The sequence below is a fragment of the Acinetobacter sp. 1207_04 genome, from assembly GCF_052850415.1.
This window is the reverse complement of record NZ_VXCQ01000001.1, coordinates 173,015-230,685: the sequence shown is the minus strand read 5'-3', so window position 1 is coordinate 230,685 and position 57,671 is coordinate 173,015. Positions and strand designations below refer to the sequence as shown.

General features: G+C 38.1%; 50 protein-coding genes (2 of these 50 running past the window's edge). 24 read left to right on the top strand and 26 right to left on the bottom strand.

The features are described from left to right. On the bottom strand, window positions 1–416 hold the beginning of the coding sequence (gene dxs, locus FW754_RS00995) for a 1-deoxy-D-xylulose-5-phosphate synthase (RefSeq protein WP_446323611.1). Its footprint begins 1,489 nt before the window's first position; only the first 416 of its 1,905 coding nucleotides appear in the window; it begins with the start codon at window positions 414–416; its stop codon lies beyond the left edge, outside the window. A 319-nt stretch (window positions 417–735) separates the two neighbouring features. Here dxs and ribA point away from each other — a divergent pair, with 319 nt between their 5' ends. The 5 genes from ribA (at window position 736) to aroE (ending at window position 5,880) form a co-directional block, all read left to right on the top strand. Then, complete coding sequence (gene ribA / locus FW754_RS00990; protein WP_419345851.1) at window positions 736–1,338, top strand: GTP cyclohydrolase II; 603 nt, start codon at window positions 736–738, stop codon at window positions 1,336–1,338. Window positions 1,339–1,465: 127 nt separating this feature from the next. Next, entirely contained in the window at window positions 1,466–3,355 is a 1,890-nt protein-coding gene (locus FW754_RS00985; RefSeq protein WP_446323610.1) for an NPP1 family protein, read from the top strand. A gap of 152 nt (window positions 3,356–3,507) precedes the next feature. Continuing rightward, window positions 3,508–4,449 (top strand): oxygen-dependent coproporphyrinogen oxidase, encoded by a 942-nt coding sequence (gene hemF, locus FW754_RS00980; RefSeq protein ID WP_409509954.1) that lies wholly within the window; start codon window positions 3,508–3,510, stop codon window positions 4,447–4,449. Between the two features lie 327 nt (window positions 4,450–4,776). Next, window positions 4,777–4,983 (top strand): hypothetical protein, encoded by a 207-nt coding sequence (locus FW754_RS00975; protein WP_409509953.1) that lies wholly within the window; start codon window positions 4,777–4,779, stop codon window positions 4,981–4,983. Window positions 4,984–5,088: 105 nt separating this feature from the next. Further along, a complete protein-coding gene (aroE, locus tag FW754_RS00970; protein WP_446323609.1) occupies window positions 5,089–5,880 on the top strand; it encodes a shikimate dehydrogenase in 792 nt (263 codons plus the stop codon). Between the two features lie 70 nt (window positions 5,881–5,950). Here the strand turns inward: aroE and FW754_RS00965 are convergent, their stop codons facing one another. Then, window positions 5,951–8,395, bottom strand: a complete 2,445-nt coding sequence (locus FW754_RS00965) for a hypothetical protein (protein ID WP_446323608.1) — start codon at window positions 8,393–8,395, stop codon at window positions 5,951–5,953. 240 nt (window positions 8,396–8,635) lie between these two features. On the opposite strand from FW754_RS00965, the gene FW754_RS00960 reads away from it, so the two are divergent. Further along, complete coding sequence (locus FW754_RS00960; RefSeq protein ID WP_409509950.1) at window positions 8,636–10,459, top strand: acyl-CoA dehydrogenase C-terminal domain-containing protein; 1,824 nt, start codon at window positions 8,636–8,638, stop codon at window positions 10,457–10,459. Between the two features lie 80 nt (window positions 10,460–10,539). On the opposite strand, the gene FW754_RS00955 is transcribed toward FW754_RS00960, so the two are convergent. From FW754_RS00955 to hemW, 3 genes are read right to left on the bottom strand one after another with little or no spacing between them, the layout of a single operon-like run. After that, window positions 10,540–10,938 (bottom strand): TSUP family transporter, encoded by a 399-nt coding sequence (locus tag FW754_RS00955; RefSeq protein ID WP_446323607.1) that lies wholly within the window; start codon window positions 10,936–10,938, stop codon window positions 10,540–10,542. Next, complete coding sequence (locus FW754_RS00950) at window positions 10,916–11,263, bottom strand: TSUP family transporter (RefSeq protein ID WP_446323606.1); 348 nt, start codon at window positions 11,261–11,263, stop codon at window positions 10,916–10,918. The genes FW754_RS00955 and FW754_RS00950 overlap by 23 nt, the downstream gene beginning before the upstream one ends. 24 nt (window positions 11,264–11,287) lie before the next feature. After that, a complete protein-coding gene (gene hemW, locus FW754_RS00945) occupies window positions 11,288–12,442 on the bottom strand; it encodes a radical SAM family heme chaperone HemW (RefSeq protein ID WP_419345845.1) in 1,155 nt (384 codons plus the stop codon). Between the two features lie 119 nt (window positions 12,443–12,561). Between hemW and FW754_RS00940 the strand changes: the two genes are divergently transcribed. Then, a complete protein-coding gene (locus FW754_RS00940; RefSeq protein WP_409509947.1) occupies window positions 12,562–13,035 on the top strand; it encodes a DMT family transporter in 474 nt (157 codons plus the stop codon). Between the two features lie 100 nt (window positions 13,036–13,135). Then, on the top strand, window positions 13,136–14,437 hold the full coding sequence (locus FW754_RS00935) for an MATE family efflux transporter (RefSeq protein WP_446323695.1): 1,302 nt from the start codon (window positions 13,136–13,138) through the stop codon (window positions 14,435–14,437). Window positions 14,438–14,526: 89 nt separating this feature from the next. Here FW754_RS00935 and FW754_RS00930 read toward each other — a convergent pair whose 3' ends face one another. After that, complete coding sequence (locus FW754_RS00930; protein WP_409509946.1) at window positions 14,527–14,739, bottom strand: DUF1737 domain-containing protein; 213 nt, start codon at window positions 14,737–14,739, stop codon at window positions 14,527–14,529. A gap of 194 nt (window positions 14,740–14,933) precedes the next feature. Here FW754_RS00930 and FW754_RS00925 point away from each other — a divergent pair, with 194 nt between their 5' ends. Together FW754_RS00925 and FW754_RS00920 are read left to right on the top strand one after the other, a co-directional pair. Next, window positions 14,934–16,238, top strand: coding sequence for an ABC1 kinase family protein (locus tag FW754_RS00925; protein ID WP_409509945.1), 1,305 nt, complete (start codon window positions 14,934–14,936; stop codon window positions 16,236–16,238). Window positions 16,239–16,566: 328 nt separating this feature from the next. Then, window positions 16,567–16,815: a type B 50S ribosomal protein L31 gene (locus FW754_RS00920; RefSeq protein WP_409509944.1), complete on the top strand. Its 249-nt coding sequence runs from the start codon at window positions 16,567–16,569 to the stop codon at window positions 16,813–16,815. 135 nt (window positions 16,816–16,950) lie between these two features. Here FW754_RS00920 and crcB read toward each other — a convergent pair whose 3' ends face one another. Next, the gene (crcB, locus tag FW754_RS00915) at window positions 16,951–17,331 is read right to left on the bottom strand and encodes a fluoride efflux transporter CrcB (RefSeq protein WP_419345839.1); all 381 of its coding nucleotides are present in this window, start codon (window positions 17,329–17,331) and stop codon (window positions 16,951–16,953) included. A 216-nt stretch (window positions 17,332–17,547) separates the two neighbouring features. On the opposite strand from crcB, the gene FW754_RS00910 reads away from it, so the two are divergent. Beyond that, entirely contained in the window at window positions 17,548–17,880 is a 333-nt protein-coding gene (locus FW754_RS00910) for a HopJ type III effector protein (protein ID WP_409509942.1), read from the top strand. Window positions 17,881–17,968: 88 nt separating this feature from the next. Here the strand turns inward: FW754_RS00910 and FW754_RS00905 are convergent, their stop codons facing one another. From FW754_RS00905 to FW754_RS00895, 3 genes are read right to left on the bottom strand one after another with little or no spacing between them, the layout of a single operon-like run. Next, window positions 17,969–18,379: a GFA family protein gene (locus FW754_RS00905; protein WP_446323605.1), complete on the bottom strand. Its 411-nt coding sequence runs from the start codon at window positions 18,377–18,379 to the stop codon at window positions 17,969–17,971. A gap of 60 nt (window positions 18,380–18,439) precedes the next feature. Then, a complete protein-coding gene (locus FW754_RS00900) occupies window positions 18,440–19,669 on the bottom strand; it encodes a TIGR03862 family flavoprotein (RefSeq protein WP_409509940.1) in 1,230 nt (409 codons plus the stop codon). Further along, window positions 19,659–20,318, bottom strand: a complete 660-nt coding sequence (locus FW754_RS00895; protein ID WP_419345889.1) for an SAM-dependent methyltransferase — start codon at window positions 20,316–20,318, stop codon at window positions 19,659–19,661. Before FW754_RS00895 ends, FW754_RS00900 begins: the two co-directional genes overlap by 11 nt. Window positions 20,319–20,399: 81 nt before the next feature. Here FW754_RS00895 and FW754_RS00890 point away from each other — a divergent pair, with 81 nt between their 5' ends. Beyond that, the gene (locus tag FW754_RS00890) at window positions 20,400–20,573 is read left to right on the top strand and encodes a DNA gyrase inhibitor YacG (RefSeq protein ID WP_409509939.1); all 174 of its coding nucleotides are present in this window, start codon (window positions 20,400–20,402) and stop codon (window positions 20,571–20,573) included. A 597-nt stretch (window positions 20,574–21,170) separates the two neighbouring features. On the opposite strand, the gene FW754_RS00885 is transcribed toward FW754_RS00890, so the two are convergent. The 5 genes from FW754_RS00885 to FW754_RS00865 all read right to left on the bottom strand — a co-directional run bounded on the left by FW754_RS00885 (window position 21,171) and on the right by FW754_RS00865 (window position 25,660). Then, the gene (locus FW754_RS00885; protein ID WP_409509938.1) at window positions 21,171–21,815 is read right to left on the bottom strand and encodes an MBL fold metallo-hydrolase; all 645 of its coding nucleotides are present in this window, start codon (window positions 21,813–21,815) and stop codon (window positions 21,171–21,173) included. A gap of 46 nt (window positions 21,816–21,861) precedes the next feature. After that, window positions 21,862–22,869: a ferrochelatase gene (gene hemH, locus FW754_RS00880; protein WP_446323604.1), complete on the bottom strand. Its 1,008-nt coding sequence runs from the start codon at window positions 22,867–22,869 to the stop codon at window positions 21,862–21,864. Between the two features lie 108 nt (window positions 22,870–22,977). Continuing rightward, window positions 22,978–24,006, bottom strand: coding sequence for a DUF4062 domain-containing protein (locus tag FW754_RS00875; RefSeq protein ID WP_409509936.1), 1,029 nt, complete (start codon window positions 24,004–24,006; stop codon window positions 22,978–22,980). A 115-nt stretch (window positions 24,007–24,121) separates the two neighbouring features. Continuing rightward, window positions 24,122–25,000, bottom strand: coding sequence for a glutamate racemase (murI, locus tag FW754_RS00870; protein WP_409509935.1), 879 nt, complete (start codon window positions 24,998–25,000; stop codon window positions 24,122–24,124). 48 nt (window positions 25,001–25,048) lie between these two features. Continuing rightward, entirely contained in the window at window positions 25,049–25,660 is a 612-nt protein-coding gene (locus FW754_RS00865) for a DUF1285 domain-containing protein (protein ID WP_446323603.1), read from the bottom strand. Between the two features lie 214 nt (window positions 25,661–25,874). Here FW754_RS00865 and FW754_RS00860 point away from each other — a divergent pair, with 214 nt between their 5' ends. Continuing rightward, window positions 25,875–27,587 (top strand): 4Fe-4S dicluster domain-containing protein, encoded by a 1,713-nt coding sequence (locus FW754_RS00860; protein WP_446323602.1) that lies wholly within the window; start codon window positions 25,875–25,877, stop codon window positions 27,585–27,587. 92 nt (window positions 27,588–27,679) lie between these two features. On the opposite strand, the gene tusA is transcribed toward FW754_RS00860, so the two are convergent. Continuing rightward, window positions 27,680–27,937, bottom strand: coding sequence for a sulfurtransferase TusA (gene tusA, locus FW754_RS00855; protein ID WP_409509932.1), 258 nt, complete (start codon window positions 27,935–27,937; stop codon window positions 27,680–27,682). Window positions 27,938–28,126: 189 nt separating this feature from the next. Between tusA and FW754_RS00850 the strand changes: the two genes are divergently transcribed. Both FW754_RS00850 and lnt read left to right on the top strand, forming a co-directional pair. Beyond that, on the top strand, window positions 28,127–28,966 hold the full coding sequence (locus FW754_RS00850; protein ID WP_409509931.1) for an HlyC/CorC family transporter: 840 nt from the start codon (window positions 28,127–28,129) through the stop codon (window positions 28,964–28,966). Then, a complete protein-coding gene (gene lnt / locus FW754_RS00845) occupies window positions 28,963–30,528 on the top strand; it encodes an apolipoprotein N-acyltransferase (RefSeq protein WP_409509930.1) in 1,566 nt (521 codons plus the stop codon). The genes FW754_RS00850 and lnt overlap by 4 nt, the downstream gene beginning before the upstream one ends. An 83-nt stretch (window positions 30,529–30,611) precedes the next feature. Here lnt and FW754_RS00840 read toward each other — a convergent pair whose 3' ends face one another. The 4 genes from FW754_RS00840 to gspF form a co-directional block, all read right to left on the bottom strand. Next, window positions 30,612–30,950 (bottom strand): tRNA-binding protein, encoded by a 339-nt coding sequence (locus tag FW754_RS00840; RefSeq protein WP_446323601.1) that lies wholly within the window; start codon window positions 30,948–30,950, stop codon window positions 30,612–30,614. A 182-nt stretch (window positions 30,951–31,132) separates the two neighbouring features. Next, window positions 31,133–31,468 (bottom strand): hypothetical protein, encoded by a 336-nt coding sequence (locus tag FW754_RS00835; RefSeq protein WP_409509928.1) that lies wholly within the window; start codon window positions 31,466–31,468, stop codon window positions 31,133–31,135. 437 nt (window positions 31,469–31,905) lie between these two features. Continuing rightward, a complete protein-coding gene (gene gspG, locus FW754_RS00830; RefSeq protein WP_409509927.1) occupies window positions 31,906–32,343 on the bottom strand; it encodes a type II secretion system major pseudopilin GspG in 438 nt (145 codons plus the stop codon). 40 nt (window positions 32,344–32,383) lie between these two features. After that, window positions 32,384–33,589, bottom strand: a complete 1,206-nt coding sequence (gspF, locus tag FW754_RS00825; protein ID WP_419345831.1) for a type II secretion system inner membrane protein GspF — start codon at window positions 33,587–33,589, stop codon at window positions 32,384–32,386. A gap of 145 nt (window positions 33,590–33,734) precedes the next feature. On the opposite strand from gspF, the gene FW754_RS00820 reads away from it, so the two are divergent. From FW754_RS00820 to FW754_RS00785, 8 genes are all read left to right on the top strand, one after another. Then, window positions 33,735–35,966, top strand: coding sequence for a primosomal protein N' (locus FW754_RS00820; RefSeq protein ID WP_446323600.1), 2,232 nt, complete (start codon window positions 33,735–33,737; stop codon window positions 35,964–35,966). Window positions 35,967–36,082: 116 nt separating this feature from the next. Beyond that, a complete protein-coding gene (locus FW754_RS00815; RefSeq protein WP_446323599.1) occupies window positions 36,083–37,990 on the top strand; it encodes a monovalent cation:proton antiporter-2 (CPA2) family protein in 1,908 nt (635 codons plus the stop codon). Between the two features lie 147 nt (window positions 37,991–38,137). Then, window positions 38,138–39,013, top strand: a complete 876-nt coding sequence (hslO, locus tag FW754_RS00810) for an Hsp33 family molecular chaperone HslO (RefSeq protein ID WP_409509923.1) — start codon at window positions 38,138–38,140, stop codon at window positions 39,011–39,013. Between the two features lie 122 nt (window positions 39,014–39,135). Next, window positions 39,136–39,582: a DUF2147 domain-containing protein gene (locus FW754_RS00805; protein WP_446323598.1), complete on the top strand. Its 447-nt coding sequence runs from the start codon at window positions 39,136–39,138 to the stop codon at window positions 39,580–39,582. A gap of 243 nt (window positions 39,583–39,825) precedes the next feature. Next, complete coding sequence (locus FW754_RS00800) at window positions 39,826–40,284, top strand: DUF2147 domain-containing protein (RefSeq protein WP_446323597.1); 459 nt, start codon at window positions 39,826–39,828, stop codon at window positions 40,282–40,284. Between the two features lie 184 nt (window positions 40,285–40,468). Next, complete coding sequence (locus tag FW754_RS00795; RefSeq protein ID WP_446323596.1) at window positions 40,469–41,419, top strand: DnaJ C-terminal domain-containing protein; 951 nt, start codon at window positions 40,469–40,471, stop codon at window positions 41,417–41,419. Window positions 41,420–41,495: 76 nt separating this feature from the next. After that, on the top strand, window positions 41,496–41,834 hold the full coding sequence (locus FW754_RS00790) for a chaperone modulator CbpM (protein ID WP_409509920.1): 339 nt from the start codon (window positions 41,496–41,498) through the stop codon (window positions 41,832–41,834). Window positions 41,835–41,933: 99 nt separating this feature from the next. Continuing rightward, window positions 41,934–42,188 carry a YdcH family protein gene (locus FW754_RS00785; protein ID WP_409509919.1) on the top strand — a complete coding sequence of 85 codons (255 nt, stop codon included), beginning with the start codon at window positions 41,934–41,936 and terminating at the stop codon, window positions 42,186–42,188. 28 nt (window positions 42,189–42,216) lie between these two features. Here the strand turns inward: FW754_RS00785 and FW754_RS00780 are convergent, their stop codons facing one another. The 3 genes from FW754_RS00780 to rpsO form a co-directional block, all read right to left on the bottom strand. After that, on the bottom strand, window positions 42,217–43,440 hold the full coding sequence (locus tag FW754_RS00780; protein ID WP_446323595.1) for a magnesium transporter CorA family protein: 1,224 nt from the start codon (window positions 43,438–43,440) through the stop codon (window positions 42,217–42,219). Window positions 43,441–43,640: 200 nt separating this feature from the next. Then, window positions 43,641–45,728, bottom strand: a complete 2,088-nt coding sequence (gene pnp, locus FW754_RS00775; protein ID WP_409510012.1) for a polyribonucleotide nucleotidyltransferase — start codon at window positions 45,726–45,728, stop codon at window positions 43,641–43,643. 258 nt (window positions 45,729–45,986) lie between these two features. Continuing rightward, window positions 45,987–46,256: a 30S ribosomal protein S15 gene (rpsO, locus tag FW754_RS00770; RefSeq protein WP_409509917.1), complete on the bottom strand. Its 270-nt coding sequence runs from the start codon at window positions 46,254–46,256 to the stop codon at window positions 45,987–45,989. Between the two features lie 278 nt (window positions 46,257–46,534). Between rpsO and FW754_RS00765 the strand changes: the two genes are divergently transcribed. Continuing rightward, window positions 46,535–47,833, top strand: a complete 1,299-nt coding sequence (locus FW754_RS00765) for a serine hydrolase domain-containing protein (RefSeq protein ID WP_446323594.1) — start codon at window positions 46,535–46,537, stop codon at window positions 47,831–47,833. Between the two features lie 582 nt (window positions 47,834–48,415). On the opposite strand, the gene recD is transcribed toward FW754_RS00765, so the two are convergent. From recD to FW754_RS00750, 3 genes are all read right to left on the bottom strand, one after another. Beyond that, window positions 48,416–50,191, bottom strand: coding sequence for an exodeoxyribonuclease V subunit alpha (gene recD, locus FW754_RS00760; RefSeq protein WP_446323593.1), 1,776 nt, complete (start codon window positions 50,189–50,191; stop codon window positions 48,416–48,418). A gap of 98 nt (window positions 50,192–50,289) precedes the next feature. After that, window positions 50,290–54,042 carry a UvrD-helicase domain-containing protein gene (locus FW754_RS00755; protein WP_446323694.1) on the bottom strand — a complete coding sequence of 1,251 codons (3,753 nt, stop codon included), beginning with the start codon at window positions 54,040–54,042 and terminating at the stop codon, window positions 50,290–50,292. A 35-nt stretch (window positions 54,043–54,077) separates the two neighbouring features. After that, window positions 54,078–57,671, bottom strand: the 3' portion of a protein-coding gene (locus FW754_RS00750) for an exodeoxyribonuclease V subunit gamma (RefSeq protein WP_446323592.1). Its footprint extends 192 nt past the window's final position; 3,594 of the gene's 3,786 nt are visible here — the last part of the coding sequence; its start codon lies beyond the right edge, outside the window; its stop codon occupies window positions 54,078–54,080.

Sequence of the window (57,671 nt, the reverse complement as noted above, 5' to 3'; positions counted from 1 at the left end):
GCCATGCCTAAACCTGCAGAAATTGCAGTCGATGAATGTCCTACACCAAAGGTATCAAATACAGATTCTTCACGTGCAGGAAATGCAGCTAAACCATCTTTCGCACGAATGCTAACAAGTTGCTCACGGCGACCTGTTAGAGCTTTATGCGGATAGGCTTGATGTCCAACATCCCAAACCAAGCGGTCTTCGGGAGTGTTAAAGCTATAATGGAGTGCTACGGTCAGCTCAACGACCCCAAGATTGGCACCAAAATGCCCACCACTTTGTCCAGCAGCGTATAAAATATATTGACGTAGCTCATCTGCCACCTGTGTCAGACGGGCTGGCTCAAGCTGACGTAATTGTTGTGGATGGTCTATTCCATTCAACAATGGCGTATCAGGGCGTTGACTCGGGATTTCGGTATACAACATATGTGGCAAAGCCTTCTAAAGCCTGGCAAATCTAAGCTGGGAACACGGGGTAGCATATTCGTGAAAGATCATCATATCACAAACCTTCCGCCACATTTATAAGGATGCTCCACTGAACGGTTCTCAGTTCGGCATTTATGTCAATTTGGTCTAATTATCCTGAATAATCTTAGTATTTATCAACCATTTTCGTGTTCTTTATACAAAAAAGAATAATGTATTTTCAGGATTGTGCATAAAAACATACGTTACCATTCTATCTATATGCATGCTTTACGCTATACTTTAGCCAATTTCAACACAAAAAATGGTTAAGCCTGTGCCGATTGAATTTATTGCTACGTCTAAACTCCCTACGGCTTTTGGTGACTTTAAAATTTCTGTTTTTCAAGATCCACAAACTGGTGAAGAGCACGTTGCGCTTTCAAAAGGTCTTGAAAATGCACCAACCGCACCTGTTTTAGTACGTATTCATTCTGAATGTTTAACGGGCGATGCCTTTGGGTCACTCAAGTGTGACTGTGGCCCACAGCTGCATAACACCATGCAAATGATCAATGATGCAGGTCAAGGTGTGATTTTATATCTGCGTCAAGAAGGTCGTGGTATTGGCTTGACCAATAAAATTCGTGCTTATGCTTTACAAGATCAAGGACATGACACCGTTGATGCTAATTTGATGTTAAACCTCCCTGCCGATGCCCGCACTTATGATATGTGTAGCATTATGCTGGATCATTTAGCCGTAAAACAGGTCAAACTCATCACCAATAATCCGTTAAAACTTAAAGCCTTAACTGACTTAGGTATTGATGTAACGGATCGTGTGCCATTGACTGTGGGTTTGAATGAATTCAATGCTGATTATTTAAAAACTAAACATGACCGTATGTCGCATATGTATGAGAAAGAGGATTTTTAAAACAAAAATGTGATATAAATCAAATTAAACCATACTAGATTAAGCGAAAATCACTGATTTCAGGGATATTTTTCACTCTTTTTCTTGGCTAGATTCTATTTTCTAGCATTAGAAACTTGAGATGACCATGAAAAAAACTATCTTAGCAATGAGTATTTTCTCGATATTATTAATGGGGTGTAATGGTAGTGATTCTAAAACCAATAACAATGAAACATCTTCTCCACCCCAAAATACACACCTAAACTTTGGGGAAAAAACCGATAAAGTTCAAATTACTAGTTTAAAATATCCTAATAGTACATCGGAGACAGTTGACCTTTTAGATGGTAAGCTCAAAGATACTCCTATATTACTTGGCCAAGCCGAAGATCTATTTATCATTAACTATTTATCAGGTGAGAAAAATATTGGTTTCATCCTTGCAACCAAGCAACAAATTTTAGACCACAAAATTGAATTCAATGAGTTTTCCTTTCTCATTAGCAATGAAGCAATGGAACGGTTTCTCGGCTTAAGCTATGCCGACATGATAATATTTACAGATCTGTTAGCAGATAAAATCTTAAAAGAAGATTTAGATGGCAATAAAACGATTAATTATGAAGATATTTTTAGTTTAAATAAAAATACTCAAGCTCTTCAGAAATTAGAGTTTAACTATGATGAATACTTTAATAATAAAAATAATAGCTTCAATATGAGTCTTAATGATGCGTATAAAACAGCTGATTCATCTTTATTTAGATCAATTATGGATGAAGTTTTTGATTCATTAATAAGGCTTGAAGAGCCAGCAATATTCACCAAAACCGTCTATCAAACAGAAATATCATCAGGTGAGAATGGCGAAATCACTAGCAACGATCCTAGAATTGAAACTCTAAATAAGGACAATAATACAGCAGTCTTGCTCAACAATCCTATTGAAGGATCTGCCACTGTTCGTACAACAAATATATCAAACATAACATTAACAGCCACTCCCACAACACCCAATATGGTCTTTGAAGGTTGGGAAGGCTGTGAAAATAGCAATGCAAATACTTGTACCATTGACCTGAATCAGAATAATAAAGTTTATGCACATTTTGGTTCTATTGATCATTTAGAAACGCCTAATTGGAATACCAAAACCTGTGCCCAAGCCAAAGCAGAATCAGTAAATAATGAATTACCAACTGCCTGCTTATCTCTCAAAAATTATATTTCACCTTCTGATGCAGAATTAAATCAAGGCCGTGCTGTTTTTGCCTTCGGTACTGATGGGTGCTATGCCTCAGCTCCAGTCTATACCGCACTTGACGGTTCGCTCAGAGCTAATCCAGGAATTCCTTTAGCAGGCTCTAAAACAGATAAATGTAATTATTTCGATCAAATGAATAATGCATATCTGACATATCATGAAGTGAGCTCAAATAAATCAAACTACAAAGCACGTATTTTTGGTTTATATGCGGTTAAAGATCAATGTAGTCCTGCAGTACCAGAGAAGTTATGTGGCCATAAAAATGAATGGGAACATGTCATTATTTGGATGAAAGACAATCAGCCAGAATATGTAACCCATACCCGACATGGCTGGATTGAAACCAAAGAAGCTTCAAAAGCGACACACTTAGCAAATACTCCAAATACATTTGTATTTAAATACATTCAGGAAGGAACCATTAATAGCCATTATCCAGATTTTGCAGGAAGTAAAAATGGTATCTATATACCATCTGAACAGCCAACACCACAAGGAACTCTATTTGGTCATGACAGCAAGCAAATATTAGACTATAAATACGCATCCACTGACTTTAAACAATGGTTTGAAAGTAAAGGGAAAACTAAACAATCTTGGGAGCGTGTGACTCAGCGTATTTATGACAATAGTTGGCTTAATAGCAAAGTTTGCCCTGTAAGAGTTGCTGAGGGTTGCGAAAAGCATTGGTTTAAACCAAACTTTCTAGTTATTGATAAAGTTCCAGTTATGCCTAAAGCATGGGAAAATGCAAAAGTAAAATTCTAATCAGATAAAGCCTCACACAATTAAAAGATGCTTAAAATATAGAAGCATCTTTTTTTTAAATAAAAGCATTAAATTCCTTACTTTTTTTATGGTTTTATGTTTTTATGTATACAACTTCAGAAATTTTATTTTCATCTTCCCAAGAGGTTCACATGCAGAATCCAACATCCGCAGATATCCAACGTGTACGTGATTTTTTATGTGATTTACAAGCACGCATTTGTTCTGCGCTAGAACAACAAGAAAAAATTGGCGGTGGGACTGCGACATTTGAAATTGATGATTGGCAACGTCCTGAAGGTGGTGGTGGTCGCTCTCGCGTACTACAAAATGGCATTGTAGTTGAAAAAGGTGGTGTGATGTTCTCACACATCAACATTTCAAATCTGCCTGCATCTGCAACTGAACGCCATCCGCAAATTGCAGGAGCAAAAGCGCAAGCAATGGGTGTTTCACTCGTTATCCATCCGAACAATCCGAATGTACCAACTTCTCATGCAAACGTTCGCTTATTTGTTGCCGAAAAAGAAGGTCAAGAACCAATTTGGTGGTTCGGTGGTGGTTTTGATCTCACGCCTTTTTATCCAAATGATGAAGATGTCCTTGCATGGCATCAAAAATCGTATGATCTCTGTGCACCGTTTGGTGATAATGTTTATGCAGAACATAAGCAATGGTGTGATGATTATTTCTATTTAAAACACCGTGATGAACAACGTGGCGTGGGTGGCTTATTTTTTGATGACCTAAATCAATGGGACTTTGAAAAATGCTTTGAATATATTCAAGCGGTGGGCAATGGCTACCTTGAAGCTATTTTACCGATTTTCCAGAAAAATCAAGATAAGCCTTATACCGAAGCGCAACGCGACTTCCAACTGTATCGTCGTGGTCGCTATGTTGAATATAATTTAGTGTATGACCGAGGCACTCTATTTGGCTTACAAACAGGTGGTCGTATCGAGTCAATTTTGGTGAGTATGCCACCGCTTGCAGGTTGGTCATATCGTCCAATATGGGATGAAAACAGCCCCGAAAAACGTTTAACGGATTATTATTTAAAACCTAAAGATTGGTTAAATGAACTAAAATAGTTTAAAAACCTCCGTCATTTTAGATTGTTTGAATGCAATACATTTTAAGAGAAAACAAAAAATGTATTGTATTTTGAACTTACAATTCAATGTAAAACCTTATTTTAATTTACTTAAATAGTATTTTTAAAAATTTAAACTCGCCACACTCAATTACAACATAAATTAAATCTTCAATTCTTGATACGTTCTGTTGCAAACACAATAACATCTCAGCGCTGAAATTAGCGTAAGATGTCCCATATCTTGAAAATCACTTCATCATTACGCCCTGTGTTTAGGTCGTTTTTCGCCTTTATCTTCATCATAGCAAACAGAGAATAATCGATGAATATCAAAAAATTTAGTACCATCACCCTCCTTTTATGGAGCTTTGTGATTGTATTTTTAAGTTCTGTCAGCACTACTGTTTTTTCTGAAAGTGCATTTAATGATAATTTTGCTTTTACCACGATGGCGATTGGTGTAATTGGCTTTTTAGTCAGTGGACTGTTTTTATTAGTCGATACCGTTCAAGATATCTGCAATCCGTAATTTTATTTTCTCACCAAGTTTTTCTGTAAATCTATAGTTCAGGCTTTAGTCATTCTGTATTCTGTCGTATATTGAAGCTCATTTTCACCACATGGATGCTGTGCAATGAGCAAACAATTCGCGGTCATTGGTAATCCCATTGAACATTCTCGCTCACCTGAATTACACCATCAGTTTGCTGAAAAAACTCATATTGATCTAAGCTACAAGAAACGTTTGGCTGAACTTGATGACTTTGAAGTCAGCGTCAAAGATTTTTTTTCCGACGCCAATGCCGTAGGGATGAACGTTACAGTTCCATTCAAAGCACAAGCCTTTGCTTTATGTACACATTTATCTGAACGTGCCACCATTGCTAAAGCCGTCAATACCTTATGGATGGAAAATGGTGAATTACATGGCGACAATACAGATGGTCAAGGTTTGGTTGAAGCCATTCATGCACTCGATTGGTCACTCCAAAACAGTCGCATCTTAATTATTGGTGCAGGTGGTGCAACGCGTGGTGTCATTTATCCACTTGCTCAAGCAGGCGTAACACACATCACTATTGCCAACCGTACACTTGCTCGTGCAGAACAATTGGTCAGTGATCTTCGGGATGCTGTTCCGCATATAGAACTTTCAGCTTGCGGACTAGATCAGTTACATGGCGAATATGATCTTATTATCAATGCAACCTCTGCAAGTTTAACAGGCGATACGCTTATCCTGCCTGAAACACTACAATTTAAATATGCTTATGAAATGGCATACGGCAAACCTTCAAGTTTTATTGATCAAGCCAAAGCACGTGGCGTACCCACATCGGAAGGTTTTGGCATGCTCGTTGGACAAGCCATTGAGGCATTTTATATTTGGAATGGCGTTAAACCTAATTTAAAAGACTTTATTTAAGTTTTAAATTCCAATGAATAAAAAAGCACCTCATTTAAGGCGCTTTTTTATTCAATACTTCTATTTTGCTTTACTTAAATGAAGCACCCACCTTTTCAAAGGTTTTACGATATAAATCATAGTCAATAAACCCAACATCATCTTCTTTTAAGTTGTGAATGGTTTTCGCTGTTAATTGATTTTTACGTGTATCTTCATAAGCTTGAGCAAGAATTTTTGCAGTTTTATGCAGACTTGCTTTTTGCTCAGCATCTAAATCTCCTTCTTCAAAATCAGATAGAAATTCAGAAACATAATATTCAGTAAATGCGCTTTTCGCTGTTTTATGCTTTTGAACAAAAGTTTTCCACGCTTGGCGATCTTTCTGCCCTTCAATAGCATCGACAACAACACTATACACCGACTCACCTACGCGATCATTATATTGATCATTCAGCTCTAAATGATGCTTTTTCACCAAACGATCAAGTTCTTCTTTGACTTTGCCTTGTGGATTGTAAATCGATTCATCCGCATAGGCATAGGCATAAACACTGCCAATCTCATTTAGCTCGCTTGGGCTAAATAATTTAACAACATTAGGTTGTTCCGCACTCATTTTTACAATAAATACAGCCTGATAAGTTTTGCTATAAGATTTTGTTGAATCATAGACTTGAATTGCAAGATCATTCAGTTGTTGTTTTAAAGACAATGGGGTTACAGCACCTGAGGCTTGAGTTGTATCTACACCCAAAGATTTACTGAAACCGTTCACCATATTTTCAAGTGGTGAACCTTTACCAACTTCTTCAATTGATTTTGCCTGATTTAATTCAGTACGATTAATAGTTGTAGCATTGCCATAATTAAGAATATTCATATCTGTTTTAAACTTGAGTATCCCTGATGCCTTGGTTTTAAACTGAATATCATAATCAATACGAACTGCACGACCCTGCTTGTCTAATGCAACATCCATCAGCACAGGGTTATGACTGCCCTGACGTGCTAACTCTTTTTTCACATCAGCTTGATGCTGATTCCACAACACTTTAAAGGCTTTAGCATCTTTAAACTCTTTAGATGCATAAGATTCAAAGCGTTGATCAAGTTCTGTTTTTTCAGTCGAAAAAACCGTGTTTATAAATGATGGTGCATCTTCAGAAGTTACGCTTTGTGGTTTGTTCACTGTATTATGAACAAGTAGATCAATCTCATGCTCTTCCATACACGATTGAATATCTCCAATGGCAGGGCGTTTTTTCTGTACAGTCATTGCCTGACATTGCTCAGCACTTAAAGTACCTTCATCATCGGAAGAATCAGCTTCTTCTGTATCTGTCGAAGCAGCATTTATTGCTTCATTACACTCACTCGTACACATTGCAGCAGCATCGACAGCAGCACTACTTGCTGCAACAGCGCATTCACCTGCCGTTTCACAATCTGCCTCTTCATCATCTGCTGTACGATCATCATCAGAATTAAACTGTGCATTGACTAATTTATAGAGGTTTTGACTTGCACGGTATGCCTCAGCTTCTTGTGCACTCATCCCATAGGTTGACAATGAATCTGCGTCATCTGAAGAAGCATCTGCATATTCGGCAATTACATCACTAGAGGCTGCATCTGCTGTAACGTCGTTATTAGGAAATACACTCGACATTTTAGCTTGAAAATAGGGTTTATTTATTTGCTCATATAAACGTGCTTGTAAGAGCCATTCCTCAAGTGAAATTTTCAAACGAATTTTATCGACTGCACCTTGAGCCTTATCTTGTGCATTTAATGAAACTGTTTCGATATTTTGAGCATCTGCCAATAAATAAGGTAAAGCCGATGATTCTTTTAAATAGGAAACCAATGCTTTTACATCGAGCTTTTCAAGATCTTTTTTATATTTTGAAAAATCAATATAAGCGAGTGAATTCTGACTGTCTTTATTGACCATAAAAGGCATCAATGCAAAATAATTGGTGTAAAACTTATATGCATTAAAGTCGACGACCATGGGTACTTTGGCTTGTACCAATAAGGTTGGTTTTTCATACCTAACCGTCAAATTCATCGATGCCATTTTTTGCTTATAATGTACCGAACCATCATAGCTAAATTGCATTTCACTCAGCAATTTCATGACAAAACCTTCAATTTTTTTAGAACGTGAAGACGATGCCGAAGATGATTCGCCTAATTCTTCTGCTGCAATAGCTTGATAAAGCTGTTGCAATTGTACCGAACTTAAATTGATACGCTGTGCTTTGAGTACTGCTTGTACCTGTTTTTCAAGCTCAGGATCGGCAAATCTAGATTGATTTGAAATATTTTCTTTGCTTACGCTTGCATTATCAACCGCAAATTTAAACGTGCCATTATAATCATAACTTGGATAGTCAAACATGGCATTAAGACCATCGCTTGCCCGCTGATCAAGAGCATTGGTTGTTGCATTATTGGATTTAATGACGTGAGATGAACAAGCAGTTAAACTGAGTGCAAACAAACATAAACTTAATTTTTTTAGGCGCATAATATTCTTCAAATATCTTGTTTCTTTATAATTAAAATCTAAAAATAAATTTAGATCCACAATAAAAATCATTTTAATTTTATCAAAAAAGTTAAAAAACACACTCTACATTTTGTATCTAATTCGCTTTTCTGACATTTTTTTTAGTTACAGTTATCAATGCATTCAACTCATTTAAATTGAATAATAAATCCATTGCTTAAAAGCCCATAACTATATTTGTATTCAGGATTACGACACATGCCAGCATATAAAGCGCCCGTACGAGATATCCGCTTCTTAATGAATGAAGTATTTGACTACGCATCACATTACAAAACACTGTCTAACGGTGAAAATGCCGATGCAGACACCATTAACATGATTATTGATGGTGCAGCAGACTTTTGTGAAAATGTACTTTCACCACTCAACCAATCAGGTGATGAAGAAGGCTGTCATTTTAAAGATGGTGAAGTGACTACACCAAAAGGTTTTAAGGAAGCTTACGATCAATTTGTTCAAGGCGGATGGCAAGGTTTGTCTTATCCTGAAGAATTTGGTGGTCAAGGCTTACCGATGTCTTTAAACCTCGTTAAATCTGAAATGATGGGGACTGCAAACTGGTCTTTCACTATGTATCCAGGTTTAAGTATGGGCTGTATGAACACCATCATGCAGTTTGGTACAGATGAGCAAAAAGCAACGTATATGCCTCATCTCACTGCGGGTACTTGGTCAGGTACAATGTGTTTGACTGAACCTCAGTGCGGTACCGACTTAGGACAAGTGAAAACTAAAGCAGAGCCAAATACAGATGGTACTTATGCTATTACAGGAACGAAAATTTTCATCTCTGCAGGTGAACATGATTTAACAGACAATATTGTTCACATTGTTCTTGCCCGTCTTCCAGATGCACCTGCAGGCACAAAAGGTATTTCATTATTCATCGTACCTAAATTCATTCCAACTGCAGATGGCGGTGTAGGTGAACGTAATCCTGTAACTTGCGGTTCAATTGAACATAAAATGGGGATTCGTGCTTCAGCTACTGCTGTGCTTAACTTTGATGCTGCAACTGGTTACCTCATCGGTGAAATCAACAAAGGTCTACATGCAATGTTTACCTTTATGAATACCGCACGTATCGGTACGGCTGTTCAAGGTTTGGCACATGCTGAATTGTCTTTCCAAGGTGCATTACCATACGCAAAAGACCGTATGTCTATGCGTGCCCTTTCTGGTAAAAAAGATCCTGAGCGTGTTGCAGATGCCATCATTCACCATGCTGATGTCCGCCGTATGTTGTTGACGCAAAAAGCATTTGCTGAAGGTGGTCGTTCAATGATTTATCACGCTGCACAGCTAGCGGATAAAATGACCGATGCCCTCCTTCAAGGCGATCAAGCGAAATATGATGAATATGATGACAAACTTGGTTTCTATACCCCAATTTTGAAAGGCTTCTTGACTGAAATGGGTTTAGAGTCTGCAAACTTAGGTATGCAAGTGCTAGGTGGTCACGGTTATATCAAAGAGCATGGCATGGAACAAATTGCCCGTGATGCACGTATCTCAACACTCTATGAAGGAACGACAGGTATTCAAGCATTAGACTTGATTGGTCGTAAAGTTTTACTTTCTTCTAAAGGTAAGGTAGTTCGTGAATACACTGCTGAAATTTTGAAATTCTGTGGTGTTCATGCACGTAATAAATACATGCGCCGTTTTGCATGGGATTTAACTAAAATCTGTGCACAGTGGAATGCTTTAACTGTACGTATCATGCTTGCAGCACGTAAGGACCGTGACATCGTATCTTCTGCTTCTGTCGATTTTTTGATGTTCTCTGGTTATGCGATGATGGCATACTATTGGGCACAACAAGCTGCTGTTGCTTCAGAAAAATTGGCATCGGGTGAGGGTGCTGAAGTTCCTGAATTCTATAAAGCAAAAATCAAACTTGCTGATTTCTATTTTGAACAATTGCTTCCACGTTCACAAGGTCATGCTGAATCTATGGTGAATCCATCTAAAACAATGATGTCTCTTGATGCTGAACACTTTAGCTTTGACTACTAAGTTGTAAGTTTTTAGAAAAAGCAAAAGACCGCCTAGGCGGTCTTTTTAAATTTAATAGATGAGCATTTAATTTAATCACATTATGAAATGGCAGCCCACAACATAGAAAGACCCGCAAAAAGTAACATTCCATCAAGTAATAAATTAAACACCCGTTCGGAAATATTCAAAACAAATAACTTCCCAAAATAATTTCCGAACATTAAAGATAAACCCACAAGAAAACCCGCAAGAATCACTTCTGATTTTAAAACGCCTAACGTACCAAAGGCTATACTTTTTGAAGCATACAATGCAAAAGAAGATGCTGCCTCTGTTGCCAGTAATGCTCCCTTGGTTAAACCAAAACCACTAAAAACTGGCAACAACAATGGACCTGTAGAAAATACCAAACCCGTCAAATAACCGAGTAATGCACCAGCAAGAACTAAATGAAAATTATTTAATTTTAAACCTTTACGTTTTGCAAAATGTCGCAATGGAATCAATAATATAAAAAACAATCCTATACATATATTGGACACTTTCGCAGGCATAACCCCACAGTGTATTTGCGCCCAATACAGCAGCAGGAATACCGACACTCGTAAACAGCAAAAAAGCTTTTATATTTAGTTCATGTCGCCATAACATCACACGTGAAATATTTCCCATAATCGCAGCAATTGCCATGATTGGTACTGCCAATTTAGCCCCGAAAATATAAGCAAGTATGGGTAATAAAATAATAGATGAGCCAGTTCCGACAATACCGCTAATCATGCCTGAAAGTACACCAATCAGTGCCAACACCACATAAATCATGATCTGATTTTTTGTCCAACTATATTAAAGAAACTCTTCCAATACTGAATTTAGGAACACATGTCCTTTCTCGGTACATGCAATACGATTTGGATCATTTACCATCAATTTACGTTGTTGCAATGATGCCACTAACTCAGCAATTTCTGACAAATCCGTACCTGTACGCTCAGCATACAGTGAAGCGTCTACGCCATTGTTTAAACGTAAAGCATTCATCATAAACTCAAACGGCATGTCATCATGTTCAAGGCGTTTAAATTGCAGATTTTCCGCAGGTACTTTAGCTAAATAATCTTTTGGTAAACGCGTTTTTTGAAAACGATATACACCATCAACTTGTGTCACTTTTCCATGTGCACCTGCACCAATCGCCAAATAATCACCAAATTGCCAATAATTAAGATTATGTGCTGACGGTTTTTCCTTACGCCAAGCTGACACTTCATAATTGATAAAACCATTGGCTTTTAAATAAGTTTCACCCAGTTCTTGAATGTCTTCCAACACTTCATCGACAGGTAAAATTGGTTGTGTTCGGAAAAATACTGTATTCGGTTCAATGGTCAATTGATACCACGAAATATGCGTTGCTCCACTTTCTACAGCCAGTTTTAAATCAAGCAATGCCTGCTCTAAAGTCTGCTCAGGTAAGCCATGCATCAAGTCAACATTGACTCGCTTAAAGCCAGCTTCTTTTGCATTTTTAATGGCAAAAATCGCATCATTATTACTATGAATACGACCAAGTTTTTGCAAATGGTCGGTGTTAAAACTTTGTACACCAATCGATAAACGGTTAATGCCTGCTTCTAAATAACCTGCAAATGGATCATGCTCTACTGTCCCAGGATTAGCTTCTAAGGTGATTTCGCAATCTTGCTCAAAAGATAATAATGCCTTGAGTTTAGCAAAAAGCCATTGATAACCTTTAGCAGAAATTAATGATGGTGTTCCCCCACCAATAAATACACTATGAATTTCTCGCCCTTGGGCAAAGTCAATTTGCGTTTTAAAGTCTTCGACCAATGCCTGTAAATATTCTTGTTCTAAATCCAGTGATAACTTTCCGTCAGGCACGGCATGTGAATTAAAATCACAATACGGACATTTCCGCACACACCATGGCATGTGAATATATAAAGAAAGTGGAATCAGTGCAGGATTTAAATCAGCCAAAGGACAGCTCAAAACAAAGAGATAATGCACAATTTTAACATGAGTTCTACATTCACATTCGCTCAACTTTCTATTTTGCTTTAGACTGAAAGCAAAATGATAAAAAGCAAAGGTATAAAATGATGAAAATTGCGAGCCAATTATTTTTCCTTTTACCCTTAGCCATGGGGATTGGGATTGCCATGACCTTTCAGACAGCAATCAATACACAATTACGTGAATATTTACATTCTCCACTGCAAGCCGCCCTTTTATCATTTTTAATTGGTACAATAGTGCTCGCCGTTTTAGTGATCATTCAAACGACCTTGCAAGCCGTATCTAAACCGAGTTTGCATGAATTAAACATGATCCCTTGGTACTTATGGCTCGGTGGCTGTTTGGGTGTATATGCAATTAGTATTAGCATTTACACTGCTCCAAAACTTGGATTTTTAACACTTTCTGGCTTAATTATTTTTGGTCAAATTTTAATGTCGATGTTGATCGATCACTTTGGGCTTCTAGGTTCAGAGAAAACCCCGATCAATTGGCAACGTTTTTTAGGTGGCGTGGTGATTTTTATTGGTGTGCTTCTCACTCTACAACGCTAACCCATTTATTTTCTAAGCACATTTAAAACGAGTATTTTCTGTGTCTGCATCGACCAAAGCCACAACTACCCGCTTTGAATTAAAGCAACTATTTCATCTAATGCTCCCTATTTTAGTCACTCAATTTGCCTATGCAGGTTTTGGACTAATTGATACCATTATGGCAGGACATATGTCCGCCGAAGACCTTGCAGCTATCGCAGTCGGGGTTGGGTTATGGATTCCTGTCATGTTGTTATTTAGTGGCATTATGATTGCAACCACACCTTTAGTGGCTGAAGCCAACGGCGCACGAACCCCTGAAAAAATCCCTTCAATTGTCCGTCAGTCACTTTGGATTGCCTTGATTCTCGGCATTATTGCAATGCTGATTTTACAAGCCACACCCTTACTACTCCCGTTATTTGGTGTCCCTGATTCTTTACTTCCTAAAGCAAGTCTGTTTTTACATGCGATTGCATTCGGCATGCCCGCAGTCACCATGTATTCAGCTCTACGTAACTACTCTGAAGCCTTAGGTTTTCCACGGCCTGTAACCGCCCTGAGCTTAGGGGCTTTAGTGGCACTTATTCCGCTAAACTTTATTTTTATGTATGGTTTGGGTCCCATTCCGCATTTGGGCAGTGCAGGCTGTGGTTTTGCAACGGCAATTTTACAATGGCTGATGCTTATTATTTTAGCGATCTATGTATTTAAAGCAAAACGCTATCAAAAAACTCAACCGTTGACGCATTGGGAAAAAATGAATCCCGTGCTAATTAAGCGTATTTTGAAATTAGGCTTACCGATTGGTTTAGCTATTTTCTTTGAAGTGAGCATTTTTAGCACAGGGGCAATTGTACTAAGCACACTGGGTGAAGTCACCATCGCCGCCCACCAAATCGCCATTTCCGTCACCTCTCAATTGTTTATGATTCCAATGTCTTTGGCACTTGCATTGACTATTCGAGTCGGAACTTATTATGGTGAAAAAAATTGGGTGGCTATGCGTAAAGTACAAAGACTCGGCTTACTTACTGCAACGGGTTTTGCATTTATTACCATGCTTCTGATGTGGCTACTACGTGCTGACATTGTCGCAGTTTACACCTCTAATTCTGAAGTAACACAAATCGCAATTTATTTAATTATCTTTGCGATTGCTTATCAACTCATGGATGCATGGCAAGTCAGTGCAGCAGGCTGTTTACGTGGCATGCAAGACACCAAAGGTCCAATGTGGATTACCATGCTTGCCTATTGGATTATCGCCTTCCCTGTCGGAATCTACTTGGCACGTTATACTGAAATGGGTGCAGCGGGTGTTTGGATTGGGTTGATTGTTGGTTTAAGTATCGCTTGTGTTTTACTACTCACACGCCTACGTATGAACAATCAACGCTTAATACAAGCATCAAATTAAAAATAAAGCATTTAGCATTCAAGAATAGATAAGCTCAAAATTACTCCGCCTCCTTTTAAAAAATTAGAGGGAGGTAATTTTGAAATACTTTACAACTGACCTATTGCTACTTTTAAACCTGATGGAATGTCCGATTCACTTTCAACATCTTTCACAATCACTTGACCTACAATCACATCTACCCCATTAAACGTCATGGTGGGAGAACCATAGAGTTCATAGCCTTCATTTAAAGCTTTGGTCACTTTGGCACAGAAATTCACATCATCTTTACCTGTTAAATATCGGTACACTTTTGTCATTTGATTTTCCTCAGACACAATATCTGCTTATTCTACGCTTTTCTGCATGCTACATCTTTCGACTAAATACAATCAAAATATTGAAAAATAGCCAATGCGAAACAATATCTTAACAATTTGAAGTAGGCAGTCATGTAAATGTCACCTATGATCAAAACAATCATTATATTCTTCTTGTCGAAGGGCGCATCAGCATGTCAAAAAATGCAAGTACACCAGGCCGCCGCTTTATGAAGCTTGCGAGTATGACTGCAAGTATTGCGACAAAAACTGTTTCCAACTCCATTCGTAATTTTAATGCCGATGAAGACAAAAAAAATGAAGCTCGTAGTCAGCTTTTTCAAGATATTGGTCTACAAATTGCCGATACCTTAGGCGAGATGAAAGGCGCGGCAATGAAAGTTGGGCAGATTGCCTCACAATATAAAGATATTTTCCCACCTGAAGTTGCAAGCGCGATTGCTAAACTACAACGCCAAGCACCAGCCATGCCCTTTGCTGAAATAAAACAACAAGTTGAAAGTGAGCTCAGACAGCCGATCAATAAAGCATTTACCCATTTTGAAGAGCAACCTTTTGCCGCAGCCTCGATTGGTCAAGTCCATAAAGCGATTTTACCCAATGGCACACCTGTCGTAGTAAAAGTACAGTATCCTGGTGTCGATACTGCCTGTGAAAGTGATCTTAAACAGGTTCGTTTAGCCTTACGCTTAATGGGTGTTTTAAAGGTCGATAAAAAACTCCAAGATCGCCTATTTCAAGAAATTCAACACAGTTTACATGAAGAACTCAACTACGAAATTGAAGCACAAAATCTTGAGGTTTTTCGTACCTTTCACCAGAGTTTAGACAGTAAAATTATTATTCCCAAAGTCTTTCCTGAACATTCAACACGGCGTGTTTTAACCTTAAGTTTTGAACAAGGTGAAAGTATTGAAACGGCCAGTACGTGGGACTTAACAATTCGTAATGATATTGGTCGTCGTTTGATTCAGGCATTGGGTCAACAAATGTTTTTCTTAAAGCGATTCCACTGTGACCCACACCCAGGTAACTTTGCTTTTCGTGAAAATGGCAGTGTAATTATTTACGATTTTGGTGGCGTAAAAACCTTATCGACTGACATTATTACTCACTTTAAATCATTGGTTAATGCTGCACGCAAACAAGATATTCCACGTATTGAAGATGAATTAACTGCACTTGATGCGCTCGCTGAAAAAAATAAATTTCCTGAAGATTTATATCAGCAATGGTTAGAAGTTTTATTGCGTCCACTGACCACACCTTATGATTTTGCAGAAAATTCAGCTCACCATGATGGGATGAAGCTCGTCAAGAAATCCTTCAAATATTGGGATGTTTTCAAACCATCACCAGATACATTGATGGTCAACCGAACCATATCAGGACAATATTGGAATCTTATTCATCTTAAAGTCAATGATGATTTAAACGATGTATTTGAAAGTTTAGTTCCATCCGAACAACTTAATTAAGCATATTTAAATAGATATATTTACAGACCTTTTACAAAATGTTTGTACAACAAAACCTTATTTTAATATTTTTTTAAGTTAGCGAGACTAAATTATCTACATAGAAAGTCGTTATCTCATTCGACTTTTACTTAACACCTCTTAGAAGTCTATGCAAATATATCCTCCTGCTAGACTTCTTTTTTTATGTTTATTTTGATGCAACACTCTTCAAAATTATTTATTTTTCTTTTGAATACAATCACTCAGAAACCAGCTAAGTAACATCTCTTGACACATATATTGTTATATTATAACATTACAAAATCAACCCAATAAGAGATAAGAAATGCGTACAAATATCCATCCCGAATACCGTGAAGTTTTATTCCATGACACCAATGCTAATGCTTATTTTATCATTGGCAGCACACTCAACAGCAATAACACTCGTGAGTATGAAGGAAAATCATATCCTTACGTCAGCTTAGATATTTCGAGTGCTTCACATCCATTTTATACAGGTGAACAACGCCAAGTGAATAATGATGGTCGTATTGCAAACTTCAATAAACGTTTTGCACGTTTTAAACGCTAAGTATTATTCGATGTAAAGACAGAATACGATGAGTGAAATGAAGCATTCATTAAAAATATAGTTTGACTTTAAAGCCTGAATATCTCCCCAGATTCAGGCTTCTTTTTATTATTAAATATTGATTTTATAAAAGCGCTAAGCGGACTTTAAAAATATTTGAAATAAATAAAAACCCATCGCCAAACACAGCACACCCACGATCATACTCGACAGACTATACATGACAGCTATGTTCATTTGCCCTTGTCTGATTAACTGAAAAGTTTCCAAACCAAAACTTGAAAATGTAGTGAATCCACCAAAAATACCAACCATGACAAAAAGTCGAGTCTCATTTTGCAGTATAGGGTAGCGTTGACTTAAGGCAAAGAAGACGCCTGCAAGAAAACAGCCCAACACATTAATAGACCATGTTGCCCAAGGAAATAAACTCATTGGTCGCACAATGAGTAGCCCTGCACCATAGCGTAAGCAAGCACCTATTGCTCCACCACAAGCGACCAATAACCAATTCATTATATTCTCCACTTCATCAATTTCAGTTCAGCGGATAAGTCTTAATTTATCCACAAGTGATCAATTTCCAAATGCTTTCTTCAATTCCATCATTATGATTTTGTACAATTGAATCTATAGTTCATCACCACATTCAGCTATGATTCTGAGTGAAAAATAAAGGATGATGATTCAATTCATCTTCTCTCATCATAGATCATTCACTGGAGTATGCACATGTCACAGGAATTACTGAATCAACTTCAATCGGGCGAAGCTAAATTTTCCGATGTCATTGCTTTTATTGAAGCTCGTTATACACATACACCAACCGCATTTCAAAATGGTCAGCAACATAATGCAGCCACTGAAAACCAAGGTAGCGCAAAAGTATTTTCATTTGCTCAACTTAATGGACTTGATCAAACACAAACTTTAAGCCTATTTGCAGAACATTATGCGTCTGTATTGGCGACACCTGAAGCAACCGATCACCAAAACATTCGTCAATTTATACAAAATAGTTGGAATGGTATCAAGTTTGAAGGCACGGCTTTAGTTGTAAAATAATCTCATGCTGCTCCTCCCTTTGTTAAAGGTGAGCAGTATGACTGCGCAAGGGGAGGAATTAATAAAATTTATAACTTGATACAGCCACTTAAGGACGCTCATCGTACTGAGGCAAACCATCAGAAATAGTATCCCACTCTGCCTTATAGGCTGTGAAAATATGCATAACAGGCTTGTGTTCTAATGGTGTATCCAATGTTCCAATTCTTAAACGATAAGTATCGGGTGTCTCTGCTTTAATACTGATGATGGGCGAAGCACATTCACTACAAAAACAACGTGCTGTAGTTGGTGTTGATGCAAATTTTTTCAATAAATGTTCACCTTGAACAATTTTAAAATCTGCTTTTTTAATCGGAGCATTGGTAGCAAATGCCGTGCCATTGGCTTTGCGACAACGCTTGCAATGGCATTGAATTACTTCGCCAATTTCACCATGAATTTCATAGCGAATCGCACCGCATAAACAACTGCCTGTATAGATTTTTTCTTCGGACATTTTTATTCCTTCATCAATTGCGAACGCTTTTTAGGATACTAAAAAATATTCTACGCTCCATTACGATATAGATGATGATTGATCCAATTGTAAATATTGCACCACACCCTCACCTGCTGCACGACCTGTCGCAAAACATGCCGTCAACAAATAACCGCCTGTCGGTGCATCCCAATCAAGCATTTCACCACAACAGAAAACATAAGGATTCAATTTCAGCTGTAAATGTTGATTCAGTGCATTTTCACGTACACCACCTGCACAACTAATCGCCTCTTCAATTGGGCGAAAACCATCTAAAGTAATAGCTAAATTTTTAATTTGAAACGCTAATTTTTCAGGCTGTTGCCAAATGGATTTATCGACTAACTCTCGGACTAAATTGGCTTTTGCACTATCTAAACCAGCCTTACGCCAAACATTACTCATCGACTGTTTCTTTGAAGATTGTAATTTTTGCGTAAGCTGTTCAATACTTTGATCGGGCAACAAGTCCAAATGAAGTATCATCGGCTGCCCTACTTTTTGCAAAGTGCGCAATGCTCGACCTTGTTTATAAATCAGCCCACTTTCAAGCCCATAATGTGAGATGACAATATCACCTTGGGTTTTCTGTTGATGGTCAAGCCATGCATCTACACGCTTTAAAGGTTGCCCAAATACAGGCTGCATATAGCTTGACCACTTGCGCTCTACGCCAGCATTACTTGGTTGAAAATTTTCAATGGCATCAGCATTTAACCATTTTTGCCAAGCACCATCACTACCCAAGCGTGACCAAGACACAGCCCCACATGCTAAAACTATCGCATCAAATTTCTGCTCAAATTGTTGCTGATTTTTTTGATCTAAAATAGTGAGTTGATTGTCAGCCAAATTCATAATTTGATGCCTATAATGGAATTTTACGCCTTGTTCCATCAAGCGTTTTAACCAAGCTCGAAGCAGCGGTGCAGCTTTCATTTCAATGGGAAAAATTCGTCCTGAACTGCCTGTATATGATTCAATACCTAGACCTTGCATCCACGCTTGAATCCATTTTGCATCCCATTGTTCAACCCAAGGCTTTAACCATTCCACGTGGTCATAACGTTGAATAAACTGTGTAACAGGTTCTGCATGAGAAATATTCAAACCAGTTTTGCCTGCCATCAAAAATTTACGTGCAGCAGAAGGCTTTTGTTCAAAAACATGAATCTCTAGTTGAGTACTCTTAAGCTGACTCAATACTTCTGCAGTCATCAATCCAGCAGGCCCTGCACCAATAATGGCAACTTTTTTAATTTGCATCTGCTGGCTCAGAAGCTTGTGCATTTTGACCTTGTATAGGCATGAAATCATCAAAACGCGTGGTGTAACTTTCAGGTTTTGAAATAATCAATTGCTGACACAGCTCACCACGTTCTAAATATTTAATTTCAAAATGAGTTCTTGCCGATGTCGCAGGAATGACCTCTTTGACATAAGGTAATTTCCAAACATCAATGAGTTGCTTTTCTGCCTCGGCAATATATTCAGGAATATTACTCGCCAATGTCACCGTGCCATTCACCCGTAAACGTGAAACCAAAAACTCAAAAAATGGCATATTCAACCAACGCTGAGCGGGATTATGTGGCTCAGGGTTTGGATAAAGAATAAAAAACTGTTCGACTTGTGCAGGAAAAAGTGCATGAACAACCCATGGCACAGCATCCGCATGCATAGGTATTAAATTTTTTTGACCTTCAAGTTGATGTTGTTTTTGCATCGCTACAAATTTTTCACGTGTTCGCTCAATTGCAATCAATTGCTGTTCAGGATTTTGCTCTGTAAACAGTAAGGCATGCTTACCTTTTCCTGCACCAATCTCCACACAAATCGGCTGATTTTCAATAGAAATAAAATCACGAGGCGCATGCATACGCTGTGCTTGAAATTGACGAATCGGCATAATCAGATCAAACTAAGAGAAATCAAATGTAAGTCTAACAATTCCTGACTCGCTTTCCTATTTTTTCACTTATTTTTGGAGTATTTCATGTCTGTTCCACGTACATTTCCTTGCCCACGTTGTGGTGAACCATCTACTTGGGAAGGTAATGAATTTCGCCCTTTTTGCTCAGAGCGTTGCAAGATGATTGATTTGGGTGCTTGGGCAAGTGACGAATATAAACTTCCAACTGAAGATGCCCCGCAAGCAGAAGACAATTAGATTTTTAGTGATTTAAATTAAACAAATATACAAAAAACAACAATTCAATCACATTCTTAATGTAGTATATTTTACAGTTACATTAAAAAGTAGCTTTAAACTTTTTTGAAAAAGTTCATATTTTCGTCATCATTATAATTTATAACTCATTTTAAGCTGTATTAAATCTAATTCAAAAACTGCTTAAAATGACTTTAGGAGTATTATCATGCATATAAGTTTAAAAATTTTACTTTCCACTTTCATGCTACTTTCTATTTTTTTTGTAACGTTAGGTCTGTATAGCCTTGATCTATTGTTACTTAGCGTTGCTATTCTATTTATCGTTGCTTCCATATTAATTGTTCTTGAAGCAAAACAATCGTTACATAATCCATTTAGTCACTAAAAAAGATACAATCAGATGTACAAGATAAGCGATAGATATAAAATAGAAAGTAACAATATATAAAAATATACGTAAACATTTTTAATGTTGCCTAAGGACAAAAAACTTTTCATTAAATTGACAAAATACTTTTAGCTTTGTAAAAACAAAAAAAATAATAAAAAATATAATATCGCCCCTGATCTAAAAAGATTAAGGGCTTTTTAATTTTAACCCGCTTTTCCTGCAACAAAAGGGTTATGTTGTTTTTCAAAACCAATCGTACTCATTGGCCCATGCCCTGAAATAAACTGTGTTTCATCAGGTAAACTAAAACATTCACGATGTATTGATTCAATCAGTTGAGCATGATTACCTCGTGGAAAATCAGTACGACCAATAGAACCTTTAAACAACACATCACCTGTCCATAGAACACCATAATTTTTATTGTAAAAAACTACATGACCTGGTGTATGACCTGGTGCAAAACGAACTTCAAATTCTTCTTGCCCAAGTTTTAAGACTTCACCACCCTCTAGCCACTGATTGACAATGACAGGTTCTGGAATGGGGAAGCCATAACGAGCGGAGACTTCTTGAATCATATCCAACCAAAATTGATCTTCTTTATGTGGCCCAATCACAGGAACATTCCATATTTTAACCAATGCACCCACAGCTCCAGCATGATCTAAATGACCATGTGTCAACCATAGCGCTTTCACTGTTAAGCCCAATGCTTCAACTTCAGCTTGAAGTTTTTCAGCATCACCGCCCGCATCAATCAAAACAGCTTCTTTAGTTTCTGAATCCCAAATAATCGAACAATTTTGTTGAAATGCCGTGACAGGTACAATTTTAACTTGCAGCATACATTTCTCCTGCCACCTTGAAATAGAAAATCTTGAAATAAAAATTTTATGAAATGAGTGTCTGTTTCAATGCATCAAGCTGTGCTTGAACCAATGTACTCAATAATTGAATATGATCTGCTCGATCATTCAGTGCCGGAATATACGCATAGTGCTTTCCGCCCGCATGCATAAAAAGTTCAGCATTTTGTAAAGCAAGCTCTTCAAGTGTTTCCAAGCAATCTGCTGAAAATGCAGGACTCAAGACTTGCACAGAAGCCACACCTTGCTCAGCCCACTCTTGCAGTATTCGATCTGTATAAGGCTTAACCCATTCTTGTTTCCCAAAACGCGATTGAAAGCTAATAGCCCATTGCGTTTCATTTAAACCGAGTACCTGTGCAACTTTTTTTGCAGTGATACGACAGCGCTCAGCATAAGGATCGCCTTTATCAGCATAAGGTTGTGGAATACCATGAAATGACATCAACAATTTATCAGCTTGACCATGTTCGGACTGATAATCTCGCACACTTGCAGCCAATGCTTCAATATATAAAGGATGTTGATAATAATCACGAATCAGACTTAGACCCGGTAAATTACGCTGAGTCTTCACCCAATCCGCTATCGCATCATATAACGGTGCTGTCGATGTTGCAGAATATTGCGGAAATAAGGGCAATAAGATGACATGATCATATTGAGCTTGTGTCGCATTCGCCAAAATGGTTGAAATCCCTGGCGTACCATACGTCATTGCAGGAACAATATTTATTTCAAATTCAGGATATACAGAAATAATTTGCTGTTGAAGCGCTTGAACCTGTTGATTTAAAATTAAGCGCATTGGAGAATCTTCAGTCCAAATCTGCGCATATGCTTGCGCCACTTTTTTAGGACGAAAAGGTAAAACAAAACTGTACAGAATGATCTTCCACAAAAATTTAGGAATCTCAATTACTCGACCATCTGACAGAAACTCTTCAAGGAATCGGCGAACACCAGAAGTGGTTGGTTCATCTGGTGTTCCCAAATTTGCAATCATCACCAAAATTTTAGGCTTTACAGACATTCTCTTAAATTCCAACACACTTTTAGACATCTAATATAGTACCTGATGCTCTACGGGACACGTACTTTATCAATATGATGTTTTCATCATCCCCGATTGATGAAAAGTTCAAAGAATCGGTGTGCGACGCCCAATTTGGCCGTCACCTTCAATTAATTTTAAAGCTTTTGCGGTCATTTGCCAAAGCATACGTTGACGATCATCACGTCCTACAGGTACAACCCATTCATTTTGACGCATTTGTTGTTTAATGGTATGTAATGCGCGAATATTAATCTGTGCACGAGAAACAGCGTGCGCTCGAGGCATGACCCTCAAAGCATCATTGAGACCTGTATTATTCAAATGTTCATTGAGTACTTTTGAGAAAAATTCTTCAGGCATTTGTTCACGAAATTCGCTAGAAAGTACTTTCACCAATTCAAGCCAACTCATCTCACGCATTGGCGTTAATTCTCTAAAGTTACCATCCTGATAGGCATGCATGCGGTAATCAAAGCTAAAAATTTCATTGCTATACACTTTTGGTAAAGTCAAAAATGGATCAACTTCTTTTAAGCCATGTACGGTAGTTTGTTCTGAGCGAGCTTTAGCAAGTTCTGATTTTAACTTATCAATCTCATCTTGTAATACTTGTAAATTTTGTGGACGCACCCAACCAACAACTGGATAACGCTCTAACATTTGCGGCATATAAGAACGAACTGCTAACTCTAGATCACGTAATGTTTTATAAGTTACGACTTGTTCGACTTCTTTTTGTAGCTGATGACGGAATTCTTTAAACTTATCTTTCAATGCAGTCGTCTGATCTTGTAGATCATTTTGCCGTGTTTCAGGTGCATCATGCATAAAGACAATTATTGGTTTTTGTTTGGTTACTGCATAAATGTATTCAAGATGCATATAACCTACACCTGATACAGATTGCTCCCCATACTGGCTACCCAAGAGCAATAAAACATAATCGCAGTCATCAATTTGACGACGTGCAAAAGCAGTACTCAATGGCGTCCGTTGTTCAAGCCCCCATGAAAAAAAGCCCATTCCAATCAGAGTCTGAGTCACCACCATTCGTTCAGGCTGCATTTCTTTGCCTGATGTTGTAATAAAAACTTGATAACGCTTATCGAGCATAGGTAAACCCTTTTCTCTCTCACATCCTTAAAGTTCAAACCTTCCCCAAAGTCGATTTGATGGTTACATGCCCTATACTTATGAAAAGTAAAAACAAACATATGGCCGAACTATTTTAGTTCAGTTTATCAACAATATTTTCAATTGACCACGTAATATTTTGTAAAATCATATGCCTAAGCACAGGTTGTAATACTGAGGCATTATTTCCACTCGTAAAACATCTTAATCTAATTTGATTATTTTGTAGCTTTTCTGATACTAAACTATTTTTAATTAAAATTCTTGAAGTTTGTCTTGCAACAGCATGTCCCGAATCAATCAAAGTGAATTGCTCAGGATACAACTGCTGAATTGTTTGTTTTAAAAATGGATAATGCGTACAACCTAAGACCAAATAGTCTGCGCCTTGATCAACTACAGGTTGTAGTATTTTTTTCAAACTATTAATACATGCTTCACTACTCTGCTCTCCTGCCTCAACAAAAGGAACTAAATCTAAGCAAGTGACAGGTAAAACTTGTACTCCCAAAGGCTCCGCAAAATGATGTACAACTTCTTTTATTAATTGACCACGAAATGTTGCAGGTGTTGCCAATACTGAAACAACCTTACTTTTACTCTGTAGAACCGCCGGTTTTAAGGCAGGTACTAAGCCGATGATTGGGAAATCATCGCCATAATGTGAACGCAAATAATCTAGGCTAAATGCTGAGGCGGTATTACATGCCACAACCGCAACTTTACAACCTTGTCGATAGAGCCATTCAATTGCATGCGCAGTCAGTTCACGAATATTTTGATCCGTCCGTGGGCCATACGGTACATGTGCTGTATCTGCATAATACAAAATACGTTCATTTGGCAGATATGTCGCAATCTCCTGAGCAACGGATAAGCCGCCTATTCCAGAATCAAAAATACCAATCGGTGCATCTGCTGAAGCCCGAGGCATTGGATTTTCTAAAGGATATAAAGGAAGAATAGCGCTCATTTGATCCACTGCATTTATGAGTCAACAATAATAAATTAAGCTTAAACCTCATGTGCCTAATTGCAAGTGCAAATCACCACTTTGTAACGATAATATGGCTCCACCTTGTTCATTTTCTAGTAGGCTTCCATATTCAACTAAATGAAAGAATGCATTGCGCTGAATTAAAGCATTGATGCCAAAACGAATATGTACATAAGGTCGAAGCTCACCTTGATACTCACGCATAAAAATTGGATGCTCAGCATCAACTATAACAATGTCTTGATTGGTTGTCGTAACTTGTAAATACGTCTGTCCTTCAAGCTCAACTTGATCGACTTGATTAACCAACAAAGGCTCGTCTTCAACCTCAATTTCAATTTGCTCAACAGGCGTCTTTAAATAGAATATTCCATCTTCTTTCCAAAGTACTTTGGTGAATAAGTCTAGTAAAGGCTGACGCTTGATCAATTGACCTTCGTGCCACCACTCTCCATTGGCTTTTACCCTCAAATCCATTTTGCCACAATGCTTTGGCTTCCAGTCTGCTATAGGCGGTATTGACCTTTTGTGACTGACGTGTACATCTTTTAAGTATTGTGCAATGTTCGTTAAATTTTTATGATCAGAATCAGACTGATATTGCGCTTCTGAGCTTGAATTATTTTGATTTACCATGGTTTATACCTTGCTGACTTAAAAATAATACGACTCAGCCAATTGGCTAGATCAAGGTTTATAACTATACTAGCGCAAAATATATGAATGATATGAATATATATTCATATCAGTGAAATTTAGAACACTCACGGCAGCACCGATTTATTGTTTTTCAACTTAATAATCAATAAATGCATACGGTTGCCACCCCTTGAAATATGAGGAGTCCTACATGGAACACATCGAACGTGAAGCGATGGAGTTTGACGTAGTCATCGTAGGCGCAGGCCCTGCAGGTCTTTCTGCTGCGATTAAAATTCGTCAATTGGCTATTGAAAACAATCTTCCAGACCTTTCTGTCTGTGTGGTTGAAAAAGGCTCTGAAGTTGGTGCGCATATCCTTTCTGGTGCTGTACTTGAACCTCGTGCAATCAATGAACTTTTCCCAAATTGGAAAGAAGAAGGTGCACCTTTAAATGTGCCTGTGACTGAAGACAAGACTTATTTCTTAATGTCTGCTGAAAAGTCACAAGAAGCGCCACATTGGATGGTGCCTAAAACGATGCATAATGACGGTAACTATGTTATTTCATTGGGTAATGTTGTTCGTTGGTTAGGTACGAAAGCTGAAGAATTAGAAGTCTCTATCTTCCCTGGTTTTGCTGCATCTGAGATCCTTTATCATACGGACGGTTCTGTAAAAGGCATCCAAACAGGTGATATGGGTATTGGCAAAGATGGCGAACCTACGCATAACTTTACACCAGGTTACGAACTTCATGCGAAATACACCATTTTTGCTGAAGGTTGCCGTGGTCACTTAGGTAAACGCCTACTTGCTAAATTTGATTTAGACAAAGATGCTGATCCGCAACATTACGGTATTGGTATTAAAGAACTTTGGGAAATAGATCCTGCAAAACATAAACCTGGTTTAGTGATGCATGGTTCAGGCTGGCCTTTAACTGAAACGGGTTCTTCAGGTGGTTGGTGGTTATATCACGCTGAAAATAACCAAGTGACTTTGGGTATGATCACGGATTTATCTTATGAAAATCCAAACATGTATCCATTTGCAGAAATGCAACGTTGGAAAACACATCCGCTGATCAAGCAATATCTTGAAGGTGGTAAACGTATTTCTTATGGCGCACGTGCAGTGGTAAAAGGTGGTTTAAACTCTTTACCTAAATTGACGTTCCCTGGTGGTTGCTTAATTGGTGATGATGCAGGTTTCTTAAACTTTGCAAAAATCAAAGGCTCTCACACTGCAATGAAATCAGGCATGCTATGTGGTGAAGCTGTATTTGAAGCAATTGCTGCTGGTGTAGAAAAAGGTGGTGATTTAGCTGTTGCTCGTGTCACTGAAGGCGAAGATCTCTTTGCTAAAGAATTGACTGCGTACACAGACAAATTCAACAATAGTTGGTTAAAAGAAGAGTTACACCGTTCACGTAACTTCGGCCCTGCAATGCACAAATTCGGTTTGTGGATGGGTGGTGCATTTAACTTTATCGATCAAAACATCTTTAAAGTGCCATTCACTTTGCATGATTTAGCACCTGATTTCAGCGTGTTGAAAACTGTAGATACTGCGACATTCAAACCGACCTATCCTAAAGCAGATGGTAAAATTACGTTTGACCGTTTGTCTTCGGTATTCGTCTCAAATACCGTACATGAAGAAAATCAGCCTGCGCATTTGAAATTGACTGATGCTTCTATTCCTGTAAACGTAAACTTACCAAAATGGGATGAGCCTGCTCAACGTTATTGCCCTGCTGGTGTTTATGAAATCATGGAAAATGATGATGGTTCTAAGCGTTTCCAAATTAACGCTGCAAACTGTGTACATTGTAAGACTTGTGATATTAAAGACCCATCGCAAAACATCACTTGGGTAACACCTGAAGGTGGTGGTGGTCCAAATTATCCTAACATGTAATCTTTATTGAGATAAAAATAAACCCGCTGAATGCGGGTTTATTAATTTCAATTCTGACTTTTTATAGATATTGACTCAATATCAAAGACAATCTAGCCTTTCTGTACCAAATAATGAAATTCTTTATTACCCTGCTCATCTAGTTTTTCTTCTTGCAATAACAACTCATGTCCAAGATGCATACAAAATTTAGGAATATCCCAAGACGTTGAATTATCCGTTGCAAAAACTTCAACAATATCCCCTGATTGAGATTTACGAATTGCCTGATGCAACATCATCACAGGTTCAGGACAACGTAAACCACGTGTATTTAACTGAATGCTCGGTGCAGGCAATTGTTCAGACATCATCAAACTCAAACTTAATTTAGACTTTGTATATTTTAACACAAAGTCGATTTATGATGATCTGCTTATGATCTCAAGCACCAGGATGACGCAAGCATTCATCTTTCTCCTGTTTATTCGATAGACATCTGTATTTTCTTCGGTATGATAAAATTTACATTTTTGAAATAAGTATCTTCAGGAAAGATCATGCAAGACGAATCAGGCCCATCGTGGGGTATGCGCGGTTTACGTAAATGGTTAGGAACTGCGCCCGAAACCCGCGATGAACTGCTCAAATTGGTTCAGGATTCTCGTCGTTTTTTAGAACCTGATACTGTCGCAATGTTAGAAGGCGTATTAGACCTTCCTGCAACAAAAGTTCGTGAAGTGATGACGCCACGCACATCTATGGTTAGCTTACAAGAAGATGACCAAATCCTTGATATTTTACATGTTTTAGTTGAATCAGCGCATTCACGTTTTCCAGTCTTTTCATCAGACCAACCAGACAATGTTGTTGGTATTTTACTTGCTAAAGATTTATTACCATTTATGACTGATCCTTCAGTCAATGTCGACATTCGTAATTTAATGCGTCAACCGTTGTTTGTCCCTGAAAGTGCGCGTTCAGACCAACTGTTACGTATGTTAAAAAACACTCAAACGCATATTGCAATTGTGATTGACGAATATGGCACAACGTCAGGTTTAGTCACCTTAGAAGATATACTTGAAGAAATTGTCGGTGAAATTGAAGACGAACATGACAATGTCGATGAAGAAGCGCAATTTATTGTTCCTGACAATGACCATACCACGGCAAATACATGGATCGTTCAAGCACTTACACCAATTGAACACTTTAACACAGTTTTAGATGCAGACTTTTCTGACGATGAAGTAGAAACTGTCGGGGGATTATTGCTTCAGGAAATTGGATTGGTGAGTGATTTACAAGGACAAGTGATTGAACTTGAAGATTGGCAATTTACCATCATTGAAGCAGATGCCCGCACTATTCATCTGATTCGAGCTGTACGTAAATGAGAGCCTACTTTGACAAGCTGTTAAATTCTTCACAACAACAAAAACAGTTACCAATGATTTATCCCCTGATCATTTCATTGATCGCAGGTGCGGTGTTTAGTTTAGCACTAGCACCTTTTCATTGGTGGTGGCTTGCCATCTTGTCACCTGCTTTGCTCTATGCATGTTTGCATCAGCGTACACCAAAACAAGCCTTTGCGATTGGTCTAAGCTATGGCTTCGGCTTATGGTTTGTCGGTGCTTTTTGGCTATACACCTCTATTCATGTATATGGCGATACCAATGCATTCTTAAGTGTGTTGATGATTGCGATCATGGCATTGGTCATGGGTTTATTCAGTGCAGTTCAAACATGGTTTTACCGCCGTTTTTTCCCTGAAACCCCACTCACCTTTGCGCCAATTTGGGTTTTCTTTGAATGGGCTAAAACTTGGGTCTTTACAGGATTCCCTTGGCTCTTTGCAGGCTACGCCTTTACTGAACGCTTACTCGACAATTATGCGCCGCTGTTTGGTGTATTCGCCGTTTCATTTGTGGTAATTATTTTTGCATCTGCTTTGGTTGAGATTTTACGACGTAAATGGTTTTGGGCAATTCCTTCCGTACTGTTAATTTTAGGTGCTTGGGCTGCATCATCTATCCAATTTGTACAACCCAAAGCTGAAAAGCCATTATCGGTTTCATTGGTGCAAGGTAATATTCCACAAGATCTTAAATGGCTGACCGAATACCAAGTCAAAACAGTTCAAATTTATGTCAAACTCAGTCAAACGGAATGGGGACGTGATCTCATCGTTTGGCCTGAATCGTCTATTCCTATGTTTCAAACTGATGCGCCCGTACCTGAGCTCATTGAATACATGAAACAAATGGGGCAAAAACACAAAACTTCATGGGTTACAGGCATTCCATATTGGGACTTAAAAGAGTCAGAGCAAAATGGCTTCCCAATGTATTACAACAGCATGATGGCAATGGGAGATCAGGCTTCAGGTTTATATAAAAAACAACGTCTGGTACCATTTGGAGAATACATTCCTCTTTCAGGTTTACTCAGTTGGGTACTTCCTGCTTTGCAAAATGATCCCTCTATGAGTGGTTTCTCTCGTGGCGACAGCGATCAAAAACCTTTTAAAATTAAAGGACATAATCTTGCTGCCGCAGTTTGCTATGAAGTGGCATATCCTAATTTAACACGGCGTAATGCAGCACAAAGTGACTTCTTGGTGACCGTATCGAATGATGCATGGTTCACAGGCACCGCAGGTCCTTTACAACATCTGCAAATGGTACAAATGCGTGCCAAAGAAAATGGTCGTTGGTTTATTCGTGCTACCAATACAGGTGTAACTGCATTTATTGATCACAATGGTCATATTGTTAGTCGTGCGCCAATGGAAAAAGAAGCTGTACTACGTGGTGACTTACCTGCAATGCAAGGACATACTTGGTATACTCGTTTCAGTGATTGGCCGATTTTAGTATTCTCATTCTTATTACTTCTTTTAGGTTCATTCTATCGTCCTAAAGTGGTCGATGTTAGCTTTAAATCTAGACGCTAATAAAATTAAATTCTTTAAAAAAACAAAGCAATGCTTTGTTTTTTATACTTAAAATATGACAAAGCTTTCAATAGCTCTCAATCCTACAGTAGTTTCGTGCCTAAGGGGACTATCGTATCGGGCACACATAATACAACATGCCCATCTTGATTATGAAAACCCGTAACTAAACATTCTGATTGAATCGATCCAATTTGTTTTTTTGGAAAATTTACCACAGCAACGACTTGCTTACCGATTAAATCATCAAGTTGATAAAAGTCCGTAATTTGCGCACTTGATTTTTTGACCCCAATATCTTCACCAAAATATATATGTAAAATATAAGCAGGCTTACGCGCTTTTGCAAAAACTTCTGCTGAAATAATTTCCCCGACTCGTAACTCTACTTTTAAAAAATCATCCCACTCTATATTTTGCATTATTTTTCGACCTTTTCATCTACCTGTTTTTTATACTATAAGGTGAGTACTCAATAAAATCCTGAATGAAAAATGACAAACAATCCCACAAAAAAGACAGTTTTTATTTTTCTAAATTTTAAACTCTTAGAATCAAAAAAGCCGAGATATTGCTCGGCTTTTGGCATCTTCCATCGAAAAGATTATAATTGTACAGCCAAATAAGAAACCATCACCGCAAGAAAAAGCATCGGAATATGGCGGTATAAATGAATAGAATATTGTTCTATTTTAGAGCTTAACTTTGTTTGAAGTTGCACGCTCATCATATTCAAGGCGCTATAAAAACTTAAAATCGCTAATGCACTAAATACGCTGACTGCCATAAATCCAATCATGATTTGGCTACTTGCATCTGCACCGTGTAACAGGTTTAAAAAGACCTGACTCACAGGCAATAAACTTAAGATTAAGAGTACAGATTTCAGCATTGACCAATGAAAAATGCTGATTTCATCTGATAATATTAATGCTTTCATCATATTCTCCCTGCCAAAGTGACTGTATTAATACTATTATGCAAGCTTTAAATTAAATAAAAAGTCTATTTTTATCCATACTTTAAGTTTCTTGTAACTATTAGCTATGGGAATAATTCTTATTATAACTATCAAATAACAATGTTTTAAATTTTATATATTTTTCATAACTTTAGGATTATTTTGTGAATTAAGAAAGATTATCACTTCACTCTGCATTGATTTACTCAATTAAGCCAAGTGATAAATATTCTCTTATTTTTAAAATCAGTCCCTCTGCTATTAGGAGAAAGTTAGGAAAATGTTTTTATTTAAAATACTCGCATCTTCTTACTGAGCTTAATCTTCACCCTGAGTTATATATCGTACAAAAGGAGAAACTTAAAATTTAAATGAACTTAATATTCAAGTTTTGCCTTTTACACAAACAATAATTATTACGGCTGATAATAAATATCAGCATCATTTCCTTCGCCACCTTGTTTACCGTCAGCGCCAAAAGAATATAAATCGAAAGTACGCCCTTCAGAACCTGGGATGACATATTGCAAATCATTTTCCCAACTGTCTTTTGGATATTTTCCACCTTTAATATAACCGCCTTGCACCCAATTTTTCGCTGTTGCAGGCTGAGTAATCAAGGCTTCTAAACCGCCTTCTTGCGAGTTTGGATAATGCCCATTGTCCAATTTATATTGATCTAGTGAACCAGCAATATTTTGTAATGCAATTTTTGTGGTATCGACTTTGGCTTTTTCACCACGACCCATTACGTTTGGCACAATCAATGCCGCAAGCACACCCAAAATAACAATTACAACCATGACTTCAATTAATGTAAAACCTGATTGTCTATGTGACACTTTCCGTTGCATTCAAATTCTCTCTTACACAATTCATTATAGGAATAGTTGGCTAAATCATATTATTCATATTGACGATTGGCAACATTACTGCAATCACAATCACCAAAACAATACCTGCCATAAACACGAGCATCAATGGCTCAAGCAATGCCAATAATGTTGAAATAAATGTGGTCACTTCACGATCTTGCATCACCGAGGCTTTATCGAGCATACGGTCTAGTTCACCTGAAACCTCACCACTTTTAATCATCTGTACCATCATTGGTGGGAAATAACCACAGCGCTCAAGCTGTGTAGCCAAATTTCCGCCTTCTGTAACTTTTTCTGCTGCCAAATTGACGGCATCTCGAATGATCCAATTACTACTCACCGCAGCACCAATTTTCAAAGCATCAACCAAAGGTACACCTGAGCGTGTCAAAATAGACAAAGTACTTGCAAAGCGTGCAGCATTTATACCACGCGATAATTTACCAAATAATGGCAATTTGAGTGTTAAACGATCAAAGGTATAATGCCCTGCTGAAGTTCGTAGGAAACGCACCAATACAAATAGTCCAACAACTGAACCAACAATCAGAAATGGCCATGCTGCTCGAATGAATGCGCTAGTTTTCATCATCGCCACCGTAATCCACGGCAAAGCTTGTTTACTTTGATCAAAGGTTTTGACAATGTCAGGCACGACATAAGTCATTAAGCCCATAATAATACCGAAAGACATCAGCATCAAAATAATCGGATAAATCATTGCACCCTGAATTTTTTTTTGCATGGCATAGCTATTTTCAGTGTAATCGGCAAGCTGATCTAAAATCAGATCCAAATGCCCTGAACGCTCGCCTGCGGCAATGGTTGCCAAATACAAATCAGGAAAACGTCCAATTTGTTGCATCGCCTGTGCGAGTGAATGTCCTTCTAAAACCTTTGATCGAACGGACAATAATAAATTTTGTACGTGAACTTTTTCACTTTGCTTAGCGACCGCTCGTAAAGCTTCTTCAAGTGGAATAGACGCTGCCACAAGAACAGATAACTGACGTGTCATTAATGCAAGATCATAAGCAGAAAATTTTTTTTGAAAAAAACCTGATGTTTTATTCTTATCTTTCTGTTCGACAGCCTCTACACTGACAGGAATCCACTCCTTATCACGAAGTTGCTGACGAATTTGACGTGCGGAATCGCCTTCCAACACACCTTTTTGCTGCTTGCCTGCAGCATCCATGGCAGTAAATTGATATGCGGGCATTACAATGCTCTAATTTTCCAAAAATGTAGGTCTAGCTGTTGCACTTGACCCTTAAAATCATTCATATTTGTATATAAATAACAGTTACACTCTAACATAAGCCCCAGCTGATCACTAAATATTTAAATAGGTACAATCGAAATTTATGCCGCAGCCACGCTCTGATTTTACATCACTCATTTACCGTGTTCGAGTCGCTGTTCCGGTCTATTTACATGACTGTTTCGATTATCAAGTTACAGCTGATCAATATGATCAAGCTCAAATTGGGGCACGTGTAGCAGTATCTTTTGGTCGTCAACAACTCACAGGTATCATTACCGAAAAACTGCCCTTAGATACACCAATTAATCCCGCATTTAAACTCAAAATGATTACTGAGTTACTCGATGATCAGGCATTACTAAAAGCGCCTATGCTAAAGCTTTTGACATGGTCAGCGCAGTATTACCAATTTCCGATTGGTGAGGTGATGCATGCCGCTTTACCTGCTATTTTACGCCAAGGTAAACCCTATAATTTACTTGCACGTAATTGGAAAGTGACCGATTTAGAGGCTGAAAATAAATTATCTAAAAATGCCATTAAACAACGTGAAGCCTTTAAAATCTTAAAGTTGCATCCTAAAGGCACACTCGAAAATATTTTAAATTTAAGTGGGATTGAAACTACAACGCTCAAAGCCCTTGAGAAAAAAGGCTTTGTACAATGTATACTTGAAGCACAAGACTTTACCCCAGAACCTGTACAACTTTCGCAAATGCCACTCACAGCGAATGATGAGCAAAAGAAAGCCATTCATAGTATTTTAAAAGCACACAATAAATATCAAGCTTTTCTACTTGATGGCTTAACAGGCAGTGGTAAAACTGAAGTTTATTTACAAATCATGCACAAGGTTTTAGAGCAAGGTAAGCAGGTTTTGGTACTTGTGCCTGAAATCGGACTGACTCCGCAAACCATTAGCCGTTTCCAATCTCGTTTTCATTGTAATATCGCTTTGCTGCACTCAGGTTTAAATGACACTAAACGCTTACAAGCATGGCAATATGCACAAACAGGTAAAGCCTCAATTATTTTAGGCACACGCTCTGCGATTTACACCCCAATTGCTAATTTGGGTTTAATTATTTTAGATGAAGAACACGACCTTTCGTTTAAACAACAAGAAGGCTTTCGCTATCATGCCCGTGATGTGGCTTTGTACCGTGGCTATTTAGAAAATTGCCCTGTTGTTTTAGGCTCTGCCACGCCAAGTATTGAGTGCTATCATCTTGCTGAGCAAAACAAACTCACGCGTTTAGAACTCAATCAGCGTGCTGGAAATGCCGTGATGCCAAAAATGCATTTGATTGATTTAAAAATTGCGAAAAAACAGCATGGCATCAGTGAGCAACTTATTTCAGAAATAAAGAAGCGCTTAGAGAAAAAAGAGCAAGTACTTATTTTTCTCAATCGCCGTGGCTATGCCCCTGTTGTGCTGTGCGAAAGCTGTGCGTGGCAAGCCAATTGCCCGCATTGTGATGCGCACTTTACCTTACACATGAAGCCTTATTCACATTTACATTGTCACCACTGCGGAACCATTAATCGTGTGCCTGATGCGTGCCCACAGTGCAATCAAAAAAATCTCAAACCGATTGGTTTAGGTACAGCAAAACTTGAAGAAGGTTTAAATGAACTGTTCCCCGATTTTCCTGTACTACGTGTTGACCGTGACTCCACCAGTAAAGTCGGGAGTTGGCAAAAAATTTACGACCAAATTCAAAAAAGTGAACCGACAATTTTACTTGGTACACAAATGCTCGCCAAAGGACACCATTTTCCCTATGTCACTTTAGTGGCTATTTTAGATATTGATGGCGGTCTACTCAGTGTTGATTTTCGTGCCCCTGAACGTACAGCACAACTGATTACTCAAGTATCAGGTCGCTCAGGTCGTGGCGATAAAAAAGGTGATGTTTATTTACAAACGTTAAGACCCGATCACCCCATGCTCAATTTATTACTCGAAAAAGATTATCGAGCATTCGCCAAACAGACTTTAAGTGATCGACAATTGGCACTCCTACCACCCTGTCGTTATGCCATTTTAATCCGTTGTGAATCTCGCAGTCAGGATGAAAATCAAAACTTTCTGAGTACGATGGCACAACAACTTCGACAGCAATCTGAAGAAGGTTTAATTGATATTTGGGGACCAATTCCTGCTCCAATGGAACGTAAAGCAGGACGTTTTCAAGCACATATGGTGCTACTCTCAACGCATCGGGCGAAACTACATTTTTATGTGCAACCATGGTGGCAACACCTTTTACACATTAAATCATCAACAATGAAAATTACCATTGATGTCGATCCGCAAGAGTTCAGCTAATTTTTTATGTTTAATTTGTAAAAATACAGCTTATTTTCTCCATAAATTAAATATGGTCTGAATTATTTTCAGGCTACAATCCTTCTTAATTTAAAAATAATATCAGGACACACTGCATGTCTTTGTTACTGCAAATTACGCTATTTCTTGGCGCTGCCTTGATCTTTGTTCCACTTGGTAAAAAACTTGGAATTGCCACCGTTCTAGGCTATCTCTTTACAGGTATTCTCCTTGGTCCAAACGTACTGAATATTGCCAATGATCCTGAATCAATTATGGAACTCGCTGAATTTGGTGTAATTCTATTGATGTTCCTCATTGGACTGGAGCTACGACCACAACGTCTATGGGAAATGCGTCAATCCATTTTTATCACGGGAACCTTGCAAGTGGTTGCAACAGGACTTGTACTGATGGGTACGGTCTTTTTGTTGTTTCAGCAATCGCTCTCTGCTAGTTTTGTCATTGGCTTTGCACTCGCTTTGTCATCAACAGCATTTGTCTTGCAATTACTCAATGAAAAACAACAACTCAATACCACATATGGTCAGCAAGCATTTTCAATTTTACTGTTCCAAGATATTGCGGCCATTCCATTACTTGCTGTCATTCCAATGCTTGCGGGTGCAAATGGTAACAGTACCCATCATGGTATCGCTTACTTTGCCTTAATTATTGCGGCATTTAGTGGATTATTCCTATTTAGTCGTTACATCATGCGCCCTTTTTTCCGTTTTGTTGCCAAAAGTGGTGCGACTGAACTCATCACCGCCGCAGGTTTATTTATTGTTCTAGGTGTCGTTTTATTGATGGATACCATTGGTATCAGCACAACACTCGGCGCATTTCTAACAGGCGTTTTACTTGCCGATTCAGAATTCCGTCACGAACTTGAAGCAAGCGTTGCTCCCTTCAAAGGCTTACTACTCGGTTTATTTTTTATGACTGTGGGCATGACGACTGAAATCTCATTATTAGTCGAACATCCATTGCTAATTATTGGTGGGGCAGCTTTACTAATTCTAATCAAAGCCATCGTAATGACCGGCATTGCACGCTATAAGAAGTACAATTGGAACACAAGTCTCATGATCGGAGCATGTTTGGCACAAGGTGGGGAGTTTGCCTTTGTGGTACTGAATGTAGCTCGGAGTGAAAAAGTTCTAACGACTGCTATTACTGAACCTGCAATACTGATTGTGACAATTTCGATGGTACTGACACCCATTGTCTTTTGGCTCGTTTCCGACAAAATTGTGCCTTATCTCAATAAAAATAATACACCTAAATATGATGAAATCCCCAACAGTCATCCTCTAATGATTATTGCCGGTTTTGGTCGAGTTGGACAAATCGTGGCACGTTTGGCACATATGCAACACTTCCCTTTTACCGCCATTGATAACAACCTACAACGCATTGATTTTGTCAGACGTTATAGTGGTACATTATATTATGGTGATGTTACACAACCAGACCTACTACGTTCAGCAGGGATCGAACATGCTAAAGTTTTTGTTTTAGCCATTGATGATGTAGAAGACAGTATCAATGTCGTGCGTCATATCAGCTTAAATTATCCAAATCTAACGTTATTGGTTCGTGCTCGTGATCGCTATCACATGCATTTACTACGTGATTTAGGCGTAAAGCATATTTGGCGTGAAACTTATCTAACCTCACTCGGTATGGGATATCGTGCACTCTGTGAATTGGGCATCAGTAAAGAAGCCGCGTATGACAGCGTTGAATTATTCCGTAATTACGATGAAGAATTACTTTCACGCCAACAACGTATTTATACAGATGAACAAAAAGTCTTTGAAAGTTATCGTGATTTTCTTTCTGAACTTGAACATTTATTTGAAAGCGATGCACAAGCCTCACAACTTGATCATGAAAAATTTGAAGACAACATAGATTTAGATGAATCAGGTTTAGAACGTAAACCCCCTGAACATTATCAAAAAGATCGTATTGACGTGACCCGTGAAACTGAAGAAAAACGCAATAATCTGAATTAATTCAATTTAAATATTGAAATGGGGTTCGGCGAAGTATTTTGCTGAACCTCATTTTTATATGCACAGATTTTCACTGCAATTTCCTCTATTATGGAGGCTTGTGATTTATAATATCGCCACCATCTAAACAGGGATTTGGAGAATTTTATGACTGATTTACGTCAACGTTTTTATATTGATGATAGCCCTGTGCGTGGTGAAGTTGTTCACTTAGAAGAGGCTTTACAAACCATCCTTGCACAGCGTGATTATGCCCCTGCCGTTCAAGTATTACTGGGTGAAATGCTCAGTGCAATTGCCTTACTAGCAAGTACTTTGAAAATCAAAGGCCGTGTAAGCTTACAAATTCAAGCGCAAGGGACGTTTAAATGGGCGATGGCTGAATGCAGCCACTTGGGCGAAGTTCGTGCACTCGCTGACTATGAAGAAGATCTTCGTTTTATGCAGGGTGATACAAGTCAGACTGTTCTATCATCACTCATGAATCCTGTATTATTCATCAATATTGATCCTGAACACGGTGAGCGTTATCAAGGAATTGTGGCCTTAGACAAACCGACTTTGGCTGAATGCTTGGTTCAATATTACGATTTATCTGCGCAAATTCCGACTCGTATTGTTTTAGGCAGTACTGCACAACGTGCAGGTGGTTTACTCATTCAATTGTTACCGCGCAACAATGAAGAAGAGCAACAGCAAATTGATGAAGATATTTGGCCGCGTTTAAAACTACTCACTGAAACGCTTAAAATTGCAGAATTAACTGACTTAAGTGCAGAAGAAATTTTATATCGTTTATATAACGAAGAAGAAGTTCGTTTGCCTGGCGTTGAAAAATTACAATTTAGTTGTACCTGTTCACATGATAAATGTGCAAATGCACTGATTCAAATTGGACTCGATGCTGTGAAAGAAACACTTGAACATCAAAATCCAATTGAAATGGATTGTCAGTTCTGTAATGCAAAGTATTCGTTCACTGCCAAAGAGTCTTTAAGCTTATTTGGTGAGCATTTAAGCTAATCTAAACAATTACTTATAGATATTTTTCTCAAAAGAAACATTGCATTCCCCCAAAAAAAGAGTGATCCTGTAATCACTCTTTTTTATTAAAAATGAATAAAAGACAAAAAATGGGGAAAATAATGAAACAAATTTACGTACTACTTATTAGCTCACTTTTTTTCAGCTCTGCTTTTGCATCAGATTTAGCTGGAAAATGGAAAACCGTAGATGATAAAACAGGTTTTTCACGTGCTGATGTGATGATCACAAAAAATGCCGATGGTACCTATAGTGGAAAAATTATCACGATTCGTCCACTACCCGACAAACCACTTGAACCACGCTGTGTGAATTGTAAAGGTAGCCTAAAAAATGTACCGCTTGTAGGCTTACAGATTTTAACTGGCTTTAAAGCCAATCCTAAAACACCGAATGAATTTACCAATGGCACAGTACTTGATCCACTATCAGGTAATGTCTATAACGGCAAAGCTAAAATTACACCAAGAGGCAATCGTTTAACCATGCGTGGTTATATTGGTGTGTCTTTACTTGGTCGTTCAGCAACATGGATTCGTATCGATTAATATATAGGCTTAGATATTCATCATCAAAAGCGCTTCGGCGCTTTTTTATAGCGGTGAACCAACTTTGAGTCAGCCGATCATGTGAAATATAAAAATAATTCCAAATAGTCAATCAATTTGACTTTTAATAATTTTATGTGATGTTTTAACTTATTATTTTTAAACATAAAATTGAAAAACATTCCTTTGTTGTTATAAAATTAGACTTTTTACTCTAATCTTGTTTCATCAGGGAAATATGAAATGATTATACGAAATATCATAATTGCGAGCTTACTCACTTCTCTTTCAACATGGGCACTTGCAGAAACCGAAGACCTAATAATTGGCAAGTGGAAAACCATTGATGACCGTACTGGCTACTCACGTGCAGATGTCGTCGTGAAAAAGAATAGTGATGGCACATACACAGGTACAATTGTTGAAACTCGTACCGTACCAGGTCGACCAAAAATGGAAACCTGTACCAATTGTCCTGGTCATCTAAAAAATAAACCCTATATTGGCTTACCCTTTATTTATGGTTTCAAACAAAATCCAGATAATCCTTATGAATATATGGATGGTAAAATTCTCGATCCAATTGGTGGAAAAATATATAAAGGCAAAGCACGTATTGCTACAAATGGTAAGCATATGACCTTACGTGGCTATGTCGGTGTGTCAGTTATTGGTCGTAGTGTGACTTGGATCAAATATTAAACTTTATTCGAATTTCTCTTATCATAATTTATGTTATGCCCTGTTCATCAGGGCATTTTTGTTGTCATTATTAATCACCATCACTTAATTAAACTTTGAAACAATTTATTAACGTTTTAGCACTGTTTTCTTCTGCAAAAATCGCTTAAAACTTAAATAAATCAAAACAATCTATGGTGTAACGATGGCCGAAAATTTTTATGATGCATTAGGAGTAAAACGTGATGCGACGCCTGATGAAATAAAAAAAGCGTATCGTAAACTTGCCCGTAAATATCATCCTGATGTTAGCAAAGAAAAGAATGCTGAAGAGAAAATGCAGGCGATTAATGTCGCTTATGACACACTCAGCAATGAAGAAAAGAAAAAACAATATGACTTTGAACTTGATCATCCACAAGGATTTGCTCAAGGGGGTAATCAAGGCTTTGATGGTGCACAGTTCTATCGACAAGGTAGCACTTCGGGCTCACAAGATTTTAGTGGCTTTGAAGATTTATTTGGACGTTTTGGTGGTGGCTTTGGTGGTGGACGACAACAAGAATATAGTCAACGAGGCAATTATCAACAACGAAGCTATCGCGGCGAAGATCAACATGCATCGATAGAAGTTGACCCTACTGTTGCCTATGAAGGCTCAACACAACACATTTCACTGCAAATTCCTACCTATAATGTTTATGGTGAACCAGAAGTTCAACGTAAAACTTTGGAAGTTAAAATTCCAAAAGGCATGAAAGCTGGTCAACAAATTCGACTATCGGGACAGGGGCAAGCGGGCAGTAATGGTGGTGAAAATGGCGATCTCTATATTGAAATTCAATATCGTCATACTGACAAGTTACGTGTTGAAGGCGCAGATGTCTATTACACTGTGAATATTGCACCATGGGAAGCGGCATTAGGGCAAGCCATTGAACTGAATACCCCTGCGGGTACAGTCAAAGTGAATATTCCAAAGAATGCACGTAACCAACAACAATTGCGCTTAAAAGATAAAGGTATTCCAGCCAAAGTCCCAGGTCATTTATATCTCGTTTTAAATATTGTTCAACCTCTAGCAAATAGTGAAGCTGAACAACAAGCGTATCAAGATTTTGCACAAGCATTTTCAGACTTTAATCCACGTACATAAATATCGTTTGAAAACGAAATTTAAGATATATAGCCATATTTGATGATGACAAAAATTGCTCAGAAGGAAGAATATTATGACTACAATTCATTATCGTGAAATTATCTGTGAAGGCGCTCAAGATGTAGAAATTATTGATGAAACACTCAGTTTTGATCTACAACATTTTGCCCAAGCCTGCGGTCAAAGCCCAACATGGATACTGCAATTGCTTGAATATGAAATTTTACCTGCACGACCAGATGAACGGATCCATCAATTTTTTGGTGATGATGTACTTAGAGCACGCCGAGCATATCGTCTCCAAAGGGACTTTGATGCGAGCTTTACAGCAGTTGCTATGATGATGGACTTACTTGACGAAGTTCAACTTTTACGTAAACAAGCTAAACAGATGCAGATACAACACCACTAATTCTTTTCAAATTGTTAAAGTCGGATGACAGTTCAATATTTAACCGTCATGATGTTTGTTCTGTCTTTCAGGTCTTATTTGAAGAGGTTACTCCGCTCCATGAATTCCAAGGTAGTGAATAAAAAAATTAAACATATGTTTCCTGAATATCAGGATCTTGTTACCACACTGCGCCATGATGATCCGCATTTTGCTCGGCTCTTTAACGACCACCATGAACTTGATCAGCATATTGCGCAGCTAGAACTCAATCCACTCAGTCATATTCAAGAAGATATTGAAATGCTGAAAAGGAAAAAGTTAAAACTGAAAGATGAGCTATATCAAATCTTACAAAAAACAGCACCTCAGTAAAAATATACTTTCGATCCTCTACAGACGCTCATTTTAAGCGAGTCATTTTTTCGACTTCTTTGAGGGTCTGTTTAATGGGTTCATAATCAAGAAACCAGAGTAAATTGACATGCTGATTTTTATGTTGTTGTGCAAGCATGTCTATTACACTGCGCTCCCCACGCCCCATCAAATGACGTCGATAAAAATAAAGAATCAGCATTGCTGTCGAAAGAAGCATAACGATTAGCATAATCCAAAAACCAATCGGGTTTTTAAGTCCTGGAATAAATTCAAAATTCATTCCATACACCCCTGTGAGTAAAGTCAGTGGAGCAAACACAGCTGTAATTATTGCTAAAATACGCATATTTTCATTGGTTTGATTGGAAATAGCGGAGAAGTGTAAATCTATCGCAGACTGAATTGCATTATTTAAGCGTGCTGTATATTTTTGAATACGTTCCACATGACTGACTAAATCATTAATTCGAACTAATATGATGTCTTGTTTTCCGACTCTTTTTTTCGACTTGGCATGCCCGTGATTTTCAATAATTTCACCACGCAATTCTTGTAATACATCAATCTGCTCCTCACACAGATTTTCCACCTGTTGAAAAGCCATATTTTCTTGAAACAATTGTTGCCAACGGGTAAAACGACGATTACCCTGCAAAAGTTCTTGTTGCCAAAATTCAACACGCTTACTCAGTGGTGCACGTAAATCAAGATAATCATCGACCATACTATTGAGTAGACGTAACTGTAAATCCAAAGCAGAAGCTGCCATTTTACGCGGCTTATTTTGCTCATCTACGGGTTTTGCAGCAATCGTTTGCACTCGCGTTAAATAATTTTCTAAAGCACGATTTCCACGTTCTCGAATTGTGATTAAAATATTATTTGTGGTAATAAAACTTACAGGTGTTGTGGTCAACCCAAAGAGACGCTCATGTTCTTCAAGTGCATTGTCACCACTTATAATTTGATCTGTCGGTGTAATCAGTTTACGAAAGATTAATAAATCATAATCATCCATGGTATCAAAAGTACATGGATGCTCAATATTTTGAATGTCCTTGACATGTAATTCATTCAGTCGAAGTTGAGTGCAGTCATACACATCTTGTTGCCACTGCTCTAAGCGATGAATAACATCATCCCGATAACAATCGACCCATGTAAATTCAGGTTCAACGTTTACGATAGGCTGCAACTGAATATACATCTGTTGTGAAGCAGCATGTACGTAAAAATAATAAATCTGCATAAAGATACTCAGGTCATCGGTGGTCTTTTTTTTATTGAGTCATTATTCGTAAACAATTGCTCGTCTGCATTGTACTGTGATTTTGAAGTCAGCGTCACGCCCGAAGAGTAATGCTATTTATCATGATGCTTTCTTGTTTTGAAAAATAAAAAAAGCCTGCTTAATGCAGGCTTTCCTATACAAATTAAAACAACGAACAATTAAAGTTGTTCGATGTCTTTCATTGTCAATTTAATACGACCACGGTTATCAACATCAGCAACTTGTACTTGGATGTCCTGACCTTCAGATAAAATATCTGTTACATTCGCAACACGTTCATTTGAGATTTGAGAAATGTGAAGTAAACCATCAGTACCAGGAAGGATGTTTACAAACGCACCGAACTCAACGATACGAATCACTTTACCTTTGTAAATTGTACCTGGTTCAATTTCAGCAGTAAGCGCTTGGATTTTAGCAACCGCAGCCATTGCAGCCGCTTTAGTTTCACCAAATACACGAACTGTACCGTTATCTTCGATATCAATTGCTGCTTTAGTTTCTTCAGTAATTGCACGAATTGTCGCACCACCTTTACCAATCACATCACGGATCTTATCAGGGTTGATATTGATCACTTGGAATGTTGGTGCATGCATTGAAATTTCAGGACGAGCACGTGAAATCACTTGGTTCATTTCATTGAGAATGTGCATACGACCTGCATACGCTTGGTTCAATGCAGCTTCCATGATTTCTTCAGTGATACCTTCAATCTTGATATCCATTTGAAGTGCAGTAATACCGTTTGCAGAACCTGCTACTTTAAAGTCCATGTCACCTAAGTGATCTTCATCACCCAAGATGTCAGAAAGAACTGCGAAACGTTCACCTTCTTTCACTAGACCCATTGCGATACCCGCAACTGGTGCTTTAAGTGGAACACCTGCGTCCATAAGTGATAGTGAAGCACCACATACAGAAGCCATTGAAGATGAACCGTTAGATTCTGTAATGTCAGAAACGATACGAATTACATACGGGAAGCGATCAGCTGGTGGAAGAACGGCTTGAACACCACGACGTGCTAGACGACCATGACCAATTTCACGGCGCTTAGGACCAGACTCACGACCTGTTTCACCTACAGAGTATGCAGGGAAGTTGTAGTGCAACATGAAGTTGTCAGTTTTCGTACCCGATAATGTATCAACCATTAACGCATCACGAGTGTTACCCAGTGTAGTCGTAACCAATGCTTGAGTTTCACCACGTGTGAACAATGCAGAACCGTGTGCACGACCCAATACACCCACTTGTACGTCAATTGCACGTACAGTTTTAGTATCACGACCATCAATACGTGGCTTACCAGACAAGATGTTGTCACGTACTGTACGATATTTAAGGTCTTCAAATAATTCGTCAACTTCAGCAGCAATGCCTGTTTCGTCATTTTCAGGAACGAACTGAGCAACAGCTTCTACATGAAGTGCATCTAATGCTGCATAACGGTCTTGCTTAACAGCAATGGTATATGCTTCAGAGATTTTAGCTTCAAATGCATCTTTTAATTGAGCAAGAAGCGCTTCATTTTTAGTTGGAGCAACCCAAGTTGATTCAACTGCACCAGCAGCAGCAGCAAATTCTTTAATCGCTTGAATCACAATTTGCATTTCGTCATGACCGAAAAGCACTGCGCCTAACATTTGGTCTTCTGAAAGCTCTTTCGCTTCAGATTCAACCATAAGTACAGCCGATTCTGTACCCGCTACAACAAGATCAAGATCAGATTCTTTCAATTGTTCATGGTTCGGGTTAAGGATGTATTCACCGTTGATTAGACCAACACGTGCACCTGCGATTGGACCTGCAAATGGAACACCAGCAATAGACATTGCAGCTGAAGCACCAATCATTGCTGCAATATCAGCATCCATAGTTTTATCAGAAGAGATAACCGTTGCTGTTACTTGGATTTCGTTATAGAAACCTTCTGGGAACAATGGACGAATTGGACGGTCAATAAGACGTGAAATTAAAGTTTCAGATTCAGATTGACGACCTTCACGCTTACCATAACCACCAGGGATACGACCCGCAGCATATTGCTTTTCTTGATAGTTAACAGTCAGTGGGAAGAAATCTTGACCCGCTTTTGCTTTTGGTTGAGCAACGATGGCAACCAATACAGTTACGCCGCCCATTGTGATTACAACAGTATTTGCTTGACGAGCAACACGACCTGTTTCGAGTACAACATTGTGTTGACCGTATTGAAACTCTTTACGAATAATATTAAACATTGACATATAATTTTCCTGTTTTTTCTTCTGGTGGAGACCCCTAAGGTTTGGCATTCATTTCATCCACTTTAGTGGACTTACATATAAATGACAAAGCTTAGAAGCCGACCTCACCAGACAAAATATATGATTTTTAAACACAAAGAAGGAGCGAATAGTCGCCCCTTCTCATTTATCTAGTCAAAGCTAGATAGACTTTAGTTTCCAGTAATACAGCACTTAACATGCAATAATCCGAAAATAAAAGTTTAAATCGAATTAACGACGTAAACCTAAAGCAGCAATCAATGCAGCATAACGAGTCGCATCTTTACCTTTAAGATAATCAAGAAGCTTACGACGTTGGTTAACCATACGGATTAAACCGCGACGACCGTGGTGATCGTGTTTATGTTCTTTAAAGTGACCTTGTAAATCATTGATTTGCGCAGTTAAAAGAGCAACTTGAACTTCTGGTGAACCTGTGTCGTTTTCAGCGCGAGCGAATTTTGCAACGATCTCTGCGCGATCTGTATTTGTTAAAGCCATTCGATTTCTCCGAGATGCTTATATAAAGTTTTGATACAAATCAAACCAATTCTTCAAAATTAATTTGACTGCCGTGCATCACTACAGCAGCGGACTATTTTAAAGGAAGTGCTCCTAGATTGCAAAGGATTGCATAAAATCTAGCTCAATCTCCCATAATTGATGCCGATAAAAGCATTTGCCATAATGCTATGCCATCGGGGCAATTCAGACACTGACTTTCTCTGTTCTGGCAGGCAAACTAACGATCAATAAAAAAAATGACATCGGATGTAAACGTGAAAATATTTTCAAGCAATACCTGTTATGTGCCCAAAGATTTGAGTGCTATTACCGATATTCAACACGAAGTTTCTGCAGAAGCAGGTGGAATGACTGTAAAGCAAGTTGAAACCATTTGGCGAAGTGTGGAGGATCTTTATAAAACAGGTAATTCACCACTCATTAGTCTGTGTCTACGCCGTCAAGGACAAATCATTCTTAATCGTAGTTTGGGCTATGCACAAGGGAATACATTAGATGGACTTTCCAATAATGCTCAAATTGCCAATGTAGATACCCCTGTTTGCTTATTTTCTGCCTCTAAAATGATTACCGCCATGCTTATCCATCTTCTTGATGAATCTGGTGAAATTAATTTATTGGATCCTGTGAGTCATTATATTCCTGAATATGCACAAAATGGAAAACACCGTGCAACCATTTTCCATTTACTCTCACATCGTGGTGGTATTCCACGTGTAGAAACTGAAGTTACGCCCGATTTACTCTTTGATAAAGAAAAAATTTTGCAAGAACTATATGCATCCAAACCACTTGCACCTGCGGGAAATCAGCTTGCATATCATGCCGTCACAGCAGGCTATATTTTAGGAGAAATCATTGAGCGAGTGACAGGACAAGATATTCGTCAGTTTTTACATGAAAAAATTGAAAAGCCAATGGGTATGCAATATTTCAATTATGGCTTAAAACCTGAATTTCGCCATTTGGTATCACAAAATGTGTCTACAGGTCTACATCCAACTTTAGGTACAGATCTGTATTTGAACCGTGTGCTCGGTGGCGGCTTACAAATGGCAGTCGATGTGACGAATGATCATCGCTTTATGGATACGGTATGCCCAGCAGGTAATATTTATACAAGCGCTGAACAAGCTAATCGTTTTTTTGAAATGTTACTCAATGGTGGCAATTACCAAGGTCAACAAATCTTAAGTCCTCAAACCGTATTCCGTGCGACTTTACCCACATCTAAAACCACCATTGATCACAGTCTGCTTGTTCCGATGCGCTATGCACTCGGTCCAATGCTTGGTAGTAATCCTGTCGGTATTTTTGGTCCAATGACAGGTCAAGCATTCGGGCATCTCGGATTTTCAAATGTATTGTGCTGGGCTGATCCTGAACGGGATATTAGCGTATCGTTTTTAACAACAGGTAAATCTGTCGTCGGTACACATTTAGCAGCCACAGCAAAAGTACTGTATCGAATCGCTCGCGAATGTCCTAAAATTGAGAAAGATCAACGTCGCTCATTATTTGGTACGCATCATTTGGAAACAGACCCCGTTTAAAAATGGTCTTAAAATTTGATCATGTCCAATATTATTGAGCATCAAACGAAAAGCCCCTGATATTTCTACCAGGGGCTTTTCTTTGCGCTGTAGTTTTTTCTATTATTTTTATAATTGTTTAATTTATTGTTATTTTTATCGTTTGTGATTGTTCACATTATTTTGAGACATTCCATGTTCTTACTATGGCATTTCCTTATGTCTCTTATATTGCCATAAATAATTTTAGACGAAAGTCGTATATTACGTATCTTTGTGTAAGCAAAATCGTACAAAATGTAAAACCCATCACACTTTATGTAAATTTATAGCGAAATAATTCTAGACATAAAAAAGCCCTGTAGTCTCTCCCAAAACTACAAGGCTTAGCGGCTGTAAGTTTCCTCTTTCCTGCTTACTTGCAAGTTCGCAGTCTCACGACTTTAAGTTATTTTTATTGTGCGATTTATACTTAACATTCCGTGTTAAGTTCTTTATGAGATTGATCATCTCAAAAATGCTCAATTCGCTCTAGCGCCAATCGCCTGAATCCTTGTAAGCTATTTCGTACACAAGTGCATGACATTAAAAAAAACTTTATGGTCAATTTAGTTCTTTAATTTTATTAACCAATCCACTCAATCTTGATGTTTCAACATTTAGTGATTGTACAAAACTTTTTTTATCAACCAGTAAACTTACTGCCTTTTTTGCCCGTGTAATTGCAGTGTAAATTAGTTCCTGACTCAGCAATTTTTGTGATGCTTGATCTAAAACCACAGCCGTATGGGTAAATTCTGATCCTTGTGATTTATGAATTGTTAAAACAAAAGCTGTTTCGATTTCTTTTGGTAAACGTGTCGCAGCAATCCACTTATCTAAACTAGGAAAATATACTTCAAACTGATCGGCTTGCTCACGATGTCTGAAACAAATACCAATATCTCCATTGGATAGTCCAAGTTGGTAATCGTTATACCCCATCATCACAGGTCGTCCAACATACCAATCACCTTGTCGAGATAACGTTGGCAAGTATGCAAATAACGCTTTTTCCATCTCCTGATTTAAACTTCTCAGCCCCAATACACCATGACGAACTGCGGTTAAAATACGGTATTCATCAAAAGCTTTGGTAATCGTATTGAATAAATTATTTGTATCATCTTCTGTCTTTAAATAAGTAGCGATGCTTTGAAAGTAACTATGAAAACCTACACTTAATTTTTGATAATAACTCGCAACATCTAAACCTGTAACTTGATCAGGTAAATATTCAAGCTGAATCGTATCTTTTTGAATTGTATTTAAATCAATCTTTTGAATTTCACTTGCCACGACAATCCTGTTCTCAAACTGAGCCAATAATTCATTTTCATCTACATTGACTTTTTTTTGTCCTTTTTGCGCTTGAATAAATTTTGCCATTTTTCCAATCAAAGCATCATCACTAAAACGGCGACTTTTCACCAAATTGACACGATTAACGTGTAAGGCTTCAACGTGTTGTAAATCGGCAAGCACTGAACCAACATCAACCGAAGCCAATTGATTGGCATCGCCCAATAAAATCAAACGGCAATGATTTGGTACAGCTTCAAATAATAATGTCGCTAGACTTAGATCAAGCATAGATGCTTCATCAACCACGATTACATCATAAGGGAAAGGTTGACGTGCATTAAAACGAGGCATTTTTTGATTGCCTAAACCCAATAAGCGATGCAAAGTCATCGGGTTAAAAAGTTTAGGGTTTAAATTAAATGTCTTTAATTTTTCATCTGTTAATGAGTTTTGTAATGCCTCACCCATACGTTGTGCTGCTTTTCCTGTTGGGGCTGCCATTGCAATCCGAATATTTGGAATGGCTTGATTTAAAACAGCAATAATTCGGGCAAGCGTATAAGTTTTTCCAGTACCAGGCCCTCCAGTAATGATACTGAAGGCTTGTTCTGCAACCATCGCCAATGCTTTTTTCTGTTGCTCTTCTTCTAATAAATCACTATTCTCAGAAATATTGACTGACTCAATTTTTTGTTGTTTTAATCGTCCGACTTGAATTGCTAAACGGTGCTCAAGTTGCCAGTAACGGTACAAATAAAGAAATTGGTTATCTTCAATAAAAGGTGCAACTTGAGCACGACCATCAAAGCTGCTTATCTGCGTATTTTTAATCATCAATGATTTGAAAGATGCTATATCTCGCCCCGCAGCTGAAATACAGCTATCCCCTTGAGTCGTTGCCAATAAGATGTCTTGTGCCAACCGTATCGCTTCTGCATTTGGGTCTGTACCTGTGGAATACTGCGTTAAAACATATTTACTCCATGTCTCAATCCATTGTGGGACTTGACTCTCTAAATCTTGCTTATTTTCCACACAGTTATCCTCAGAGTTATCCATAAAGTTATCAACACACTTACCCACAAAACATATAAGTCGTAACTTTTTGTTTATTCAACCTTTTAAAACACAAATTATGCAGTTTCAGCCCGTTTATTCTCAATAAAATAACCAAGAATTGCATCGAGGCGTAGAATAAATTCTGTACTTGGTCTCCAATAATGATAGCCCTGCTCAGACTGCCCATTCATACCACGTAAATATAAATAAGTCGCTCCACCAAGATCTCGCTCTATTTGATAATCTTCAAGTTGAAGTTTCAAATAACGATGTAAAGCGACCAAGTAAAGTGATGCCTGCAACCAATAACTCGCTTGTGACATACTGCTTTTTACTGCCTCATCATGATAATGCAGTTGGCTTGTACCCAAAAAATTACTCTTATAATCGGCGATGTGATACTTCTTACCATCAAAAAATGCCAAGTCAATTGAGCCTGTCAAATAACGTGCCGAATTGGCATGATTAAACTCAGGCATTGCAATATTTTCTTCTGCAAAGAGCTGATGAATCCGTTGAACAGTCAAAATATGATCTGACAGTGCCAAATAAAATGGGAACTCGGATAAGTGTTCATGTGCTTGCAATTGTCCCAATTTAAAATCAGGAAAAATAGGCGTAGAGAGCACATCCTGTAACCATACACCAATCCACTCAATGATGGTGTCCTCAAATTGCTCATCATTCGGGAATGCAGTTTGATATTTTTCAATCAACTCCGTTCGTAAAGGTGCATAGTTGTTTTTAAAACGGCGATGTATTTCTAGATGCCACAAGGCTTGATTATTAAAATCAATATGTTCAAAAATTTCATGTAAAAAATTCCCTGCCACTGTTCCTTTAGGAAAATTTGCTTTCATCCATGTAATAGGTTCAGAAATATGGTCTTGTGTAGCGGATAAAATTATAGATACTTGCGTTTCAGTCTCATCATCTGCACTTCCCATTTTCTGTTCAGCAACTGCTAGAAAATCCTGCACTTGTGAACGGTTTAAATGCTGTGCCAAAGCGCTGAAACTCGTTTTACCCCGTGCATAAAACCGTTGTTTTGGAAATTCTTCCGCATGTAACTGAGCAATAGCTTCTGTTTTTTCTTTTTCCAAACGAAATGGACGCTCTTTCAGTAAAGGCTCAACAGCACTACCCACATGCTCAAATGCTTCTAGAGGATGACCTCGCCAAAATGCGAGTCCTGTAGTCGATTTAGCTTTAGTATCACTAAGCATGGCATACACACGATAACTCGCACGCGTCAAAGCTACATACCAAAGTCGATGATGTTCAGCTAAAGCACGTTCATTGTGCTGCTGAATGGCTTCAGGAGATAAAATACTGCTGTCATTGATCGCAACTGCACGTTGCTTTTGAGTCTGACCTGTTTGTGCATTAACGTGTTCAATAGTCGAAAAGTTCAGTGTTTTATTGATCTCTTTAAAATCTTTATCGGCGCCGAGTAAGAAAACAAATTTAAATTCTAATCCTTTCGATTGGTGAATGGTCATCAACTGGACGCCTGCCTCATTCGACAATTTACGCTCCATTTCCCATTCACGCTCCATTGGAGAAGTGAGTTGCTTTAAATACCAATGATATAAATTTTGTGCACCTTGATATTCCTCACTGTGTTGACTGAGCAATTCTGTAATATGGCGTAAATTCACTACTACACGTTCATTATCACGGCTTTGTGTTGCGACTAAGTTTGTCCATACCGCATATTGATTCAGTAAATATTGCCAAGCGGTGAGAAACCCTTGATTCAACCAAATTTCACGAATTTGATCGAACTGTTCAATATATTGACTCAAACCATCAGCATTTTGTTCTAATACAATCAATGCCTGTAAATTAAAACCAAAGAGTCGACTAAGCAAAGCTCGTTTAATTTTACCTTCATGGTATGGATGTAAAATTGCACCTAATACAGCACCAACATCCTGCGCAATTGAGCTTTCAAAAACACTTTTTTTCGATGGACGATTAGTACGAATACCTAGAAATTGTAAAGCCGATTGTGCCTTATCTAAGCCATCGTGATTTTTTGAAAGAATAGCAATATCACTTTCATCAATCGGGCGTTGTCCTGACTTTTCAGCAAAATATAAATGTCCTTGAACCCCTTGATTCAATAAATCACATATCTTCCAAGCAACTTGTTCTGCTTCATTTTTTTTATCTTCGAGTTGTAACCATCTTAATGGTTTTGGATTTGCAATGCCTTGATCCATCAAATCAGGATGTGGGCGACTACCTGCCTGTACAGGGGTATAAAAAACCTGTTCACCAAAATCGAGTTGTCGCTGAAATAATGTATCGACTACTTCAACTAGAGGCTCAACTGAGCGATGGTTATAAATCAGATTATACTCATGCCCATCTTTACCAAAAACATCCTGATGCGCCTTTAAAAAGGTCAGCATATCACCACCACGGAAGCCGTAAATCGCTTGTTTACGATCACCGACCATAATCATACAACCTTTTTTTACACGGTTTGGATGTCGCCAAATTTGCGCCAACATGTCATCTTGATCTTGGTTGGTATCTTGGAATTCATCAACAAGAATCAAAGGATATTTGGCATGTATAAAACTTGCAAAACGTTGCCCTTGCTCACCTTGCCCTTTTCCACTGTTTAACGCTTCAGCAAGGGTACGAATTTGTTGTGCAAACGTTGTTTCACCCTTTTGTTGCAAGACTTGTGGTAAACGTTTTCTGACTTCTTGCGCTAAGTAGTATTTTAAAAATGTATTGGTGCCATGCAATTGATTTTCGAAGACTTCAATATCTTCATAAATTTTTAATAATTGTTGTATAAGTGGATGATTATAAAAATCTGATTGTATATTTTCAGGTGCTGCTTTTTTAAAAATTTGTTCTTCTCGTAGAACTTTGATTAGTGTCGCAAAATCTTCTTTTGCCGAATTTAAATGCGTACTTAAATAATGTTTTGCATCATGCTGTTGTAAGGTTGCAATAATTTCAGGAAAACTTTTGGCAAAAATTCGATTGAAACGTCCACCGCGAAATTTCGTTCCATTAATTTGCTTATAGTATTCGCCATTTTCCAAATAGTACGCTTCTAAAGTTTGCAATTGCTCAGGCTGAATCTGTGCCAATTGCACCATTGCTTGCTGAAAAATATCAGCATCTGCACTGGAAAATTGCGGTTCAATAAACTGTGCTGAAGCAAAATTTAAAGTTTGCTCAACCGTTGCAACATAATAGTCAACAGCATGCAGTTCTCCTGCAAACATTAAACTATCGATAATATTTTGCGGTTGTGCCTGAATCCATTCACGCAATACATCATGAATGAGCTGATGACTATAACTTTTTGCATCATCGGTAATTTCAGCACGTTCAATTTTGCCACTTTCAAAGGCAAACTCACGTAACAACTTCTGGCTAAAGCTATCTAGCGTTCCAACAAATAAATCATCAAGTTGATCAATCACCAACTTTAAACGCTCACAAGCGTGAGCAATTTTCGTTGCAAATGTTCTCAGTAATTTAGAAAATAATGGATCAGATTCTTTCGCTGCTTTGGCTAAAACTTCTTGTTCGGTTAAATCGCGACAAGCCTCAAAATAACGTAAAGATTCTTGTAAACGTATCCGAATACGACTTTTTAATTCAGCCGATGCTTTACGGGTAAATGTTGTTGCAATGATATCTTTAGGCAAATATTTTTCTAATAATATGCGCACCATTAGGCTCGATAAGGTATAGGTTTTACCTGTCCCCGCCGATGCCTCAATCCAATGTAGACCTGTAAACGTCATGTCTTCAATGGGCTGAATAGATACCTTTTTATTCATCTTCATTTGTGAATTTACGGAAGATACGTGTTCGTTCATGATTACTCCTCCGCAACCTGTTGATACTGATAAATAGGGCTATACAATGCATATGCGAAATGATCACACGCATGTTTTAATAATGCTGTTGTATCTTGTTCTTGTAAAATAAACTGCCAATCACGATGTTTACGACTCCACTCCATTTCAGTCAAATCGTAAGGTAAGAAGGCATCACTTTTCGTCCATTCATTTTGTAAATCGGAAAAATTTTCCATCGTCATATTTCCAACATCACCATCTGACCACTTTGGCTCTTTACCCACCTCAGCTAACTTCAACATGAGTGCCGATGGTAAAACTAAAGGTTCAGACTGCCCATAAGCATAGGCTTTAAACCAAGCCAACAGATGTGCTTCAGCCTCTTTGGAGCTCAAACCTTCATTAATGAGAGTGACATCACTAAACACCGCAATTCTTTTTAATACTCGTGATTGATCATCATCCAAAGCCAAATAACTTAGCCACAATAAATATTCCAACCAAACTTTAGTACGACGTTTTCCACGGGCACTTGACGCATCTAAACTGACCCAATGCTGTCCTTGTCGTTCCAACTCGTTTTGTTTAGGAATGGTAATATTCATCACTAAACCATCTTTAACGGTCCATTGACGTTGCGTAGTTTCAGTCACTTTTTCAGCATACCGATATAAACGATCTTTAAGTCGATCTTGCTCCGCCACACTCATTTGCCATGCGCTGTGTTGAACTTTCCCTATCGGTAATTGGTCTTGTAATAATGCTGAATCTGCACCGTTATTCTGATCATGGACATCTTGTTTTTGTAAGAAATCACGAATTTGATATTTGGCTAAACCATCTAAAACTAAAGGTTCATTCAATGCAGGTAAATCTTGAGCACGCAAATTTTCCACGCCTAAGGTTTTCAAATATAAACGGGCAGGAAATGTCATATCCTGAATCCATTGTCCTGCATCCAAAACCGTAATGCTTTCTTGCTCGTCTAAACTTGGATAAGGGACATTTGCCCATGCTTGTCGCTCAGATAATTGTTCAGCCTGACGAATTTGCTGTGCGACGTTAAACCACTGATCACGATATCTTTGCTGTTCAACCGTTTCAAAGCCTTTAAGATCAAATGGTTGTAAAGTATGGATTTGATATAACGATTGTACCTGTTCAGCAACCTCCACGCCTTGCGGTTTAATCATTTGATAAGGCTGAATAGTTTCTTGATCAGATTCTGCTTGAGTATGAGTTTCTTGAATAGCTATTTCTTGAACAAGACTTTCTATAGTGCTCGCTTCTGTCCGCTCAGATTTTGTAATAAACGCAATATGGTTGATCAACTCTTGTAAAACACTCGATGGATCACGTACTTCGCCATCACTGACATCAAAGCCATTATAAAACAGCCATAAATTTTCTTGTGCCAACAATAAGGCATCTAAAAATGCACCTTGATCATCATCTAAACGAGAACGATCACCCAACTGTGGTTTTAAAATTTCCATTAAATCGAATGGTAAATGCACACTTCGATTTGGAAATTTACCACCATCTAAGTTCAACATCACAATGAGCTTGTAAGGCAATGGACGAATCTGTCCAATTTGGCTAAAAGTAATCTGACCTGTCGGCAAAGCTTGATCCATTTGCCCATCAAGTAAATTTTCAATTTCATTAAGCAAATAAGGCAAAGGTAGATAGAGCTGTTTGAGTTCTTTCGCCTCAGTTTCATCTTGTGTATTTCGATATGCCAATGTCAGCATACGTTCTTGTTTTTTGACAATTTCACGTACTGATTTTAAAATTTCAACACCTGATTGTTCAAATTCAGAAAGCTCTTTCATCAGTAAATTCAACCATGCTTCAACATGACATTGAATGGTCGTATTCTTACCCAATTCATGCGCAATCATCCAATCACGGCGATGATCAAAATCATGATAAATCTGAATCAGTTTTGCAATCAGTTCAAAATCACTCGGCATCACTTGTGCATAACTAAGCGTTTCATCAAAAATAATATGTTCAGGAATAGCGATACCCAATGCCAAACGATCTAGCGCATATTTAAAGGTAAAACGAAAATCTTGATCGTCCTGACTTAAACTGCGTTGTAAATGTGCTGCATCCAAACCTCGTTTAAAGCCTGCGCTAATTAGTAAGTCAACCATGCGATCTGTATTGTTTACATCTAACTCATAACGAATTTGTGTGGCATTTAAATTCAGCCAATCTGCAAAGTCTTCAACACTGAAACGTCCATCAACCAAAGTCATACGACCTAACACAGCTCGCCATGCATTGCTTGCATCAAGTTGTGTTACGCCTGCAATTTTCACAGGTAAATACACACTGCCCTGATTAGGTATATGTGGAAATACACTGCGAATGAGCGGTTCTATCTGTTTTAAATCAGGTGCTAAAATTAAAATATCACTAGGTCTACGAGGCTGTTCTGTTGTGCCTTGGGCAAGCCAATGAATCATTTTATCTTTGAGAACTTCAAGCTGACGTAATCCTGAATGACAAACATTGATTTGAATGGAATGATCAGTCGGTGCAATCCTATACGCATGCTCTTCAGGTTCAACTAAATATAAAATATCGGACTGAAGTTTGGTGAGCAAATTGATTGGTTCTTCATCGACAAAGGCATCGACCCACTGCCCTTCCTCACCTGAAGAAAGATTGGATAAAATTGAAAAATGGTCACGAGCTTGTTTACCAAACCGTGTCAGTAATGGATGACGAGATTCTCGTGTCTCAGCATTAAAGTTAAGCGTAAATTGTTCGAAAAATTGATTGATCTCAACATCTGTTGCTTTTGGATTTTTGGCAATAAAACGCTCTTTCACTCGTAAATCGTATTGTTTTTTCCAATTTGGATCGACACTATCTGCCCAATATTCTTGTGATGGGTTATAGTGCAAAATCACCACATCAATATACTGCCCAAGTCGTCTTAAAAATTGTAATTGGCTCGGTGGCAAATCCAATAAAGTAAACACTGTCAGCCGACTCGGCAATTTTTTTAATGCCTGTGGACGTTGTAACTCATCATCTAAAGTCGCCCAAAATTCAGTATCAATACTGTGTATATCAATAAAATCATCATGAAAAGTATGTTGCCATAACCAGCGTTGCCAACTTTCTAATTCTTCCGCCTGATTCAGCGTAAATACCGAGATTTCATCTTTTTTAAAAAATTGGTTTTCTAAATTTAAAGCTTGATTACGCCCCCACTGACCTAGCCAATTGCCTGTACAAGTACATTCATGACCTTCATTTGCACAATTTTTCTGACATCCCCCTCTATAGAGCATGTAATTGCCGAATAGTTTTGATACTTGCTCCGACACCCAATACAACATACTTTGTTTTTTCAGTTGCTTTTTAAAGCCATGCTCAAGTGCTGAAGCTGAATCATAAATCCGTTTCACAATGCCAAACAATGGATGATCTAAAGGCAATTGGTTTTCATCGCTATCAATATGATTTTTCAGCGTTTGATAAATACGCCACTTCATAATCAGACGAGGAATATTTGCTTTACGGACTTTGTCTTTATTTTCTAATATTTGTTGATAGGCAAACCATTGAAAACCACGAATACGATGATGAAA

Coding starts and splice junctions, on each gene's coding strand:
- FW754_RS00985 (WP_446323610.1), top strand. CDS start 1,466: ATGAAAAAAACTATCTTAGCAATGAGTATTTTCTCGATATTATTAATG.
- hemF (WP_409509954.1), top strand. CDS start 3,508: ATGCAGAATCCAACATCCGCAGATATCCAACGTGTACGTGATTTTTTA.
- FW754_RS00975 (WP_409509953.1), top strand. CDS start 4,777: ATGAATATCAAAAAATTTAGTACCATCACCCTCCTTTTATGGAGCTTT.
- aroE (WP_446323609.1), top strand. CDS start 5,089: ATGAGCAAACAATTCGCGGTCATTGGTAATCCCATTGAACATTCTCGC.
- FW754_RS00965 (WP_446323608.1), bottom strand. CDS start 8,395: ATGCGCCTAAAAAAATTAAGTTTATGTTTGTTTGCACTCAGTTTAACT.
- FW754_RS00960 (WP_409509950.1), top strand. CDS start 8,636: ATGCCAGCATATAAAGCGCCCGTACGAGATATCCGCTTCTTAATGAAT.
- FW754_RS00950 (WP_446323606.1), bottom strand. CDS start 11,263: ATGATTTATGTGGTGTTGGCACTGATTGGTGTACTTTCAGGCATGATT.
- FW754_RS00940 (WP_409509947.1), top strand. CDS start 12,562: ATGATGAAAATTGCGAGCCAATTATTTTTCCTTTTACCCTTAGCCATG.
- FW754_RS00935 (WP_446323695.1), top strand. CDS start 13,136: ATGCTCCCTATTTTAGTCACTCAATTTGCCTATGCAGGTTTTGGACTA.
- FW754_RS00930 (WP_409509946.1), bottom strand. CDS start 14,739: ATGACAAAAGTGTACCGATATTTAACAGGTAAAGATGATGTGAATTTC.
- FW754_RS00925 (WP_409509945.1), top strand. CDS start 14,934: ATGTCAAAAAATGCAAGTACACCAGGCCGCCGCTTTATGAAGCTTGCG.
- FW754_RS00920 (WP_409509944.1), top strand. CDS start 16,567: ATGCGTACAAATATCCATCCCGAATACCGTGAAGTTTTATTCCATGAC.
- crcB (WP_419345839.1), bottom strand. CDS start 17,331: ATGAATTGGTTATTGGTCGCTTGTGGTGGAGCAATAGGTGCTTGCTTA.
- FW754_RS00910 (WP_409509942.1), top strand. CDS start 17,548: ATGTCACAGGAATTACTGAATCAACTTCAATCGGGCGAAGCTAAATTT.
- FW754_RS00905 (WP_446323605.1), bottom strand. CDS start 18,379: ATGTCCGAAGAAAAAATCTATACAGGCAGTTGTTTATGCGGTGCGATT.
- FW754_RS00900 (WP_409509940.1), bottom strand. CDS start 19,669: ATGCAAATTAAAAAAGTTGCCATTATTGGTGCAGGGCCTGCTGGATTG.
- FW754_RS00890 (WP_409509939.1), top strand. CDS start 20,400: ATGTCTGTTCCACGTACATTTCCTTGCCCACGTTGTGGTGAACCATCT.
- FW754_RS00885 (WP_409509938.1), bottom strand. CDS start 21,815: ATGCTGCAAGTTAAAATTGTACCTGTCACGGCATTTCAACAAAATTGT.
- hemH (WP_446323604.1), bottom strand. CDS start 22,869: ATGTCTGTAAAGCCTAAAATTTTGGTGATGATTGCAAATTTGGGAACA.
- FW754_RS00875 (WP_409509936.1), bottom strand. CDS start 24,006: ATGCTCGATAAGCGTTATCAAGTTTTTATTACAACATCAGGCAAAGAA.
- murI (WP_409509935.1), bottom strand. CDS start 25,000: ATGAGCGCTATTCTTCCTTTATATCCTTTAGAAAATCCAATGCCTCGG.
- FW754_RS00865 (WP_446323603.1), bottom strand. CDS start 25,660: ATGGTAAATCAAAATAATTCAAGCTCAGAAGCGCAATATCAGTCTGAT.
- FW754_RS00860 (WP_446323602.1), top strand. CDS start 25,875: ATGGAACACATCGAACGTGAAGCGATGGAGTTTGACGTAGTCATCGTA.
- tusA (WP_409509932.1), bottom strand. CDS start 27,937: ATGTCTGAACAATTGCCTGCACCGAGCATTCAGTTAAATACACGTGGT.
- FW754_RS00850 (WP_409509931.1), top strand. CDS start 28,127: ATGCAAGACGAATCAGGCCCATCGTGGGGTATGCGCGGTTTACGTAAA.
- lnt (WP_409509930.1), top strand. CDS start 28,963: ATGAGAGCCTACTTTGACAAGCTGTTAAATTCTTCACAACAACAAAAA.
- FW754_RS00840 (WP_446323601.1), bottom strand. CDS start 30,950: ATGCAAAATATAGAGTGGGATGATTTTTTAAAAGTAGAGTTACGAGTC.
- FW754_RS00835 (WP_409509928.1), bottom strand. CDS start 31,468: ATGAAAGCATTAATATTATCAGATGAAATCAGCATTTTTCATTGGTCA.
- gspG (WP_409509927.1), bottom strand. CDS start 32,343: ATGCAACGGAAAGTGTCACATAGACAATCAGGTTTTACATTAATTGAA.
- gspF (WP_419345831.1), bottom strand. CDS start 33,589: ATGCCCGCATATCAATTTACTGCCATGGATGCTGCAGGCAAGCAGCAA.
- FW754_RS00820 (WP_446323600.1), top strand. CDS start 33,735: ATGCCGCAGCCACGCTCTGATTTTACATCACTCATTTACCGTGTTCGA.
- FW754_RS00815 (WP_446323599.1), top strand. CDS start 36,083: ATGTCTTTGTTACTGCAAATTACGCTATTTCTTGGCGCTGCCTTGATC.
- hslO (WP_409509923.1), top strand. CDS start 38,138: ATGACTGATTTACGTCAACGTTTTTATATTGATGATAGCCCTGTGCGT.
- FW754_RS00805 (WP_446323598.1), top strand. CDS start 39,136: ATGAAACAAATTTACGTACTACTTATTAGCTCACTTTTTTTCAGCTCT.
- FW754_RS00800 (WP_446323597.1), top strand. CDS start 39,826: ATGATTATACGAAATATCATAATTGCGAGCTTACTCACTTCTCTTTCA.
- FW754_RS00795 (WP_446323596.1), top strand. CDS start 40,469: ATGGCCGAAAATTTTTATGATGCATTAGGAGTAAAACGTGATGCGACG.
- FW754_RS00790 (WP_409509920.1), top strand. CDS start 41,496: ATGACTACAATTCATTATCGTGAAATTATCTGTGAAGGCGCTCAAGAT.
- FW754_RS00785 (WP_409509919.1), top strand. CDS start 41,934: ATGAATTCCAAGGTAGTGAATAAAAAAATTAAACATATGTTTCCTGAA.
- FW754_RS00780 (WP_446323595.1), bottom strand. CDS start 43,440: ATGCAGATTTATTATTTTTACGTACATGCTGCTTCACAACAGATGTAT.
- pnp (WP_409510012.1), bottom strand. CDS start 45,728: ATGTTTAATATTATTCGTAAAGAGTTTCAATACGGTCAACACAATGTT.
- rpsO (WP_409509917.1), bottom strand. CDS start 46,256: ATGGCTTTAACAAATACAGATCGCGCAGAGATCGTTGCAAAATTCGCT.
- FW754_RS00755 (WP_446323694.1), bottom strand. CDS start 54,042: ATGAAGATGAATAAAAAGGTATCTATTCAGCCCATTGAAGACATGACG.